Origin of the sequence: Asticcacaulis sp. (genome assembly GCF_051954415.1) — a bacterium.
In the GTDB taxonomy this organism is placed as follows: domain Bacteria; phylum Pseudomonadota; class Alphaproteobacteria; order Caulobacterales; family Caulobacteraceae; genus Asticcacaulis.
The window spans coordinates 57,672-111,650 of the sequence record NZ_JBQCHT010000003.1; the positions used below are offsets into that span (position 1 = coordinate 57,672).

60 protein-coding genes and 1 pseudogene are annotated in these 53,979 nt (G+C 60.9%); 21 read left to right on the forward strand and 40 right to left on the reverse strand.

Annotation, left to right across the window (positions count from 1 at the left end; genetic code table 11):
• The first annotated feature begins 50 nt into the window (after positions 1-50).
• Positions 51-686 carry a Pr6Pr family membrane protein gene (locus ACTHND_RS00710; RefSeq protein WP_440175309.1) on the forward strand — a complete coding sequence of 212 codons (636 nt, stop codon included), beginning with the start codon at positions 51-53 and terminating at the stop codon, positions 684-686.
• 3 nt (positions 687-689) lie between these two features.
• Here ACTHND_RS00710 and nadC read toward each other — a convergent pair whose 3' ends face one another.
• The 4 genes from nadC to nadA are packed head-to-tail and all read right to left on the reverse strand — an operon-like array spanning position 690 to position 4,476.
• Positions 690-1,538: a carboxylating nicotinate-nucleotide diphosphorylase gene (nadC, locus tag ACTHND_RS00715; protein WP_440175311.1), complete on the reverse strand. Its 849-nt coding sequence runs from the start codon at positions 1,536-1,538 to the stop codon at positions 690-692.
• On the reverse strand, positions 1,508-3,085 hold the full coding sequence (locus ACTHND_RS00720; protein ID WP_440175312.1) for an L-aspartate oxidase: 1,578 nt from the start codon (positions 3,083-3,085) through the stop codon (positions 1,508-1,510). Before ACTHND_RS00720 ends, nadC begins: the two co-directional genes overlap by 31 nt.
• Positions 3,086-3,112: 27 nt before the next feature.
• Positions 3,113-3,382, reverse strand: a complete 270-nt coding sequence (locus ACTHND_RS00725) for a hypothetical protein (RefSeq protein ID WP_440175313.1) — start codon at positions 3,380-3,382, stop codon at positions 3,113-3,115.
• Positions 3,383-3,387: 5 nt separating this feature from the next.
• Complete coding sequence (nadA, locus tag ACTHND_RS00730) at positions 3,388-4,476, reverse strand: quinolinate synthase NadA (protein ID WP_440175315.1); 1,089 nt, start codon at positions 4,474-4,476, stop codon at positions 3,388-3,390.
• Between the two features lie 252 nt (positions 4,477-4,728).
• Here nadA and ACTHND_RS00735 point away from each other — a divergent pair, with 252 nt between their 5' ends.
• The 3 genes from ACTHND_RS00735 to ACTHND_RS00745 all read left to right on the forward strand — a co-directional run bounded on the left by ACTHND_RS00735 (position 4,729) and on the right by ACTHND_RS00745 (position 6,195).
• Entirely contained in the window at positions 4,729-5,190 is a 462-nt protein-coding gene (locus ACTHND_RS00735; RefSeq protein WP_440175317.1) for a Dps family protein, read from the forward strand.
• Positions 5,191-5,255: 65 nt separating this feature from the next.
• On the forward strand, positions 5,256-5,687 hold the full coding sequence (gene arfB / locus ACTHND_RS00740) for an alternative ribosome rescue aminoacyl-tRNA hydrolase ArfB (RefSeq protein ID WP_440175319.1): 432 nt from the start codon (positions 5,256-5,258) through the stop codon (positions 5,685-5,687).
• Positions 5,677-6,195, forward strand: a complete 519-nt coding sequence (locus ACTHND_RS00745) for an N-acetyltransferase family protein (protein WP_440175320.1) — start codon at positions 5,677-5,679, stop codon at positions 6,193-6,195. Before arfB ends, ACTHND_RS00745 begins: the two co-directional genes overlap by 11 nt.
• Here ACTHND_RS00745 and ACTHND_RS00750 read toward each other — a convergent pair.
• Both ACTHND_RS00750 and ACTHND_RS00755 read right to left on the reverse strand, forming a co-directional pair.
• Positions 6,164-7,294, reverse strand: coding sequence for a glycosyltransferase family 4 protein (locus tag ACTHND_RS00750; protein WP_440175321.1), 1,131 nt, complete (start codon positions 7,292-7,294; stop codon positions 6,164-6,166). The genes ACTHND_RS00745 and ACTHND_RS00750 overlap by 32 nt on opposite strands.
• Before the next feature lie 143 nt (positions 7,295-7,437).
• Complete coding sequence (locus ACTHND_RS00755) at positions 7,438-8,646, reverse strand: pyridoxal phosphate-dependent aminotransferase (protein ID WP_440175323.1); 1,209 nt, start codon at positions 8,644-8,646, stop codon at positions 7,438-7,440.
• A gap of 305 nt (positions 8,647-8,951) precedes the next feature.
• Here ACTHND_RS00755 and ACTHND_RS00760 point away from each other — a divergent pair, with 305 nt between their 5' ends.
• The 7 genes from ACTHND_RS00760 (at position 8,952) to ACTHND_RS00790 (ending at position 16,498) form a co-directional block, all read left to right on the forward strand.
• Complete coding sequence (locus ACTHND_RS00760; protein WP_440175325.1) at positions 8,952-9,638, forward strand: TVP38/TMEM64 family protein; 687 nt, start codon at positions 8,952-8,954, stop codon at positions 9,636-9,638.
• 388 nt (positions 9,639-10,026) lie between these two features.
• Positions 10,027-11,070 carry a rod shape-determining protein gene (locus tag ACTHND_RS00765; protein ID WP_090644799.1) on the forward strand — a complete coding sequence of 348 codons (1,044 nt, stop codon included), beginning with the start codon at positions 10,027-10,029 and terminating at the stop codon, positions 11,068-11,070.
• A 72-nt stretch (positions 11,071-11,142) separates the two neighbouring features.
• Entirely contained in the window at positions 11,143-12,342 is a 1,200-nt protein-coding gene (gene mreC, locus ACTHND_RS00770) for a rod shape-determining protein MreC (RefSeq protein ID WP_440175327.1), read from the forward strand.
• Between the two features lie 14 nt (positions 12,343-12,356).
• Positions 12,357-12,926: a hypothetical protein gene (locus ACTHND_RS00775; protein WP_303827974.1), complete on the forward strand. Its 570-nt coding sequence runs from the start codon at positions 12,357-12,359 to the stop codon at positions 12,924-12,926.
• A 2-nt stretch (positions 12,927-12,928) separates the two neighbouring features.
• Positions 12,929-14,923, forward strand: coding sequence for a penicillin-binding protein 2 (mrdA, locus tag ACTHND_RS00780; protein ID WP_440175329.1), 1,995 nt, complete (start codon positions 12,929-12,931; stop codon positions 14,921-14,923).
• Between the two features lie 8 nt (positions 14,924-14,931).
• Positions 14,932-16,095 carry a rod shape-determining protein RodA gene (gene rodA, locus ACTHND_RS00785; RefSeq protein ID WP_303827978.1) on the forward strand — a complete coding sequence of 388 codons (1,164 nt, stop codon included), beginning with the start codon at positions 14,932-14,934 and terminating at the stop codon, positions 16,093-16,095.
• Positions 16,096-16,276: 181 nt separating this feature from the next.
• Complete coding sequence (locus tag ACTHND_RS00790) at positions 16,277-16,498, forward strand: hypothetical protein (RefSeq protein ID WP_440175330.1); 222 nt, start codon at positions 16,277-16,279, stop codon at positions 16,496-16,498.
• On the opposite strand, the gene pip is transcribed toward ACTHND_RS00790, so the two are convergent.
• Positions 16,495-17,496 carry a prolyl aminopeptidase gene (gene pip, locus ACTHND_RS00795; protein ID WP_440175332.1) on the reverse strand — a complete coding sequence of 334 codons (1,002 nt, stop codon included), beginning with the start codon at positions 17,494-17,496 and terminating at the stop codon, positions 16,495-16,497. The genes ACTHND_RS00790 and pip overlap by 4 nt on opposite strands.
• 47 nt (positions 17,497-17,543) lie before the next feature.
• On the opposite strand from pip, the gene ACTHND_RS00800 reads away from it, so the two are divergent.
• Positions 17,544-18,758, forward strand: a complete 1,215-nt coding sequence (locus ACTHND_RS00800) for an MFS transporter (RefSeq protein WP_440175333.1) — start codon at positions 17,544-17,546, stop codon at positions 18,756-18,758.
• On the opposite strand, the gene dgcA is transcribed toward ACTHND_RS00800, so the two are convergent.
• The 4 genes from dgcA to ACTHND_RS00820 all read right to left on the reverse strand — a co-directional run bounded on the left by dgcA (position 18,755) and on the right by ACTHND_RS00820 (position 23,351).
• Positions 18,755-19,732 carry an N-acetyl-D-Glu racemase DgcA gene (gene dgcA / locus ACTHND_RS00805; protein WP_440175334.1) on the reverse strand — a complete coding sequence of 326 codons (978 nt, stop codon included), beginning with the start codon at positions 19,730-19,732 and terminating at the stop codon, positions 18,755-18,757. The genes ACTHND_RS00800 and dgcA overlap by 4 nt on opposite strands.
• A complete protein-coding gene (locus ACTHND_RS00810) occupies positions 19,729-22,446 on the reverse strand; it encodes a tipN (protein ID WP_440175335.1) in 2,718 nt (905 codons plus the stop codon). Before ACTHND_RS00810 ends, dgcA begins: the two co-directional genes overlap by 4 nt.
• Before the next feature lie 145 nt (positions 22,447-22,591).
• Positions 22,592-22,771 carry a hypothetical protein gene (locus tag ACTHND_RS00815; RefSeq protein WP_440175336.1) on the reverse strand — a complete coding sequence of 60 codons (180 nt, stop codon included), beginning with the start codon at positions 22,769-22,771 and terminating at the stop codon, positions 22,592-22,594.
• Positions 22,772-22,913: 142 nt separating this feature from the next.
• Positions 22,914-23,351 (reverse strand): DUF805 domain-containing protein, encoded by a 438-nt coding sequence (locus ACTHND_RS00820; protein WP_440175337.1) that lies wholly within the window; start codon positions 23,349-23,351, stop codon positions 22,914-22,916.
• Positions 23,352-23,457: 106 nt separating this feature from the next.
• Here ACTHND_RS00820 and ACTHND_RS00825 point away from each other — a divergent pair, with 106 nt between their 5' ends.
• Positions 23,458-24,453: a cupin-like domain-containing protein gene (locus ACTHND_RS00825; protein WP_440175339.1), complete on the forward strand. Its 996-nt coding sequence runs from the start codon at positions 23,458-23,460 to the stop codon at positions 24,451-24,453.
• Here the strand turns inward: ACTHND_RS00825 and ACTHND_RS00830 are convergent.
• From ACTHND_RS00830 to ACTHND_RS00870, 9 genes are all read right to left on the reverse strand, one after another.
• Positions 24,450-24,929: a DUF805 domain-containing protein gene (locus ACTHND_RS00830; RefSeq protein WP_440175341.1), complete on the reverse strand. Its 480-nt coding sequence runs from the start codon at positions 24,927-24,929 to the stop codon at positions 24,450-24,452. The genes ACTHND_RS00825 and ACTHND_RS00830 overlap by 4 nt on opposite strands.
• Before the next feature lie 56 nt (positions 24,930-24,985).
• Positions 24,986-25,630 (reverse strand): bifunctional phosphoribosyl-AMP cyclohydrolase/phosphoribosyl-ATP diphosphatase HisIE, encoded by a 645-nt coding sequence (hisIE, locus tag ACTHND_RS00835; protein ID WP_440175342.1) that lies wholly within the window; start codon positions 25,628-25,630, stop codon positions 24,986-24,988.
• Position 25,631: 1 nt separating this feature from the next.
• The gene (gene hisF / locus ACTHND_RS00840) at positions 25,632-26,399 is read right to left on the reverse strand and encodes an imidazole glycerol phosphate synthase subunit HisF (RefSeq protein WP_440175343.1); all 768 of its coding nucleotides are present in this window, start codon (positions 26,397-26,399) and stop codon (positions 25,632-25,634) included.
• Positions 26,389-27,120 carry a 1-(5-phosphoribosyl)-5-[(5-phosphoribosylamino)methylideneamino]imidazole-4-carboxamide isomerase gene (gene hisA, locus ACTHND_RS00845; protein WP_440175345.1) on the reverse strand — a complete coding sequence of 244 codons (732 nt, stop codon included), beginning with the start codon at positions 27,118-27,120 and terminating at the stop codon, positions 26,389-26,391. Before hisA ends, hisF begins: the two co-directional genes overlap by 11 nt.
• Positions 27,117-27,704, reverse strand: a complete 588-nt coding sequence (gene hisH / locus ACTHND_RS00850; protein WP_440175346.1) for an imidazole glycerol phosphate synthase subunit HisH — start codon at positions 27,702-27,704, stop codon at positions 27,117-27,119. Before hisH ends, hisA begins: the two co-directional genes overlap by 4 nt.
• Complete coding sequence (hisB, locus tag ACTHND_RS00855; RefSeq protein ID WP_440175347.1) at positions 27,704-29,188, reverse strand: imidazoleglycerol-phosphate dehydratase HisB; 1,485 nt, start codon at positions 29,186-29,188, stop codon at positions 27,704-27,706. The genes hisH and hisB overlap by 1 nt, the downstream gene beginning before the upstream one ends.
• Complete coding sequence (gene hisD, locus ACTHND_RS00860; protein ID WP_440175349.1) at positions 29,189-30,487, reverse strand: histidinol dehydrogenase; 1,299 nt, start codon at positions 30,485-30,487, stop codon at positions 29,189-29,191.
• 165 nt (positions 30,488-30,652) lie between these two features.
• Positions 30,653-31,534, reverse strand: a complete 882-nt coding sequence (gene hisG, locus ACTHND_RS00865) for an ATP phosphoribosyltransferase (RefSeq protein ID WP_440175351.1) — start codon at positions 31,532-31,534, stop codon at positions 30,653-30,655.
• A gap of 79 nt (positions 31,535-31,613) precedes the next feature.
• Positions 31,614-31,919, reverse strand: a complete 306-nt coding sequence (locus ACTHND_RS00870; RefSeq protein WP_440175352.1) for a YerC/YecD family TrpR-related protein — start codon at positions 31,917-31,919, stop codon at positions 31,614-31,616.
• 133 nt (positions 31,920-32,052) lie between these two features.
• Between ACTHND_RS00870 and ACTHND_RS00875 the strand changes: the two genes are divergently transcribed.
• Positions 32,053-32,448 carry a hypothetical protein gene (locus ACTHND_RS00875; RefSeq protein ID WP_440175353.1) on the forward strand — a complete coding sequence of 132 codons (396 nt, stop codon included), beginning with the start codon at positions 32,053-32,055 and terminating at the stop codon, positions 32,446-32,448.
• 16 nt (positions 32,449-32,464) lie between these two features.
• Here the strand turns inward: ACTHND_RS00875 and ACTHND_RS00880 are convergent, their stop codons facing one another.
• The 4 genes from ACTHND_RS00880 to ACTHND_RS00895 all read right to left on the reverse strand — a co-directional run bounded on the left by ACTHND_RS00880 (position 32,465) and on the right by ACTHND_RS00895 (position 36,073).
• A complete protein-coding gene (locus tag ACTHND_RS00880; RefSeq protein ID WP_440175354.1) occupies positions 32,465-33,703 on the reverse strand; it encodes an Hsp70 family protein in 1,239 nt (412 codons plus the stop codon).
• Positions 33,704-33,925: 222 nt separating this feature from the next.
• Positions 33,926-34,618 carry a TPM domain-containing protein gene (locus tag ACTHND_RS00885; RefSeq protein WP_440175356.1) on the reverse strand — a complete coding sequence of 231 codons (693 nt, stop codon included), beginning with the start codon at positions 34,616-34,618 and terminating at the stop codon, positions 33,926-33,928.
• A gap of 1 nt (position 34,619) precedes the next feature.
• Positions 34,620-35,423 carry a TPM domain-containing protein gene (locus ACTHND_RS00890; protein WP_440175357.1) on the reverse strand — a complete coding sequence of 268 codons (804 nt, stop codon included), beginning with the start codon at positions 35,421-35,423 and terminating at the stop codon, positions 34,620-34,622.
• A 20-nt stretch (positions 35,424-35,443) separates the two neighbouring features.
• Positions 35,444-36,073, reverse strand: coding sequence for a LemA family protein (locus ACTHND_RS00895; protein ID WP_440175358.1), 630 nt, complete (start codon positions 36,071-36,073; stop codon positions 35,444-35,446).
• A gap of 198 nt (positions 36,074-36,271) precedes the next feature.
• On the opposite strand from ACTHND_RS00895, the gene ACTHND_RS00900 reads away from it, so the two are divergent.
• Positions 36,272-37,588 (forward strand): tetratricopeptide repeat protein, encoded by a 1,317-nt coding sequence (locus ACTHND_RS00900; protein ID WP_440175359.1) that lies wholly within the window; start codon positions 36,272-36,274, stop codon positions 37,586-37,588.
• On the opposite strand, the gene ACTHND_RS00905 is transcribed toward ACTHND_RS00900, so the two are convergent.
• Positions 37,589-38,041 (reverse strand): MarR family winged helix-turn-helix transcriptional regulator, encoded by a 453-nt coding sequence (locus ACTHND_RS00905; protein ID WP_440175360.1) that lies wholly within the window; start codon positions 38,039-38,041, stop codon positions 37,589-37,591.
• 44 nt (positions 38,042-38,085) lie between these two features.
• Between ACTHND_RS00905 and ACTHND_RS00910 the strand changes: the two genes are divergently transcribed.
• Positions 38,086-39,108 carry a hypothetical protein gene (locus ACTHND_RS00910; RefSeq protein WP_440175361.1) on the forward strand — a complete coding sequence of 341 codons (1,023 nt, stop codon included), beginning with the start codon at positions 38,086-38,088 and terminating at the stop codon, positions 39,106-39,108.
• 9 nt (positions 39,109-39,117) lie between these two features.
• Entirely contained in the window at positions 39,118-39,621 is a 504-nt protein-coding gene (locus tag ACTHND_RS00915; protein WP_440175362.1) for a CPBP family glutamic-type intramembrane protease, read from the forward strand.
• Here ACTHND_RS00915 and ACTHND_RS00920 read toward each other — a convergent pair.
• The 4 genes from ACTHND_RS00920 to ald all read right to left on the reverse strand — a co-directional run bounded on the left by ACTHND_RS00920 (position 39,618) and on the right by ald (position 44,196).
• Positions 39,618-40,127 carry a GNAT family N-acetyltransferase gene (locus tag ACTHND_RS00920; RefSeq protein WP_440175364.1) on the reverse strand — a complete coding sequence of 170 codons (510 nt, stop codon included), beginning with the start codon at positions 40,125-40,127 and terminating at the stop codon, positions 39,618-39,620. The two genes, ACTHND_RS00915 and ACTHND_RS00920, sit on opposite strands and share 4 nt — an antisense overlap.
• Positions 40,128-40,464: 337 nt before the next feature.
• The gene (locus ACTHND_RS00925) at positions 40,465-40,953 is read right to left on the reverse strand and encodes a GNAT family N-acetyltransferase (RefSeq protein WP_440175365.1); all 489 of its coding nucleotides are present in this window, start codon (positions 40,951-40,953) and stop codon (positions 40,465-40,467) included.
• 99 nt (positions 40,954-41,052) lie between these two features.
• Entirely contained in the window at positions 41,053-42,912 is a 1,860-nt protein-coding gene (locus ACTHND_RS00930; protein WP_440175366.1) for an alkaline phosphatase family protein, read from the reverse strand.
• 186 nt (positions 42,913-43,098) lie between these two features.
• Entirely contained in the window at positions 43,099-44,196 is a 1,098-nt protein-coding gene (gene ald / locus ACTHND_RS00935) for an alanine dehydrogenase (protein WP_440175367.1), read from the reverse strand.
• Between the two features lie 127 nt (positions 44,197-44,323).
• On the opposite strand from ald, the gene ACTHND_RS00940 reads away from it, so the two are divergent.
• Positions 44,324-44,788 (forward strand): Lrp/AsnC family transcriptional regulator, encoded by a 465-nt coding sequence (locus ACTHND_RS00940; RefSeq protein WP_090644717.1) that lies wholly within the window; start codon positions 44,324-44,326, stop codon positions 44,786-44,788.
• A gap of 6 nt (positions 44,789-44,794) precedes the next feature.
• Here the strand turns inward: ACTHND_RS00940 and ACTHND_RS00945 are convergent, their stop codons facing one another.
• The 5 genes from ACTHND_RS00945 to ACTHND_RS00965 form a co-directional block, all read right to left on the reverse strand.
• Positions 44,795-45,319: a hypothetical protein gene (locus ACTHND_RS00945; RefSeq protein WP_440175368.1), complete on the reverse strand. Its 525-nt coding sequence runs from the start codon at positions 45,317-45,319 to the stop codon at positions 44,795-44,797.
• A 67-nt stretch (positions 45,320-45,386) separates the two neighbouring features.
• Positions 45,387-45,827: a periplasmic heavy metal sensor gene (locus tag ACTHND_RS00950; protein ID WP_440175369.1), complete on the reverse strand. Its 441-nt coding sequence runs from the start codon at positions 45,825-45,827 to the stop codon at positions 45,387-45,389.
• A gap of 1 nt (position 45,828) precedes the next feature.
• Positions 45,829-46,128, reverse strand: coding sequence for a hypothetical protein (locus ACTHND_RS00955; RefSeq protein WP_440175371.1), 300 nt, complete (start codon positions 46,126-46,128; stop codon positions 45,829-45,831).
• Positions 46,125-46,718 (reverse strand): sigma-70 family RNA polymerase sigma factor, encoded by a 594-nt coding sequence (locus ACTHND_RS00960; RefSeq protein WP_440175373.1) that lies wholly within the window; start codon positions 46,716-46,718, stop codon positions 46,125-46,127. Before ACTHND_RS00960 ends, ACTHND_RS00955 begins: the two co-directional genes overlap by 4 nt.
• A 270-nt stretch (positions 46,719-46,988) precedes the next feature.
• On the reverse strand, positions 46,989-47,186 hold the full coding sequence (locus ACTHND_RS00965; protein ID WP_303828038.1) for a DUF465 domain-containing protein: 198 nt from the start codon (positions 47,184-47,186) through the stop codon (positions 46,989-46,991).
• Between the two features lie 165 nt (positions 47,187-47,351).
• On the opposite strand from ACTHND_RS00965, the gene ACTHND_RS00970 reads away from it, so the two are divergent.
• The 3 genes from ACTHND_RS00970 to ACTHND_RS00980 all read left to right on the forward strand — a co-directional run bounded on the left by ACTHND_RS00970 (position 47,352) and on the right by ACTHND_RS00980 (position 48,921).
• Entirely contained in the window at positions 47,352-47,933 is a 582-nt protein-coding gene (locus ACTHND_RS00970; protein ID WP_440175375.1) for a UbiX family flavin prenyltransferase, read from the forward strand.
• Positions 47,926-48,432 (forward strand): TIGR02444 family protein, encoded by a 507-nt coding sequence (locus tag ACTHND_RS00975; RefSeq protein ID WP_440175377.1) that lies wholly within the window; start codon positions 47,926-47,928, stop codon positions 48,430-48,432. The genes ACTHND_RS00970 and ACTHND_RS00975 overlap by 8 nt, the downstream gene beginning before the upstream one ends.
• A 72-nt stretch (positions 48,433-48,504) precedes the next feature.
• Complete coding sequence (locus tag ACTHND_RS00980) at positions 48,505-48,921, forward strand: YdcH family protein (protein WP_440175379.1); 417 nt, start codon at positions 48,505-48,507, stop codon at positions 48,919-48,921.
• Positions 48,922-48,969: 48 nt separating this feature from the next.
• On the opposite strand, the gene nagA is transcribed toward ACTHND_RS00980, so the two are convergent.
• The 6 genes and pseudogenes from nagA to ACTHND_RS01010 form a co-directional block, all read right to left on the reverse strand.
• Positions 48,970-50,115: an N-acetylglucosamine-6-phosphate deacetylase gene (gene nagA, locus ACTHND_RS00985; RefSeq protein WP_440175381.1), complete on the reverse strand. Its 1,146-nt coding sequence runs from the start codon at positions 50,113-50,115 to the stop codon at positions 48,970-48,972.
• Positions 50,112-51,173, reverse strand: a complete 1,062-nt coding sequence (locus ACTHND_RS00990) for an SIS domain-containing protein (protein ID WP_440175383.1) — start codon at positions 51,171-51,173, stop codon at positions 50,112-50,114. The genes nagA and ACTHND_RS00990 overlap by 4 nt, the downstream gene beginning before the upstream one ends.
• A 17-nt stretch (positions 51,174-51,190) precedes the next feature.
• Entirely contained in the window at positions 51,191-51,931 is a 741-nt protein-coding gene (locus ACTHND_RS00995; protein WP_090646117.1) for a GntR family transcriptional regulator, read from the reverse strand.
• Positions 51,932-51,981: 50 nt separating this feature from the next.
• Positions 51,982-52,743: a copper homeostasis protein CutC gene (locus tag ACTHND_RS01000; RefSeq protein ID WP_440175385.1), complete on the reverse strand. Its 762-nt coding sequence runs from the start codon at positions 52,741-52,743 to the stop codon at positions 51,982-51,984.
• Complete coding sequence (locus tag ACTHND_RS01005) at positions 52,743-53,651, reverse strand: BadF/BadG/BcrA/BcrD ATPase family protein (RefSeq protein WP_440175387.1); 909 nt, start codon at positions 53,649-53,651, stop codon at positions 52,743-52,745. Before ACTHND_RS01005 ends, ACTHND_RS01000 begins: the two co-directional genes overlap by 1 nt.
• Before the next feature lie 63 nt (positions 53,652-53,714).
• A pseudogene (locus tag ACTHND_RS01010) lies at positions 53,715-53,979 on the reverse strand (glucose/galactose MFS transporter); the annotation flags it as partial.

Genomic DNA, 53,979 nt, shown 5'->3' on the forward strand with positions numbered 1-53,979 from the left:
AAAATATCGCTAAACTCATGTCGGTCGGAGGTGAGCCGCTTGGAGGGGGCATGAAGAAACTGGCGCGGATTATCGCAGGCGGGGGACTGCTGATTGGCCTGATCGGGCTGATACTGCAATTCGCCCTGACAATCCCGGCCTCAATGGCGGCGGGCCGCAGTTTCGGATTGTCGGTCCTGTTCTATTTTTCGTTTTTCACCATCCTGTCCAATATCGCCGCCGTGATCAGCCACGCGGCGCAGTTGCTGCCGGCGACTCTGTTGCCCTGGTTCCACCGACGCAGCACAGGCGGCGCGATCACCACGCTCATGCTGGTCGTGGGCATCGTCTATCATTTCATCCTGGCACCGCTATGGTCGCCGCAGGGCTTGTTCCTGGTCTGCGATGTGATCCTGCATTACGTCACCCCGGGCCTGATGGTTGCCTGGTGGTTGGCCAGCGCCAATGGTAAGGCACGCTTCAAGACCCTGTTGTGGTGGCTGGTTCCCCCGGCGGCCTATCTGGTCTTCGTATATATTCGCTGGGTCTTCGTGCACGAGGTGCCGTATCCCTTTCTCGATCCGGCCCTGACGCGGCAGGAACTCATCAGCGGCATTACCGGCATTGTCGTGCTGTTTCTGATTGCCGGACCGGTCGTGGTGATTACCGACAAGATCGCAGGCTGGGTAAAGCGCCAATACGGCTAAAGCCTATACGGCATCCAGTCCGATGTCGAAATTCGGCACCGAATGGGTGAGGGCGCCCACCGAAATGACGTCCACGCCGGTCTCGGCAATCTGGCGCGCCGTTTCCATACTGACGCCACCGGAGGCTTCCAGAATCGCTTTGCCCTTCGCCAATTTTACCGCCTCAGCATACATATCTAGCGAAAAATTATCGAGCAGCAACACGTCCGGGCCATAGGGCAGGGCCTGTTTGAGCTGGGCGATGCTGTCGACCTCGATTTCGATCTTCATGGTGTGGCCCACGGCCGCCTTGGCGCGTTCCATGGCTGGGCCGACGCCGCCGCAGATGGCGATGTGGTTGTCCTTGATCAGGATGGCATCATCAAGACCGTAACGATGGCTGTAGCCGCCGCCGCACTTGACCGCGTGCTTTTGCAGGGCGCGCAGGCCAGGCGTGGTCTTGCGGGTGCAGACGATGCGGCTGTTCAGGCCGTCGATGGCGGCGACGTATTTGGCCGTCAGCGAAGCGACGCCAGAGAGGTGGCACAGAAGATTGAGCGCCACGCGCTCGCCGGCCAGAATGGCGCGGGCATTGCCTTCGATGCGGGCGATGACATCGCCTTTGTTGACCGCGCTGCCATCGGGGAGCAGGGTCTCGAAGCGGATCTGCGGGTCCATCAGGCTCATGGCCAGGCGGGCGCAATCGATGCCGGCGGAAATGCCGGCGCCGCGCGCGCGGAATTCGGCCTTGAAACGCGCCTTGGGGGGGATGACCGCCGAGGCCGTGACATCACCCGCCAAGCCTAAGTCTTCCTTCAGGGCGTCGCGGATGATCGGTTCGATCAGGAGGTCAGGCAATCCGGTGAGGTACATGTACTCAACTCCCCATATGTTCTGCTCTGGCCTGCATTTTGGATTTCTGGCCAGTTTGTGAAGGTCCGTGCGCCGACCGCTTCGGTTTGCGGATAGTCGCTGCGGTAATGTGAACCGCGACTCTCGCGCCGATGCAAGGCGCAAGTTGCGATCAGGCGGGCACTGACCAGGGCGAGGGCGCCGGGATAGCGAGCATCCAGATGGGTGAGCAGGTCGAGCAGCCGTGTCAGGCCGACCTCGTTGCGCACCACGCCGGCGTCGCGGGCCATGCCGTCACGCAGGGCCTTCAGGTCAGATTCGCTGAGTGAGGGCGGCAGGGCAGGGCGTTGGGCAGCGGCCATATCCGGTGAAAACGCGGCGGGCAAATCGGCCGTGGCCGCCTTGCCAACGCGCTCACCAAAGGCGGCGGCTTCCAGCAGACTGTTGGAGGCCAGGCGATTGGCGCCATGCACGCCGGTGCAGGCGCATTCGCCAACGGCATAAAGGCTGGGAAGCGTGGTTTGGCCGAAAATATCGGTTTTGACACCGCCCATATGATAGTGCGCGGCGGGTGCCACCGGCATGGGTTGGGTGCGCGGGTCGACGCCCTGGCTCATGCAGGAGGCAAAGACGGTCGGAAATTCGGCCGGGAAGTGTTCGCCGATCGCCGTGCGGGCGTCGAGGAAGGCGCCGCCATTCTGGTCGGCCTTGTGGACGGCGCGGGCGACGATATCGCGCGGGGCCAGTTCGCCGTCCGGGTGGTCATCGAAAACGAAACGATGGCCGTTTTTGTCGATCAGGGTTGCGCCTTCGCCGCGCAGGGCCTCGGTCGCCAGGGGGGCGGGATCAAGGCCGAATTTCAGGGCGGTGGGGTGGAATTGCACGAATTCCGGATCGGCGATTTCAGCCCCGGCCAGTGCGGCCATAGCCATGCCTTCACCACGAAGGTTGGCCGGGTTGGTGGTGACGGCGAACAGGCCGCCGGTGCCGCCGCTGGCCAGGATCACGACCGGTGCGAAGACCTCAACCAGTTTGTCGGCGTGCTGCACCAGGGCGCCGACCGCTGTACCATCGGTGGATTTGATCAGACCCAGCGCATGGGCGCGTTCCCAGATGTCGATATGCGGCGCATTGAGCGCCTGATGAACGACAGCTTCGAGTATGGCCTTGCCGGCGAGATCGCCGCCGACGCGGGCCACGCGGGCCAGGCCATGGGCAGCCTCGCGGTTGAGCACGAAGGAGCCGTCCGGCTTATGGTCGAAGGGCGCACCCATGGCTTTCAGGTGCTGCACGGTTTGCGGGCCCGCTTCGGTCAGGGTTTGGGCCGCCAGTTCATCAACGATTCCGGCGCCGGCATTGATGGTGTCGGTGGCGTGGTCTTTCGGGGAGTCTTCGGGGGAGAGCGCCGCGGCGATTCCGCCCTGCGCCCAGGCCGAGGAACAGGCCACGCCAAGCGCCACGGGGGCTAGCACCAGCGTCTTATGGGGCGAAGTATTGAGCGCGACGCTCAAGCCCGCCAGTCCCGCGCCGATCACCAGCGGTCCATTATGAATATAGACTTCGGCCAAGGTGGCCTCCTATTGTCGAATGACAAACTAAACTTGGTAGTCGACAGTCAAGTTGCTTTTTACATTACTCGTAACAACAACCTGGTCGTCGGGGCCAATCTCGGCTTGCATAGCCTTTTGGCAAAAATCGGCTTCCATAACTCTTCGGGAAAAAGAAGCATTGGTGAGGCTATGCAAGGGGCCGGCAACACAAATGAGAATTCCTTCGGCATCAAGTCGTACAACAGACAAACCTTGATCTGCTGCTTTCAGCTTGGTCCGGCGAATATAGTCGCGGAAGTCCTGAATTGTAGGCATTAGGACTAGCTGATCATCTCGACATCGATATGATGCCTGGCCTTGATCATATTGTAACGAGCGGGGGTTCTCAGTGGCGGCATATCGATCATGCGCTGCACGGCAAGCGCCGCGCGCGGTATCAGGGCGGGATCGACCGTCACCTCATACTGATGGTAGCGCAAGGAGTCATAGATGCCTTGTAGGGTGATGCGCTTCATGTGCGGACACAGGTTGCACGGACGCAGGAATTCGACATCCGGGGCATCGGCCGTCACATTGTCGGCCATCGAGCATTCGGTGATCAGCACCACCTGCTTTGGCTTGTTATGCGTTACGTAATCGGCCATGGCGGTGGTCGAACCAGTAAAGTCCGAGGCAGCAATGACCTCCGGCGGGCATTCCGGGTGGGCCAGAACGATCGCGCCCGGATGGGCGGCGCGGACATCGGCGATATCCTGCGCATCGAAGCGCTCATGCACCTCGCAGGCGCCGGCCCAGGCGATGATCTTGATGTTTGTCTGGCGCGCCACATTTTTCGCCAGGAACTGGTCCGGCAGCATGATGACCGTATCGACGCCCCATTCGGCAGCGATATGCTCGACCACCTGAACGGCATTGGCCGAGGTGCAGCAGATGTCGGTTTCGGCCTTCACATCGGCCGTAGTATTGACATAGGTGACGACCGGCAAACCGGGACAGCGCTGCTTGATCAGGCGGACCTGTTCGCCGGTAATGCTTGAGGCCAGCGAACAGCCGGCCCGCAGATCAGGGATCAGCACGGTCTTTTGCGGCGCCAGAATCTTGGAGGTCTCGGCCATGAAATGCACGCCGCCCTGGACGATGATATCAGCCGGGGATTTCGCGGCTTCGCGCGCCAGACCGAGACTGTCGCCGACATAGTCGCCGACGCCGTGAAAGATATCCGGCGTCATGTAGTTATGCGCCAGGATGACGGCGTTCATGTCTTTCTTGAGCGCGTTGATCGCGTGGATCAACGGGGCCTGCAACTGCCACTCCAGCGGTGATACCTTGTCCTTCAGACGGGCATAGATATCCGCGGTCTCGGCTTCGATTGCCGGGGTGAATTCCAGATGGGCAGCCGTATCGGCCATCGTTTCTCTCCAGATGACTTATGCTCAATTTTAGCATAAGGTCTGCATAAAATAATCCGATGTCCGGATATTGCAATCCCTTTGCGTTCATCAACCATCACGTTTTATGACAATTCCTCTTTCTAACGGCTTTCGGCAAAATATGCTTGCAGGGGAAATATTCGACTGGACGCCTTTCCCTCATTGTATCTTTATGGCGGTATTCTCATATGTGAGCCATCACACGAACCCCCTTATCTGAGGAGAGATATCATGAGCGAATCCGGCGTCGACAACAGCAAGAAAGTGGGCCTTGAACTATCCAAGGTGCTGGCCGATACCTTCACCATTTATCAAAAGACCCATGGGTATCACTGGAATGTGGTCGGCCCGAACTTCCGCGGCCTCCACCTGCTGCTGGAAGAGCAGTATAACGAAATCTGGACGTCGATCGACGAAATCGCCGAACGTATCCGAGCCCTCGGCCAGACCGCGCCTATGGGCTCGGATGCTTTCGGCAACCTGACCTCGATCAAGGATGGTGACCCGACGGCTTCAGCCCAGGACATGCTGAAAGACCTCGCCAAGGACCACGCCACCGTTGTCGCCACGCTGAAAGCGGCGGTGAAAGCGGCGGAAGACGCCGGCGATGTTTCGACCGCCGATCTCTGCACCACCCGCCTGACCGCCCACGAAAAGCACTTGTGGATGATCAAGGCATCGCTGCAGAGCTAAGGTCTTCAAAGAATTAAAAGCCGCCCTGCTGTATCCAGCCGGGCGGCTTTTTGCTATCTGCGCACATGGTTTTTATCACGCCCCGCATATCCGTGCCTGATGAAGAACTGCACGAGAGTTTCGTGCGGTCGTCGGGGGCTGGCGGGCAGAATGTCAACAAGGTGGCCACGGCCGTCGAACTGCGCTTCTCGATCACCAATAACTGGACCCTGCCTTATGACGTCAAGCAGCGGCTGATCAGGCTCGGTGGCCGGCGGGTGACGCAGGAGGGGGAACTGGTGCTGTTTGTACAGACGCACCGTACCCAGGAGATGAATCGCAAGGCTGCCCTGGCGCGTTTTGTCGAACTGGTGCAGAAGGCCGCCGCGCCGCCGCCGCCGCCGCGCATTGCTACGAAACCGACCAAGGGGGCGGTGCGGCGGCGCCTTGAGGGCAAGGCCATTCGCTCCACTGTCAAGTCCAACCGCAAACGGCCGGAGGATACGGATGAGCTATAAAATCCGACCATCCAGCCTGACCGATGAAGCGGGCATTCATCTGGTCTATCGCGCGACCGCTCGCCAGGGTGGCGGGCTTCTGCGCCGCGAGGATGAAATCACTGACGCCTATATCCGTCATAATCTCGAAAACAGCCTGCGGATTGGCATTTCGCTGGTGGCGGAGAGGGAAGATGGCCTCATGCTGGCTGAAATCCATGCCTGGCCGTCGGAAACGCGGCAACTGGGCCATTGCCTGACCAACCTGACCGTGGCCGTTGATTCGGCGGCGCAGGGGCGCGGTATCGGGCGGGCTCTGTTCGAACACCTCATAGCCGCAGCGAAGGACAATCCGAAATTTCGCATCATCGAGTTGTACTGCCGCGAGGATAACCGGCGGGCGATCGATCTTTACCAGTCGCTGGGCTTTGTTTTTGAAGGGAGATTGAAAGGCCGGGTCTGGCAGGGCAACGGCAGGCCCTATCTCGATGATTTGCTTATGGCGCTTTATTTAACAGCGGACGCATAAGTAATTGTTTGCGCAAGACAAGCCAGCCGACGGTATAGGCGGCAATCAGCGCCACCAGCGCGAAAAAGCGGATGTCGGTGTGATAGATGCGGTCCACGAGGCGCGCCCCTACGCCGACCAGGCTTGAAAACAGGCACAGCGCCCAGACGCGCAGGGCCAGTCGCCAGTGGGAGCCATCGCGGTGCTGAAGCCAGATCTGATACAGGTGCTCCTTATGCGGCTTGAGGACGTTTTGCCCCTTGCGCGCCCGCACGATCAGAGTCAGGACGACATCGACCAGCAACGGCGCCAGCAGGAAGCCGCCGAACCACACCGAGCCCACGCCGTAAGCCTTGACCACCAGGGTGGCGCCACCGATCAGAGCGCCGGCAAACATCGAACCAGCGTCACCCTGGAAGGCTTTAGCTTTTTGCGGTTTGCCCGGCGGCAGGTTGAACGGGGCGAAACCAAGATGCGCACCGGCCACGCACACGCAGATCAGCAGCACCACGCCGAGATAGGCGCCGAACAGGCTTAAAGGGGCCATCAGCAGAATCAGGCCGGCGAAGACCAGCAGGGCGATGGTCTGGGCGCCGATCGCCAGACCATTCGAACCGTCCATGAAATTGATCGTATTGAGCGTGAGGATCAGCCAGGCGGCGCTGCCCAGGAGGCCAATGACAGGCGGCACCTGCACAATCACGCCGGGGCCGAAATCAAGCGCCGTCACGCGGTAAAAGTAAGCAAAGACCAGGCAAAGGCCGATCTGGAAAGCCAGCCGCCAGCTTGCCGGCAGGTCAGCTACATCGTCTACCGCGCCGCAAATCCCCATCAGGCTGGCGAAGCCGAACAGGATCAGGCCATCGCGCCAGCTTCCCGGAATGGCATGGCCGTAAAAGCTGATGGTAAGGCCGATGACCAGGGCCGAGGCGGCCATGATGGCGAGGCCGCCGCTGGTGGGGGTGGGATCGGAATGGGCGCCGCGTTCACGCGGAATATCGACCGGACCGCCTTTCACCACCAGTATGCTGAGCAGGGCGCTGACAAACGCCGAAGCGGCCAGGGCGCCCAGCAGCAAACCCGGCGGAATCAGCCATGTTATCTGCCAGAAACCCGTCATTTGCGCCTTGCTTGCCTTGTTTTTCAAGGCAGGGCAAGCGCAAGTTTATTCTGCGCCGGCTTGCACACATCTTATACGGTATAAACAGAAAGGCGCGGCCGGATATCCAGCCGCGCCTTTGGGTTTTCAGTTTCGGCAAAAGCCTATTTCAGGCTGGCGCAGAAACGCTGAATCCGCGAGCAGGCTTCGGTCAGGACCGCTTCCGATGTGGCGTAGGAGATGCGGAAGAAGGGCGACAGGCCGAAAGCAGCGCCATGAACCACGGCGACTTCCTCGGTTTGCAGCAGTTCACCGGCGAAATCTTCGTCGCTGGTAATGACCTTGCCCGAAGGCGCGGTCTTGCCGATGCAGCCGGCGATCGACGGATAGACGTAGAAGGCGCCTTCCGGGTTCGGACAGGTGATGCCCTTGGCATTGTTCAGCATGGCGACGACCAGGTCACGGCGCTTCTGGAAGGCGGCCGCGCGCGGGGCGATGAAGTCCTGCGTGCCGTTCAGCGCCTCGACGGCGGCCCACTGGGCGATCGAACAGGCGTTGGAGGTCGATTGCGAAATGATCTTGGACATCGCCTTGATCAGGGGCTCAGGTCCGGCACAGTAACCGATGCGCCAGCCGGTCATCGAATAGGCTTTCGATACGCCGTTCATGGTCAGGGTGCGGTCATAGAGTTCCGGCACGACCTGGGCGATGGTGGCATATTCCATACCGTCGAACAGCAGGTGTTCGTACATGTCGTCGGTCAGGATCCAGACCTGCGGGTGGCGCTTCAGCACTTCGCCCAGTGCCTTGAGGTCGGCGGCGGTATAGACGGCGCCGGTCGGATTGGACGGGGAGTTGAGGATCAGCCACTTGGTCTTGGGGGTGATGGCGGCTTCCAGGGTCTCCGGTGTCAGTTTGAAGCCGGTTTCCATGCCGGCCACGGCGAAGACGGGGGTGCCGCCGGCCAGCAGGACCATGTCAGGGTAGGAGACCCAGTAGGGCGCGGGCACGATCACTTCGTCGCCCACATTCAGCGAGGCCATGAAGGCGTTATAGATGACCGGCTTGCCGCCGGGCGACACCGAAACCTGGGTGGTCTTGTAGTCCAGACCGTTTTCACGCTTGAACTTGGCCACGATGGCGGCCTTCAGTTCGGGGATGCCGTCGACGTCGGTATAGCGGGTCTCGCCGCGCTTGATCGCCTTGATGGCGGCGTCGCAGATGTTTTCAGGGGTGTCGAAATCAGGTTCGCCGGCGCCCAGCGAAATCACCTTCTTGCCCTGGCGGGCCAGTTCACGCGCCTTGGCGGTGACGGCGAGGGTCGGGGAGGGTTTCACGCGCTTCAGCGTATCGGATTCGGAGAAATCGGCCATGGGGGTGCTCACAGGTGGAAGGCGGTTCCCGGAAGCGGAACCGAGGGAAAAATGCAGGCCCCTCTTTACTCGCACGCGTTCATTTGTCCAACTGTCATCATCCATCATTAGTGAATTTCTTTCCGGCTATTGTCTGAATTTGGGGAACTGTGGGGCTTTGGCTGCTGAACCGGTTTCAACTGTTTCTAAAAACGCGGTTTTGCAGCTTATTTACTTGCCCGAAGCATAGCTTTGCAGACATACAGCGTGCAATGCACACTCGACTACAACATTTATGGCGACGCGTTACAGGTCTGTTCCTGCATATGGACGCCAAGGCCGTGCGCGCCCTGTGGGGCAGCCTGGTCCTGCTGGCCCTGGTCGTGGCGGTTTTCCTGATCGGTAAATCGGCCTGGGGCCAGGAAATCCTCAAGAGCCTCGAAGTGTGGATGGAGCAGTACCGCAATTCACCGATGGCCGTGGTCATTGTTATTGTGGTGTTCTGTGTCTCCGCCTTGTTTGGGGCGCCGCAGTTCGTGCTGATCGCCGCCTGCGTGGTGGCCTTCGGGCCGTGGTGGGGCGGGTTCTATAGCTGGATCGCCACGGTGCTTTCGGCGGTCATGACCTTCTATATGGGCCGGTTCGCCGGCGCGGGCGTCATGAAGCGGCTGGGCGGCAACCATGTCGGCCGCCTGTCGGAATATATCGGCCGCAATGCGTTTTCGGCCTCCTTCATCGTCCGCAATATTCCGTCGGCGCCATTTATTGTGGTCAATATGGCCTTTGGCACCTCGCGGGCGCCATTCCTGCCCTTTGTTGCCGGGTGTGCGCTCGGCATCATTCCGAAGACGGCCCTGGTGGCCATGTTTGGATCGTCTTTCGCATCGGTGAAGGGCGGCAACTGGAAGATGGCGCTTCTGATGGCCGTTATTGCGATCGCCTGGCTCGGTCTCATGCTGGTGGCGCGCAAGGTGTACGAAGCGGCCAAGAACCGCCAGCAGGCCACGGACTGAGTGGCGGTAAAGAGTCGCTTTTATATACGTATGCGCCGGAATATGGCGCAGGCCGGCAGGGCGCAAATTCTCGAAGCGAAGCAGATGACATTTTATGTGATCGCGCGGCTGTTTCCATGCAGGTTTTTCATTGAAAACAGATGGTTAACTATTTCGCTTGTAGGGTGAAACTATCTTTTTTTTCAACCCCCTTGAAATATGATTCCAATAAGGGCAAGTGAGAATTTTCCGGTAGTGAAAACCTGATGATTCAAGGCAATCTGGCCTTGTTCCACAGCCGCTGCCCGGATTGCCCCCAAAATGCCTTCCTTACACCTTACGGGGTTCGCCCCACTGTAAAAACCGGCCTCGCCAAGAGCCACCTCAAGAACCAAGGTAGTTTATCTCAATGCTCAAGTCCTTCTTCGGCGGATTTTCCAACGACATCGCCATCGACCTTGGCACGGCCAATACGCTGATCTACATGAAGGGACGCGGGATCGTGCTGAACGAGCCGTCGGTCGTGGCGTTGCGTAATGTTGGTGGCCGCAAGCTGGTTCACGCTGTTGGGATCGAGGCCAAGCAGATGCTGGGCCGGACGCCGGGCCACATGGAAGCCATCCGCCCGATGCGCGATGGCGTGATCGCCGACTTTGAAGTCGCCGAGGAAATGATCAAGTATTTCATCCGCAAGGTGCATAACCGCAAAGGCTTCGTGAATCCCAAGGTTATCGTCTGCGTGCCTTCGGGCGCCACGGCGGTGGAACGCCGCGCCATCAACGACTCCTGCCTCAATGCCTCGGCGCGCCGCGTCGGCCTGCTTGATGAGCCCATGGCGGCCGCCATCGGCGCCGGCCTGCCGATCCACGAACCGACCGGCTCGATGGTGGTCGATATCGGCGGCGGCACCACGGAAGTGGCCGTGCTTTCGCTATCGGGTATCGTCTATTCCAAGTCAGTCCGCGTCGGCGGCGACAAGATGGATGAGGCGATCACCAACTTCATGCGTCGTAATCACAACCTGCTGATCGGCGAAACCACCGCCGAGCGCATAAAGAAGGACATCGGCACCGCCCGCGTGCCGCATGATGGCGAGGGCCTGGCGATCGACGTCAAGGGCCGCGACCTGATGCAGGGCGTGCCGCGCGAAGTGCGTATCTCCGAGCGCCAGGCGGCGGAAGCCCTGGCCGAGCCGGTGGCGCAGATCATCGATGCCGTGAAGGTGGCTCTGGAAGCCACGCCGCCGGAACTGGCTGCCGATATCGCCGACAAGGGCATCATGCTGACCGGCGGCGGCGCGTTGCTGCGCGGCCTCGACATCGAAATCCGTGACCAGACCGGCCTGCCGGTCTCCGTCGCCGAAGACCCGCTGTCCTGCGTCGCCATCGGCTGCGGCCGCGTGCTTGAGCATCCGCGCTGGATGAAGGGCATCCTTGACGCCACCATGTCCTGAGGACAGCGTCATAATTTGGCGGCGATCGTTTGATACATATATTGCCGCTTCGGCTTTAAGGAATTTTGTAGCGTGGCCTACGGGGACAAGACGGGACACTTCGAACACCTCAAACTGCCTATGACATGGGCCGTGATGGGGGTGGTCGCGCTGGTCTGTGTCGTGGCGGCCCTGCTGTTCCTGGGAGACCGCCGCGAGGAGGTCGATTCCTCCGGTTATGCCAACCGCGCGGGTTTCGATACCGTGGCCGGCTTCCCGGATAAGGTCCTGGCCTATCCAGTCCACAAGATTGGCGACGGCACCAACTGGTTCGACGATTATTTCTTCGCCATCCGTGAGAACCGCAAGCTCAAGATGAAGGTCGCTGAACTGACGCAGTACCGCGACCTGTATATCGAAGAAAAAGACATCAATACGCGCTACGAGAAATTGCTCAACCTGCGCACCGAACCGCCGGTCGAGACGGTGACGGCGCGTTCGGTGGCCGTATCGCGCGGACCGTTCGCCAATAATCGCCTGATCGATGCCGGTTCGAACAAGAAGATCTCCTTCGGCAATCCGGTCATTACCGACCAGGGCCTCGTCGGCCGTGTGGTCGGGGTGTCGCCAGATGTCAGCCGTGTGCTGATGGTGACCGACGTGACCAGCCATGTGCCGGTCATGATCCTGCGCTCCGACGCCCGTGCCATGATGAGCGGCGACGGCGGCGGCTATCCCAAGCTCGATTTCGTGCGCGGCAAGGACAGCGTCAAGGTTGGCGACCAGATTCTGTCGTCAGGCGATGGGGGCGTCTTTCCGCGCGGCCTGCCGGTCGGCGAGGCGGTCAAGGGTGTCGATAATGTCTGGCGCGTCCGGCTCTATTCCAACCGTTCGGCGATCGATTTCGTGAAAGTCCTGCTGTTCAAGGACTTCTCGCAACTGCCTAATGCCGATACCATCCTGCGCGCCCCGCCGGTCAGTGATGTGTTGCCGCCGCCCGCTTTGCCAGCGGTTCAGCCGGCGGCGTCCTCAGCAGCCACGTCATCTTCCGCCACAGCCAGCAGCGCTACGACTGTAAAACCAGCCGCCGCGGTCGCTACCAGTTCTGCCGCGACGCCGGCCGTCGTGAAACCGAAGCCGAAACCGGTCGCATCCAAGCCGTCTATATCTGCCTCGTCTTCCGCAGCCACCTCCCGGCCGGCCTCTGCCTCCGCCGCCGCGCCGGTAACCCCCGAACTGAAACCCTATGTGCCGCCTTCGACGCCGGCGGCCGATCCTTCAGGACAAAACTGATGAAGATGCCGGGCATGTTGGGGCCCAGAAAGCGTCCGTTCGGGGGCACGGTGATCAATCGCGGCGTCCGGGCCAGCATGGCTTCCAAGGTGATCACGCCCTGGGACTGGATTCTGGCGCCGGCCCTGATGAGCGTAGCCCTGACCATTGTTCTTGCCACGGCCTTCCAGCCCTTCGGCTTTTACCTGCCTGAGCCGGTGTCGCCTTTCATCCTGGCCTTCGCCTGGCCTTTGATCCGGCCTTCCTACATCGCCCCTTTTGTCCTGGGGGCGCTTGGTTTCTTTCTTGATTTTTTCTGGGGGGCGCCGCTCGGCTTCTGGACGTTCAGCCTGGTGCTGGTCTATGGCGTACTAGCCCTGGCCCGGACTTACCTGATCGGCCAGGAATGGATCGTGTTGTTTGGCCTTTTTCTCCTGACAGAATTCATCTTTTTCAGCCTTTGCGTCCTGCTGACCTTTATCGATACCGGCGCGGTGGCCCGCCTGTGGGGCGTGGTCGAGCAGGCATTCGCCACCACATTGATGTTTCCGTTCGTACTCATTTTGCTTGAGAAGTACCTTCACTCTGATGTCAGGTTCATGTGAAGATGGCTGAACCGTCACTCGTTTTTACCGATGTCAACGAACGCCAGGGTATGTTTACCCGGCGCATCTTCCTGATGGGCGGGCTGGTGGCCTTCGGCATGTTCGCACTCACCGGGCGGCTGGCGCATTTGCAGATCGTGCAGGGTGGCAAGTACAAGAAACTGTCGGCCGCCAACCAGTACAATTTCCGCCTGATAACGCCGCCGCGCGGCAATATCTATGATCGCAACGGCAAGCTGATCGCCGGCAATCGCCCGTCCTTCCGTGTCATGATCGAGACCAATGAGGTCAAGAACATCGATGATACGCTCGACCAGGTCTCTTACGTCCTGCCGCAGACCCTGGCGAGCCGGCGTCGTATCCTGCGCGATATCAACCAGAACCAGCGGTCGGTGCCGACCATCATCGCCAGTGATCTGAGCTGGGAGGATTTTTCCAAGGTCAGTCTTTACGCCAACGATATTCCGGGCGTAGTGGCCGACATGGATGAAATGCGCGCCTATTATTACGGCGGCGCCTTCTCGCATGTCGTCGGCTACGTCTCGAAGGTGAACCAGAAGGACCTCGACAACGAAAAGAACGCCTCGGAAACCGATTTCAACCTGTTGCACCACCCCAGTTTCCGCATCGGCAAGACCGGCATCGAACGCGCGTTCGACAAGGACCTGCGCGGCGTGGCCGGCGGCAAGAAGGTCGAGGTCGATGCGCGCGGCAAGGTGGTGGCGCAGGATGACGAAGGCTCGATCGAACCTGTTCCGGGCAAGGATATCGTCCTGACGCTCGATGCGGATATCCAGCAGCGCGCCATCGAGGTCTTCGGTCAGGATTCCGGTTCCTGCGTCATGATGGACATCCACACCGGCGAAGTCCTGTGCATGACCTCCAGTCCGGGCTTCGATCCCAACCTGTTCGTTTCGGGCATTTCCAGCGACGCCTACAAGCTGCTGCACGATTATGATCGCGTGCCCCTGCTCGATAAGGCGCTTTCCGGCACCTATCCGCCGGGTTCGACCTTCAAGACTCTGGTGGCGCTGGCGGCGCTGGAAAACGGCTTCGACCCCAAGACCACCCATACCTGCAACGGGATCTTTCCGTTCGGCAACCACGTATTCCACTGTGACGGCCATCACGGCACGCTCGACCTGCACGGTGCCATTGTCACCTCGTGCGACGTTTATTTTTACCAGTGCGCCCTGGCGGTGGGACCGGATAAGATCGCCGCCCTGGCGCGTAAATTCGGCCTGGGGCAGATTTTCGATATCGGCATTGACGGGCAAAAAGCGGGCGTGGTCCCCGATACGGCCTGGAAGCGGGCCTATTTCGATGGCAGCAAGCCCTGGCGTCCCAAGGATCCCAAATGGCAGCCCGGCGAAACGCCGTCCATGGGCATCGGACAGGGTTTTACCAATGTGAATGCCCTGCAAAACTGCGTGGCTGTGTCGCGGCTGGCGAACGGACGCAAGGCCGTCCTGCCGCGCCTGGTCAAATCCGTAGGCGGCAAGCCCTATAAGGAAACCGAGTTCGAAGATCTGGCTGCCGATCCGAATCACATTGCCTTTGTCCGGGCCGCCATGGCCGATGTGGTGACCAGCGGTACGGCCGCGGGCTTTGCCAAGCTCGACCTGGGGCCGATCATGATGGCGGGGAAGACGGGCACCGCCCAGGCTCATACCATCAAGTCCGGATCGCGGGCCACCCTGCATCTGGAATGGGAAAAGCGTGACCACGCCTGGTTCGTGGCGTTCGCGCCGGCGGATGCGCCCAAATACGCGATGAGCGTTATCGTTCAGCATGGCGGCTGGGGCTCTTCGTCGGCCGCCCCTAAAGCGCGCGAAATCATGCGCATGGCCTTGCTGAAAGACCCGGAAATTCAGAAACGCATTATCGGCGTCAATCCGGCGGACCTGGTCGACAAGCCCCTGAGCGATGTGCCGCTGCCTGAAGACGATACCGGCGCAGCCCCCCCGCCACCCGATACCTTGCCGACAAGCACTTAGGTCATTCCATGGTCGATTCCGCCCTCTCACGTCCCGGACAACGCGATCGCTACGAAAGCAAGATCGCCCAGATCGACTGGCTGTTCGTCGGACTTTTGTGCTGCCTGACCGGTATCGGCATCCTGCTGCTATATAGTGTCGGCGGCATGAAGTGGGATCCCTGGGCCTATAAGCAACTGATCTTCTTTTGCGTCTGCCTGGTCATGATGTGCGCCCTGGCGCTGGTCGACCTGCGCGTCTGGCTGATGGGGGCTTACTGGTTTTACGGAGGCTCGCTGCTGCTGCTGATCGCGGTCGAGGCGGTCGGGGATGTGCGCATGGGGGCCCAGCGTTGGCTCAGCCTGGGGCCGCTCTCTTTCCAACCGTCTGAATTCATGAAGCTGGCCATCGTGCTGGCCCTGGCGCGTTTTTATCACGAATGCTCGGCCAAGGATGCCAACCTGTCGTGGAAACTGCTGATCCCTGCCGCCATGATCGGGGTGCCGGCAACGCTGGTCATGCACCAGCCCGATCTGGGCACGGCCGTGCTGATCTCGCTGACCGGTGCCTCGGTGATGATCCTGGCCGGCCTGAACTGGAAGATCATCGCGGCGGCGGCCGTGGGCGCGGTGATTACGGTACCGCTGGCCTTCCAGTACGTGCTGCATGATTACCAGAAGAAGCGCATCCTGACCTTCCTAAACCCGGAAGGCGACCCGTCTGGCGACGGTTACCACATCCTGCAGTCGAAAATTGCCATGGGGTCAGGCGGCCTGCTGGGCAAGGGCCTGGGTCTGGGCTCGCAAAGCCAGCTCAACTTCCTGCCTGAAAAGCATACCGACTTCATCATGGCGGCGGTCTGCGAGGAACTGGGCTTTGCCGGCGGTTTTGTCATTTTCCTGCTCTACGCCCTGATCATCCTGATGGCCCTGCGCATGGCCTCCCTGTCGCACTCGCACTTCGGGCGGCTGGCGGCGGCGGGCGCAACAGCTACCTTCGCGCTCTATGTGCTGATCAATGGCGCCATGGTCATGGGCCTGTTCCCGGTGGTCGGTGTGCCCATGCCTCTGGTCTCCTACGGTGGTTCGGCCATGCTGATGGTCATGACCGGCTTCGGCCTGGTGCTGGGTGTCAAGGTTCACCGCTATCAGGAACTGCCGAGGCAGGCCTCCATCTTCCAGCGCTTCGAGTAAGTTAAACCCAGGTCTTTGGCGATCTGCGTCGCAGTCTGCGCTTGCAGGCCTCGGCGGCCCCGTACAAGTGTACCTGCGGCGCTAGCCGGCTAGCATCTCATCCAAATTGAAGGCTTTTACGTGCCGGTGCCGGGAAGAAATCCGCGCTGATTTCTTATGCTTTGCGCCATATTCTGCCCCCATGACGACGAACGAACCTCCGGTCACGAAAACCGAAAGCCGACGCTCCCTGTGGGCGGCGGCAGTGATTTTCGTGATTATCGGGCTGGTGATTGCCGCTGTCATGATCGCGCCGTCAGGGCCGCATGATAAACCTGGCGCGGATAATGGTAACAAGCCCGTCGCCGCCGACCCCACGGCCAATGGCGCAATGACTGGCCGGACGGCGCCCGCAGTGCCCTAGCTCAGCGCGACGAGGGCCTCATCGGCGGCGGTCACCAGACCTTCGAGAATGCCCGGATCGCTGGAGGAATGTCCGGCTTTTTTCACCAGGTTGAAGCGGGCTTCCGGCCAGGCTTTTTTCAGATCCCAGGCCGTGGTCATGGGGGTTACCACATCATAGCGGCCTTGTACGATCCAGCCGGGGATGTGGCGGATACGGCCAATATTCTCCAGCACCCAGTTCTCGCTCTCGAAGAAGCCGCCATTTTTGAAATACCAGCTTTCGATCCGCGCGAAGGCAAGCGCAAAGGCCGGATCGGAAAACTTCGACGCCACTTCGGACGGCCCGTCGATGGACAGCGTGTCGCCTTCCCAGCCGCTCCAGGCCAGGGCGCAGCGCACGCTTTCGGCGCGATCCGGGCCATTCAGCCGCTTGATATAGGCGGACAGGAGGTCGCCGCGTTCGGTCTCAGGGATTGGGGCGATGAATTTTTCCCAGATGTCCGGATAAAGATGGCTGGCGCCTTCCTGATAGAACCAGTCCAGTTCGGATTTGCGCACCAGGAAGATACCGCGGAGGATCAGGCCGCTGACGCGCTCCGGATGGGTGAGGGCATAGGCGAGCGACAAGGTGGAGCCCCAGGAACCGCCGAAGACGACCCATTTATCTATGCCCAGTTTCTGGCGCAGGGCTTCCATGTCGGCCACCAGATGCCAGGTGGTGTTGTCTTCCAGAGAAATATCTTCCGAGGCGTGCGGCGTCGATTTTCCGCAGCCGCGCTGGTCGAACAGGATGATGCGGTAGCCGTCCGGATTGAAATAGCCGCGCAGGTTGGGCGAGGTGCCGCCGCCGGGGCCACCATGCACCACTACGACCGGCAGGCCCTGAGGATTGCCGCTCTGCTCATAATATATCTTGTGTTTGCCGCCGGTCGGCATATGACCGCTGTCATAGGGCTCGATATCAGGATAAAGGCCGCGCACCGGCGCGCTTTTCTTGGGAGTCACAGAGTCAGTCATAATCTTGAGTTTAAATGGGCAACTGTTGGATATCACTAAGACGTAAAATGCCCGCGCTCACAACCCCTTTCCCTCTGACCACGCTTCGCCGCCAGGCCATATTCTATGCCCTGGCCTATGCCGGCACGGGTGCATCCCTGCCTTTCATGCCGCTGTGGCTCAAGAATCACGGCATGACGGCCGGGCAGATTGGCATCATATTGGCGGCTCCCCTGTTGCTGCGGGCGCTGACCGGGCCGGTCAGCGGTCTGTGGGCCGACGGTTTCAGGCTCTATCGCACGCCGCTGGTGTGGCTGGCCTGTTTTGGCGCGCTGTTCTACGCCCTGATGGCGACGGGCGGATGGCTGCCGGGCCTGCGTTTTCCGCTTTACCTGGCGCTCTATACCCTGGCCTTCAGTTGCATGACCAGCCTGGCGCCGCTCAATGACGCCATGACCATGCAATTGTCGCGGCTGGAAAATTTCGCTTATGCCATTCCGCGTGCCATCGGCTCCAGTGCATTCATCGTCACCAATATCGTTCTGGGATTCCTGCTGGTAATGTGGCCCACGGACCTGATCCTGGCCTGGCTGGTGGCGGCGGCCCTTCTGACGGCATTGGGCGGGCGATATCTTTTGGCCGGTCTTGTACGTCCAGGCCATGCCCCTGTCGGTTCGGCCGGGGCGGGACTGGCGCGCCTGAAGGTGCTGATGCGCGATGAAGGCTTCCTGTGGCTGCTGGCGGCTATCGGTTGTCTGCAGGCATCGCATAGTTTCTATTACGCCTTTTCGACCATCATATGGAAGGAACGGGGCTTCTCATCGAGTACCTGCGGCTATCTGTGGGCGGTCGGCGTGGTGGCGGAGGTGGCCTTCATGTGGCTGGGGGAAGGAATCCGGCGCAAGGCGGGTCCGTGGCGGATGCTGGTGATCGCGGGTATATTCGCGGTGGCGCGCTGGGGTGTGATGGCCTGTTCGCCGCCATTGTGGGTGCTTTATCCGCTGCAATGCCTGCACGCTCTGTCGTTCGCCGCCACCTATCTGGCCGGGCTGGAACTGGTTCAGCGCCTGAGCCCGAAAGGCTATGAAAGCCTGGGGCAGACGGTCAATGCCGCCTATGCCAATGGCGTCATGATGGGGCTGGGCACAATTTTTTCCGGCGTCATCTATATGGCCTTCGCTGCAAAGGGTTACGGTGTGATGGCGGGCGTGGCCGGGTTGGGATTGTGTGCCGCCGCGTGGCTTTACAGCCAGCGTTCACGGCTCATGGCGGCGAGGGATTAGCCCCACAACTCCGGACGAGGGGGATGCAGGATCGAGCCGGTAATCTCCAGCCCGTGTTCACGATCGCGCGCCAGCAGGAGCGGGCCATCGAGATCGACGAATTCCGCCCCTTGCGCCACCAGCATGGCTGGGGCCATCGAAAGCGACGTCGCCACCATGCAGCCGACCATGAGGCTTAAGCCGGCCTCCGTGGCCGCGGCTTTCAGGGCCAGGGCCTCGGTCAGGCCGCCGGTCTTGTCGAGCTTGATATTGATATGGCTGTAGAGCCGCGCGCAACGATCCAGTTCGGCGCGGGTATGCAGGCTTTCATCGGCGCATAAGGGCACCGGGCAATCATAGCCCAGCAACTGCTCGTCTTCGGATACCTTCAGCGGCTGTTCGATCAGCTTCACATCGAGCTTCTGCATCTCAGGCGCCATGCGCACCAGGTCATCGAAACTCAAACCTTCATTGCCATCGACAATCAGGCGTGATTTCGGGGCATTGGCCCGCACGGCCTCTATGCGGTCGAGATCGTCAGGGCCGCCGATCTTGAGTTTGAGCAGGGGGCGGCGGGCATTGACGGCGGCCTGCGCCCCCATGGCTTCGGGCGTATCGAGGCTTAAGGTATAGGCGGTTTTCAGCGGATCGAGCCGTTTCAATCCGGCCGCCTGCCAGGCCGGAATGCCGGTCAGTTTGGCGTTCAGATCCCACAAGGCGCAATCGATGGCATTGCGCGCTGCGCCGGCAGGCAGAAGGTCGTGCAGGTCGCCGAAACTCAAACCCGCTTCAATACGACCGCGCACCGCCTCAATATCGGCCAGGGATTGCGCGATACTTTCGCCGTAGCGGGCATAGGGCACGGCCTCGCCACGGCCGACATGGCCCTGGTCTTCCAGTTCGACATAGAGAACGCGCGCCTCGGTCTTGGAGCCACGCGCAATGGTGAACCGCCCGGCGATCGGGAAGGTTTCTTCGCGGAGAACAAGCCTCATATCAGGTCGCTGATCGCGGCGTCGAGCAGCAGGTAGGCGCGGCCGGCATCGCTACCCAGAACCTCGTTCAACTCCCTGATCGCGTCCTTGGCCAGCAGGGCCATATTGATCTGTTGGTCATAGGCGGTGGCGAAGTCATTGGCCTGTTGCCGCAGAGGCGCATCGGCCAGCAGCCGGCGGCTGAGACGGCGAATGGCCGCGGGGGCGACGCGGCGGACGACGAGGCGGGCGCCTTCATTATCCTCGGCCATGATGGCGCCGATCACCTCCTCGATCCGGGCGCGGCCAAGCAGCGCTGCGGCATCTATTCCCATGGCGCTGACCTCGGCAATCATGACATCGTCCAGGCTGTCGAACTCCGGATCGGGCGGCGGCTCGACCGCCGCCTGGGGCGCCGTTGCCGCCGGCTCCGGCGTCTTGTCGCGGCCTTCCATGCCGCCGAGCAGTTCGCGCCAGGACCAGCCATCCTGAACGGCACGGGCCGGTCGGGCTTCGCGTTGCGGCGCAGGTGCGGCCGCCGCACGTTCCGACGCCGGCACACTCAAGGGCAGGAGGCGCGCACGGGTAACGGAGGGCTGCACCGGAGGGGGCGCTGGTGTCGGGGCAGGCGGCTCGGGCGATCTACGGGGGGCAGCCGGCCGGCTCAAATCCCGTTCGCGGGCGACCGGTTCGGCGGTCTGGGGCTGGTCGCCGGATATGACGCCCATCAGGCGCACGGCCTCGGTCAGCATGTCGTAATTGCGCTTCACCCGTTCCTGGAAGGCAGTGTCGACGGCCTCGGTTTCCTGCGATGCCTTGCGGGCGGCTTCCAGCATGGCATTGACGCCGTCTTCGACGCTTTGGCGAATTTCGAGGATGCGCGCCTGGGCAATGGTGGGCAACTGGTCGGCGCCCGTGGCCAGATCATTCAGGGCTTCGTTGACCTCGGCAATGGTCTGGCGGGCATGGGCGAAACTGGTATCCAGCTTTTGTGCGGTCTGGTCACCGGCCTCGCCGATCAGGTCGGCCGATTCTTCTATCAGGCGGCGGGCGGCAGCGAAGCGTGTATCAAAGACCTCGTCGGCTTTTTTGCTGGCCTCGAAGATCGATTCATTGAGCCGATCGACGCGCATCTGCGCGGTTTGGGCTGCCTGATCGGCGGCGCGCTTGGCGTCCTCGGCCGAGGTGTTGAGCTGTTCCAGCGCTTTGCGGGTTTCCTCGACCAGATCGTCGCGGGCGTCGGCCGCCATCAGGGAAATATTGGAGAGGGTGGCGTGGATGCGGGTCTCGAAGGCCGTGCGTTCGTTCTCGGCGGCACCTTGGACAGCCTGGAAGTGTTCCTGGGCCGAAACGACGATATCGCGCAGCACGTCGATGCCGCGTGCGGAGGTCTCGCCCAGGTCGATCGTGGCGACGCGGGTGATCGAGAGCGCTTCGGTCAGTTGGGCACGCTGGTTTTCGATGTGGACGGCGAAATCTTCCTGATCGGCGCGCAGGGAAAGGGCGGTGGAAACCAGTTCGGCGCGCTGCTGCGAAAGACCTTCCTCGACACTGCGAACCTGGTCGACAATGCCGGAGCCGGCGGTTTCCAGGCGCACGGTCTGGCGATCGAGGTCTTCGGCGGCGGTGCGGGCGACATCGGCCATGTCGGCCGAGGCCGTGACCACGGCGCTGGTGGAAGCGGCCAGGCTGGCCTCGGCTTCGCGCAACTGCGTCTGGGCCAGGTCGGAGGCATCGGCCACCATGCGCGCCTGACGGTCGACGGCTTCGATAATGCCGCTCGACTGTACGCTCAGCGACTGGCTGAGCGCGCCCATGGATTCGCGTTCATGGGCGAGGGATTGCGTAACGTTTTGCGCCGCCGCGCGGGCATTGGTGGCGGCCTCGGTCAGGCGGTCGGTTTCGGCCTTTAGTTGCGCGCTCAGTTCGGAGACATCGGCATGGGCGAGGCGGACGGCGCGGACGGCGTGATCGACCTGTTCACGCAGGGCGGCCACCAGGTCACCGGTCTGGGCGGCGGCGGAAGCAGCCGGCGCCATCAGGGTATCGGCCAGTTGCGCGGCGCGGTCGGCCTGACGCGACAGGATGGCGGCATTGCGCAAGGCAAAGGCGGTGGCGAAGATCAGGCCGGTGGGGAAGAGGGCCAGGAAAACCAGCACAACGATCTTGAAGGGCTCATAGCTCAGCGCCGCCAGGTCGGTCTGGGCCCCCAGGGCAAAGGCTGCCAGGCCACAGGCCCACAGCAGGCTGGCGAAGGTGGCGAGGCCCCACAGCAGGATGGACGAAGGCGCCGCCCTTCGGGCAACGCTTTCCGGTTTGGTCTTGTGCGCGCTGACAGACCGGTTGGATTGCGAAGGGGTCTTGTGCGTCCTCATCGGCGGCGTGGTTTCGGGGGGCGGCTTCAGTTCGGCCCTGAGTTCGGGAATATCCAGAATGGCTCTGGCCGGGGCCGGTTTGTCCTCGGCGCTTAATTCCGGCTCCGGGGCAGGTACGGCTTCCGGGCTTGCCTCCGGAATAGGTTCAGGACGGGCATCGGTCGCCACATGTGTCGGGTTATCGAAGGGGGCTTCGAGGATATCGCTCATGTCTGCCGCCTCTGCGGCATCCGCGCTTTCCGCCACAGGTGCCTCCGGCTTGGCCACGGCTTCCGGCTCATCGAAAAGCGGCCGCAGTTTGGAGCGACCGAAAATGGTCTTCGACTCGGAGGGATCAAGCGGGGAGCGGGGTGGTTTCATTCACAGTATCCTGAGGCCAGTTTTACATGAACCGATCTTCTTCAGCCATGCGGCGCATTTCCAGGAGAGAGGCGGGTTCTCCCGGCAGGAGAAAGCTACGTCAACTTACGCTTTTCGCAAAGCTTTTTGTCACGCTTTGACCGAATCAGCTTTGGCGGGAGGCGTCGTCTTCCGCAGGCGTGCTATCCGGCATTCCGGTATTATCCGGTTGCGCCGCGGGCGGCGGATCATTTGGCGTGGCCCCGGCCGAACCGCCAAAGTGCAGCAGCGCCGCCGATATCAGCACGGCGACCAGTCCGCTGAGCAGATTAAACAACCAGGACACAGGAGGAGACCTTAGGGTTTGCGATAGCCGGTGACGCATTCTTTAGGCGACGAATGTACACATTAATGGCAGTAACCATGACGCGAAACGCGCCAGAGAGCAATCAGGCGGCGGCGATTATCCCCTGCCTGCGGTAATCGGGTCACGCCGCCTGGTCTTTGAGGTGCGGATCAGGACCATAAGCATTTTCGCCGTCATCGCCCGGTTTCAGCGCCAGGAAAAACAGCAGGCTCCAGCAAGCGAGATTGGCCAGCACGCCGAGCAGGGTCATCAGCCACAGGATGAGGACGGGGATGAAACCGCCCATGGTGAGCGAAAGAACAGCCAGAATAGCCTGCGGGGCCAGTCCCCACAGCCAGCGGGCCGAACGTCCGGTATCATGCAGCCGCTTGATCAGCAGGCAGGCGAGTGGCCAGGCAAGCAAGAGCCAGCAGAGGCTCAGGATGATCGGCCCGTCGAGCGAAGGCACGGTCCCGAGGGCAAAGCCAATTACCACCATGACCAGCATGGCGATGGCGATACCGGAGAAGAATTGCGTGCCGCTGATACGGCCACTGGGCGAAAACAGGAATTGGATCATGGCGTGTTCCCGGCTGTCGGGGCAGGCTATGCCCGGCAGGACGGCCTGTAAAGAGGTTGTCGCTGATCCGCGTTTATTCTACACCTGCGCTTCTTCCGGAGGCTTCATGGATTTTCCATCTGTCGATATCAGGCACGATATTTCCCCCGATCAGTTGGCGACGCGCCTCGCCGGGCGTTATACGCCGGTTATTCTCAAGGGACTGGTCAGTGCCTGGCCGGCGGTGGGGCGGGCACGACGATCGACGGCGGAACTGATCGACTACCTGAAGGCGTGCGATGCCGGCAGGCCCGCCGAAACCTTTCGCCAGGCGCCTGGTGGCGACGGCAAATATTTCTATGATGAGGGTTCTGCCGGCTTCAATTTCCAGCGCGCGGCCATCCCCCTGAAAATGACGCTTGATCGCCTGAGCGAACTGCGAGGGCAGGCGGACGCGGAGCGCATCTATATCCAGTCGGCGCCGCTGAAGGACTTCATGCCGCGCTTCAAGACGGAAAACCCGCTGGAGGTGCCGGGCGCGGAGCCGCGCATCTGGATCGGCAATCGTGCCGTGACCCAGACGCACTTTGACATCAACTATAATCTCGTTTGCATGGTGGCGGGGCGTAAGCGCTTTGTGCTGTTTCCACCTGACCAGACGAAGAACCTCTATATGGGGCCACTGGAAGCGACGATTTCAGGCGTGCCGACCTCGATGGCCTCGCTGGAAAATCCCGATTTTGACGCCCATCCGCGTTTCCGAGAGGCATTGGCCAACGCTGTGGTTGCCGACCTGGCGCCGGGGGATGGTCTCTATGTGCCCTATATGTGGTGGCATCATGTCTCTTCCAGCGAAGACCTGAATGTACAGGTCAATTACTGGTGGAATACGGCAGGCGCGGAAATGGGCGCGCCGATGCTGGTGCTGATGCTGGCCATGCTGGGCCTGCGTGATTTGCCGCCGGATCAGAACAGGGCATGGCAGGCGATGTTCGATCACCTGGTTTTCAGCGGGGATACGGGCGGGCACCTGCCACCGGAGGTGCGCGGTATTCTGGGTGATATGGGGCCGGACCAGCGCCTGTTGATCCGCCGCGCTATCGGACGCAATTTGCAGGATTAGTTCGGCGAAGGACCGTAGATATTTTCCTCTGGCTGTCCGGGCCAGACCGACAGGGCAATGCCCAGTATCAGGACGGCCAGGTTGCCGAGGAAGGCGATGAAGTTCACCATGTCGGTCAGGCCGGCGGCTTCGATGGCGTCGCTGCCGATGCTGCTGATCAGGCCAGGGATAAAACCGGCGAACAGGATCAGGCCCAGCCAGGCCGACAGGCCGACATCATGCAGGCGCGTGGCGCACAGGCAGAACAGGGCAAAATAGAGCAGGACCGTCAACACCATGGTCAGCCAGTTCAACGGCTGGTCCAGTTTGGCGGCCCATTCGTCGCTCAGCGCATCGGGCAGTATGGCGATGCCGAACCAGATGACGAAGATCAATACCTGGCAGGCCCAGAAGTTCAGCACGAATTGCAGGCGGTTGATGCGGCCGCGCGGCGAGAACATGGCGTTGGCGCCGACAAGGATATGATGTTTGGCCATTAAGGCGGAGCCCCGATTACACGCCGTAAATGATCACAAAAGGCGTGATCTGTAAATCAGCCTTTGTGACGCTCCCGCAGGATATCCAATACATTTTCAAGCTTGGTGTCGCGCGCCATCAGCAGGACCGAGAGGTGATAGAGCAGGTCGGCGGCCTCGTTGTGCAGTTCGTCGAGATCGCCGGCGCGGCCGGCCAGGGCCGTTTCCAGACCTTCCTCGCCAACCTTCTGGGCGATCTTGGCCACGCCCTTGTGCATCAGGCGGGCGGTGTAGCTGTCGGCCGGCGGCGCCTTGGCGCGGTCCTTCACTACATGCGCCAGGTGGCCCATGAAACCGATGCCAGGTGCATCTTCGTGACCGAAGCAGGAGGTCGTTTTCGTATGGCAGGTCGGGCCGTTCGGACGGGCATAGACGAGCAGGGCGTCCTCGTCGCAATCAGTCAGGATGCGGTCAAGTTCGAGTGTGTCACCGGAGGTCTCGCCCTTCATCCACAGGCGGTTTTTCGAGCGCGACCAGAAGGTAACACGGCCGCCCTGCAGGGTGGCCTTGAGCGCCTCGGCGTTCATGTAGCCGAGCATCAGAACCTGGAGCGTGTCAGCATCCTGCACGATGGCGGGGACAAGGCCGTCCCCCTTGGCGAAATCGACTTTGTCGATATCGGCAACGGTGAGCGGGTTGGGCAGGTGGTGGGCTTCGGGCATCTTATATCCGTACAGCAATTCCGGCGGCGCGAAGGTCGCGCTTCAGATCGGGAATGGCAATGATTTTCTTGTGGAATACGCTGGCGGCAAGGGCTCCGGAGACATCGGCTTGCTCGAAGACGGCCTCGAAATGCTCAGGCGCGCCGGCGCCGCCGGAGGCGACAAGCGGTATATCTATCAGATCACGAACTAGCCGTAACTGCTTGATATCATAGCCTTTGCGTACGCCATCCTGATTCATGCAATTAAGTACGATTTCACCAGCACCGCGGTTTTTCGCCTCGATCACCCAGTCGAGCGTACGACGACCGGCCTGACGGATTTTGTCGGGATCGCCGGAGTACTGGTGGACGTAATAGTCATCGTCAATTTCGCGGCTGTCGATGCCGACGACCACGCATTGCGAGCCAGCCATTTCGGCCAGTTCGTTGATCAGGTCGGGGCGTTCCAGCGCGGGGGAGTTGATCGAGACCTTGTCAGCACCACTATTCAGGCACTTTACCGCCTGTTCGGCGCTCCGAATACCGCCCGCCACGCAGAACGGAATATCGAGGGCCCGGGCAATATCGCGCACCCAGTTGTAATCGACCGTGCGCCCTTCGGCGGAAGCGGTGATATCGTAAAGCACCAGCTCGTCGGCGCCTTCATCCCGATAGCGCAAAGCCATGTCCACCGCATCGCCGAGCACTTCATGGCCGACAAACTGCACGCCCTTGACGACCTTGCCGTCCTTGACATCGAGGCAGGGGATAATGCGTCTAGCCAACATTCAAAGCTGCTTTCAGATCGATAATGCCTTCGTAGATCGCCTTGCCAACGATGGCGCCATGTACGCCCAGGGCCTTGAGATCATAGAGATCTTCAACGGATTTCACCCCGCCGGACGCCTGGATTTCGAGGTCCGGGCGTTTTTTTCGCAGTGCCTTCATCAAATCCATGTTCGGCCCCATCAGCATGCCGTCGCGCGATACGTCGGTAACCAGTATGCGCTGTGCTGCGCCATGCGGATAATAATCGAGCACGTCCCACAGCGAAATGCCGGACCCTTCGACCCAGCCATGCAGGGCGGCATCGAAATCGCCGTCTTTCGTTGGAAGCACATCGAGCGCCAGGGTGATGCGATCCTTGCCGAAGTCGCGCAGCCACCCGCGCACCTCTTCCGGATTCTTCACTGCCGCTGAACCGACTACGACCGCCGAAACGCCCTGATCCAGCAGGGTCTGGACGTGCTCGCGGGTACGCACACCACCACCCGTCTGGATTTTCGCGCGCGAAGCCTTGGCCAGTTGACCGATCAGTTCATGTTGTTGCGGTGAGCCGGCCTTGGCGCCGTCGAGATCGACGATATGGACCCATTGCGCGAATTCTTCATTGAACAGGGCCAGGCGCTTGAACGGGTCGGAATCGTATTTCGTCACGGCATCAAAGCGGCCCTGTGCGAGGCGGACGCATTCACCGTTGATCAGGTCGATGGCGGGGTAAAGGATCATAGGTCTACAAAATTCTTCAAAATCTGGGCGCCGACGGCGGAGGAGCGTTCGGGGTGGAACTGGCAGCCGAACACATTATCCTTGCGCACCATGGCGGCGAACGGTTGGCCATAGGTGCTGGTCGCCAGTGTATAGGCATTTACCGGACAGACATAACTATGGACGAAATAGGCGAAATCGCCATTCTTCACACCAGCGGTCAGCGGATCGGCCTTGATCACTTCAAGCTGGTTCCAACCCATATGCGGCACCACCATATCCGGCGTGGCGGTCATTTTTGTGACCTTGCCGGGGATCAGGCCGAGGCATTCGACATCGCCTTCTTCGGAACCTTCAAACAGCAGTTGCTGGCCGAGGCAGACGCCTAGAAGCGGCACTTTCAGACCGCGAATGGTATCGAACAGGCCCAGTTCACGAATACGCGACATGGCAAATCCCGCCGCGCCGACACCGGGCAGGACCACCTTGGTCGCCGCCGCGATTTCCGCCGGATCGGAACTCAGGCGGGCTTCCGCTCCCAATCGTTCCAGCGCGAAGAGGACGGAAGCCGTATTGGCGCAGCCGATTTCAATGACCGTGATCATTAAGCCAACATGCCTTTCGTGGAAGGCAGCGCGTCGCCTTCGATGCGCGTCGCCTGGCGCAGGGCGCGACCGAGCGCCTTGAAGCAGGCTTCGGTCTTGTGGTGGTCATTACCGCCGCTCACCTCGACATGGATCGAGGCACCGAGGGTTTCCGACAGCGAGCGGAAGGCGTGCGCGGTCATCTCGGTCTGGTAATCACCGATATGGGTGGACTGGAACTCGCCCTTGAAGACGCAGAACGGGCGACCGCCGAGATCGATCGAGACCTTGGCCTCCGTCTCATCCATCGGCAGGACAAAGCCGAAGCGCGCCATGCCGACGCGATCGCCCAGCGCGATTTTCAACGCCTGACCGAAGGCCAGCATACAATCTTCCACTGTGTGGTGGGCATCAATTTCAAGATCGCCTTCGCAGGCCAGTTGCAGCGAGAAACCACCATGCGTCACCACCTGGTCGAGCATGTGATCGAAGAAGCCGACGCCGGTATGAACCCTGACCGGCTTTGGTTGGTCGAGATTGACCTGTACCGAGATCTTGGTTTCCTTGGTGTCGCGCAGGATTTCGCCGACGCGCGGCGCCTTGTCCGCCGGGGCCACATCGAGCGCCCGCAGAATGCGGTTATTGGTGGCGACGTCACCCAGTGCCAGCAGCAGACCGGTCGGCGTCACCTGCGGCGAAAGGCCCAGGCGCTTGAGCGCCGTCTGGGTTTGCAGCAGGGCCTTGGGGCGCAGCAACATGAAGGGGCCGTCATTGAGATCGAAGCTCTCAAGCTGCTTAGAACGCGACAATGCTTCGCGCACGCGGGCCTGTTCTGTGCGGATCAGGTCGACGCGCGATTGCAGGGTCAGCGCCCGCGATGGCGACAGGGCGGTCTCGGCGGCGCGCACCGATGGCGTTGGCAGCGGATGTGGTTCGCAGAATTTCAGCAGGCCCTGCAGGGTTTTGGTATTGGCGATCAGCGCGCCGACACGGGCGCCGGCCATGCCGAAGAGATAGGACAGGCTTTTCAGCACCACCACATTGGGCTCGACGGTGGCCAGTTCGACCATGGAATCAGCCGTGCAGGCATCGAAATAGCTCTCATCGATTACCAGCAGGGTGGGAAAGAGATCGACTGCCAGGGCACGCGCGGCGGTAATGTCCCAGGCCTTGCCATCAGTCTGACGTGGATTGTGGACCAGGCAGAAGCCGCCGCCCTTGGCATATGGTCCGTTTTCCGGCGGCTTGCGGATGGTCAGATTATAAACCCCGCACAGATCTTCGAGATAATGGTCGGCACCGGCCCACAGGAACTCATGGCCGTGGACGCGCAGGCGGCGCATCAGGATTTCCATGGCGTGCGAAGCGCCGCGTGTCACCATCAACTGGTGCGCCTCTACGCCGTAAAAATCGGCCATGCGTTCGCGCAGGGGCTCCAGCGAGGGGGGCAAGGACTCCAGCCCGGAACCGGAGGCGTTCAGGGAAGAGAAGGGCGAGTTAAACATCTAAACCTCTAAACGAAAATCGGCGGCAAGCGCATGGGCTTCAAGACCTTCGAGGCGGGCGAGGCGGGCGGCAGCGGGGGCAATGGCGGCGGCGCCTTCGCGGGTCGCTTTCTGGACGACAAAGCTGGTCAGGAAAGAGCGGACCGTGATGCCGTCCCAGGCGCGGGCGGCGCCATCGGTCGGCAGGACGTGGCTGGGGCCCGCGGCATAATCGCCGAAGGTCTCGGCGGCATAGGTGCCGGCGAAGATGGTGCCGGCGGCGGTCAGTTGCGGGATGATGGCGTCGACATCGGCGACTTGTATGGCCAGGTGTTCCGGGCCATAGAGATTGGAGACCTCGGCGGCCTCTTCGATCGAGGAAACAACGAACAGGCGGGCCTGTTCGAGCGAGGCGCGGGCGATGGTTTCGCGCGGCAGGCGCGAGACCTGCGCCTCAACCTCGGCGCCTATCTTCGCCGCGATTTCGGCCGAGAGCGCGACTAGGATGACCTGCGCGTCGGCATCATGTTCGGCCTGGCTGAGCAGGTCGGCGGCGACCAGTTTCACATTCGCGGTGTCGTCGGCAATGACCAGCAGCTCCGAAGGTCCGGCGGGCATGTCAATGGCGAGGCCAGAAACGCGTTCCGTAGCCAGTCGCTTGGCCTCGGCGACATATTTGTTGCCCGGCCCAAACAGCTTGTCGGCGGGCGGCGTGCCATCGAAAGCGCCAAGCGCCAGGCCGGCGATGGCGTGGGCGCCGCCCACCAGCCACATGGCGTCCAGTCCGGAAGCGGCGGCGGTTGCGATCATCATCGGAGGAATAGAGCCGTCACGCGCCGGTGGCATGACGCAGATACGGTTGGGCACACCGGCCACCAGGGCAGGCACGGCCGTCATGATCAGGGTCGAGAACAGCGGCGCCGTGCCACCGGGGACATAAAGGCCGGCCGTTGTGATCGGGCGATAGACGCGTTGCAGGCTGAGGCCGGGCTTTGGCGCGATCAGCGGACCATCGGCCGGCAGTTCAGCTTGCTGGAAGGCTCGGACATTCTCGACCGCCAGTTCCATGGCGGAGAGGTCTTCCGCCGTCAGTTGCGCGCGCGCATTGGCGACGGTGGCGCCATCGAGCGTGACATAGCGCGGCGCGTGGCCATCGAGCTTGACCGACCAGTCGGAGACAGCCGCAAAGCCGCGGGCATCTACGTCGTCAAAGATAGTGCGCACAGTATCGACCACACGCGCGTCGCGGCGGTTTTCCGGCCGTGCCAAGGCTGCCTTGCGTTCGGCGGCGTTCAGATTTTTCCAGACAAAGGTCTTCATTGTTTTATCCAAAGAAAGCAAGAAGCCCCACCACCATTCGCTACGCTCATGGTCCCCCTCCCCAGTAAAACTGGGGAGGTACAAGATGGACGTCTCATACCTCCCCGACTTGTCGGGGAGGGGGACCGCGCCTGAAAGGCGTGGTGATGGGGCTTCTTACTTCACTTACTTCATCATCTTCTCGATCGGCAGGACCAGGATCGCCGAGGCGCCGGCCGTTTTCAGCTTGTCCAGCGTGTCCCAGAACACATTTTCCTGGCAGACCGCATGGACGGCAACGGCATCCTCTCGGCCGGCCAGCGGCATTATGGTCGGGGCGTCGGCGCCGGGGATCATGCGGATGATCTCGTCAAGGTGCGCCTTCGGCGCGTTCATCATGACGTATTTGGCGCCGGTGGAGGCCGTCACGCCATCGAACCGGCGCAGCAGCATGTCATAGGTATGGGCCAGTTCCGCCGGCGGGGCATGGGGCGCCTTGATCAAGACGGCTTCCGATTTCAGCACCAGATCGGTGGCCTTCATGCCGTTGGCTTCCAGGGTGGCGCCGGTCGAGACCAGATCGCAGATGGCATGGGCGATCTTCATGCGGGGAGCGACCTCCACCGCGCCGCGCATTTCGACGATCTCGGCCGAAACGCCGTTGTCCTTCAGCCATTTGGTCAGGATATTGGGGTAGGAGGTGGCGATACGCTTGCCTTCCAGCCATTGCGGGCCGGTGTAATTGACGTCGTTCGGCACGGCGATTTTCAGGGTACACGAGCCGAAGCCCAGACGCTGGACGATCATCTCTTCCAGATCGCGGTCGGGGAAGTGTTCAGCCAGGACGTTGTAGCCGACAATGCCCAGTTCGGCGACGCCATCGGCCACGAAGGTCGGGATATCGTCGTCACGCACGCGCAGCAGGTCGATCGGTTGGTTCTCAATGCGATACAGCAGTTCGTTGGCGCCCTTGAGGATGCGCAGGCCCGCGCCGGAAATCAGTTCGGCAGAACGGTCGGCCAAACGGCCGGACTTCTGAACAGCAATGCGTAAACGACGGTCAGTCATAACTTACTCTTGTCTCTGTACCTCCCCGCTTGTCGGGGAGGGGGACCGCGCCGCGGCTGCGGCGGGGTGGCGGGGTTTCTTACTTCGTCTTCAGTTTGTCCAGCACACGCCGGTAGCCCTGATGCGGCATTTCCCGCAGGAAACGCGCCACGCGGGTGACCGTGGTGGTCGAGGCGCCGGTGCGCTCGGAGATTTCGCGGTAGCTCAGATCGCCCGCATCGAGCAGACGGGCGACCTTGAAACGTTCGGCAAAGGCGCGCAGCTCCGAAGGCGTGCACAGGTCGTCGAGAAAGGCTTTCACCTCTTCGATCGTTTCCAGACCGAGCAGCGCTTCGGCGAGCGCGTCGGAGTCCTGCTTGCTGATTTTGCCGTCGTTGAGCGCCACTGTATCACCGTAGTAGTGTGTTATCGGGCTGATACATTAACACGCAGCGGTGCGCAAGCCGGAAAAATATCTGGATGCGAATAATTCATATTGAGATAAAGTTCTTATTCGCGCGAAAGATTAGGGAGGTTAAATGGAACTGAAAAATTTTGTAAAACAAGTTCTTATCGATATAACTGAGGCAGTCGTTGAAGCGAAAAGAGAGTCGAATGGAGCAATTGCCTCTTTTCGACTTCTTGATGGGCATCGAGTTGTGCAGACAAATGATACGCCATCATTGGTCGAATTTGATATCGGCGTGAGCGTGAAAAATTCTACAATGTTTGTTGTAGGCGCGGAGGCAGGTATAAATATATTACCCGTTAAAGGCGGCGCGAGCGGGAAGAATGAAAAAGGCGAAGACCATCACCAAGAGCACAGAATTAAATTTTCAGTGCCGGTCTATTTTCAAGCACTATCGACTAAACCAAATGAGCACGATGTCTTTCATGATCCATTAGCTCATACTCAATCTTTAAATAAATCATAGAAAACATATTCACCTCTCAACCGCCAAACCGTTCTTTCGCCGCCAGTCCCAGTCCGCTGGCCACGGATGAGAACCGGTCGCCATAGTGCATTAGTGCGGACGGGAAGGCGGCCTGCATGGCGGCTTCGAAGCCGGGCAGGGCCGTCGAGCCACCGGTCATAAACAGGGTCTGGATGGCGTCGGCCGGTAATCCGGCGCGTTCCGTGACCGTTTCCAGCGCCGTGGCGACGACCTTGGCGACTTCCTTTTCGACGCTGCCAGCCAGGGTGTCGCGGCTGATATCCAATTGCCAGTCGGGATCGATGGCGGTGAAATCAACGGTTGTCGTATCAGAGTCGGACAGTGCGATCTTGGCCTTTTCAATTCGGTTGGCAATATCGTGGCCGGCCTGCCGCTCGATCACCTCCAGCAGGCGCGCCGTCTTTTCGCGTTCGCCGGAGAGGTAGTGGGTCTGGCGCAGGGAGGTCATCGCCTTCTGGGTATAGAGGAAGTTGATCAGGTGCCAGGTCGCGAGTTGCACATAGGGCTGGCTCGACATTTCATTGCCGTTTTTCAATCGCCCGCGATAACCGAGATCGCGCATGGCGGTTTCCAGGCTGAGGCGGGTATCGAAATCTGTGCCGCCGATATGGATGCCGGCATTGGCCAGAATATCGCGTTTGCCTGTGCCGAGACGCAGCACGGAGAAGTCCGAGGTGCCGCCGCCGATATCGACCACCAGCACGATCTCTTCGCGCATTAGCTCTTGCGCATAGTCGCGCGCGGCTGCCAGGGGTTCATATTCGAAGTTGATGTTTTTGAACCCTTGCGCCTCGGCAATGCCGCGCAGTTCGGCTTCGGCGCGGGCATCGGCCACCTCGTCGCCATCGACGAAATGGACCGGGCGCCCCAGCACCACGTCCTCGATTTTTTCACCGGCAAAGGTCTCGGCGCGTTGTTTCAGGGCGGCGATATAGAGGCCGATAATGGCGCGGAAATCCTTGCGGCCGGTGCCGATCTGCGTCGTTTCCTTGATCAGCGAAGAACCGAGGATCGATTTCAGCGCCCGCATCAACCGGCCTTCATAGCCATCGAGATATTGCGCGATGGCCTCGCGGCCGATCACGGTCTGGTCGGTCTCGAAATTGAAGAAGATGGCCGAGGGCAGGGTGACGGCGTCGCCTTCGATCGGCACCAGTTGTAGGCGGTCATAGCGGCCAATGCAGACAGCGGAATTGGATGTACCGAAATCGATACCGCAATAGATACGGGACATGAGGGCGACCTTTGGGGAGAAGGGCCGCGCTGTTTAGACGTCCTTGGAGGTAAAGGCCAGAGTTAAGATGGGAAGAAAGCAAGAAACCCCACCACCACGCGCTAAGAAGCGCGCGGTCCCCCTCCCCACCGGAGGTGGGGAGGTACAAGAGAATCTATACCTCCCCGGCTATGCCGGGGAGGGGGACCACAAGCGCAGCGCAGTGGTGGTGGGGTTTCTTACTTAAATCTCGATCAGCACGTCGGGCAGTTCGTTGGGATTGTCGTCACCCGGCGGGAAATGTGCGGCCAGAGCCTCGCCGCATTTTTCCACCGCCGCCTCGAAGCCACTGGTCAGGTCGCCGTTCTTTACATGTGCGAGCAGGGTGGCCACGGTCTCATTCCACAGGGTCTTGTCGACCTTGGCATAGATGCCGGCATCGGCGATGACATCGACGAAATGTTCCTCCAGCGCACAGAAGATCATCACACCGGTCTGCGCCTGGGTGAGGTGCAGGCCGCGAGCATAGAACTGCTCCATCGCCTTCTGGTGAGCCTTGCGGTTGCGCGTGGCTTTCGGCGTCAGGATAAGCTTCAGACCGGTAAAACGGATCAGCGCATAGACGATGGCGAAGACGATGACCTGGAGGAAGCCGTAGCTGATCAGAACTTCCCAGTCGGCGAAATCGCCGCTGACGCCAAGGCCGTTCCAGCCGAAGATGCGGGTCAGCAGGGGCTCCAGCCATTCATGCGGCAGAGCGCCGAAGGTCGCCAGAAGCAGGGGGGCGATAAAGGCTGCCACCGCCGCCCATCCGAGCGGGGTTTCGCCGTAATCGAGCGCCTTGGACTTGATGACGCAGGTGATTTCACCGGAGGTTTTTTCCTCGGCTTTTGAGATCGCCGCATTGATGCGGGCGTGGTCGATTTTCAAGGTCATGTTACCAGCTTCCCGAACTGCCGCCGCCGCCGAACGAACCGCCGCCGCCGCTGAAACCACCGCCGCCACCGCCCCAGTCGCCGCCGCCACGACCGCCGCCGAAACCGCCGCCCAGGATATTGCCGAGCAGGAACCACGGCAGCCAACCGCGCGAGAACATGATGACGATGATGATAATGAAGATAATCAGCGGGAAGGGGATGCCGCCCCTGCGGTCATTGCCGGTATCGGCCGCCGTCTGGGCCTCTTGTGCCTTCTGAATGGCAACCTGACGATCCTGTGCCAGCTGGGCGATGATCTGGTCGGTGCCTGCCACAATGCCGGCCTCGTAATTGCCTGCCTTGAACTGCGGCAGGATGGCACGCTGAATGATAAGGGACGACAGGGCGTCGGTCATGACCGGCTCAAGCCCGTAGCCGACCTCGATACGGACCTTGCGCTCATTGGGCGCCACGATCAGCAGTATGCCGTTGTCCTTGTAGGTCTGGCCGTTGGAAGCGGCCGGCCCGCCGGCCTTCTGGCCGATGCCCCAGTGACGGCCAAGCTGATAGCCATAATCGGCGATATCATAGCCCTGCAGGTCCGGCACGGTGACGATGACCACCTGGTCGGTGGTGGCGTCTTCCAGCCCCTTGAGCTTCGCGGTCAGGTCGGCCTTGGTGGCGTCGGAAAGCAGGTGCGCGTCATCGACCACGCGCTGATTATTCAGGTCGGGATATTTGGGTTCGGCAAAAGCCGAGCCTCCCCACAGCGTGAGCAGAAGCACGCCGAAAGCCACCCAGAAGGGCTTCAGTAAACGGTTCATCCGGATGGCCTTGCTGGCGGTTAGTTAGAGGCTGCGGCTGCCGGGGCCGCCGGCTTGTCGAAGCTGACGACGGGTGCGGTTTCGGCGCCGGCCTGGGCAGTGAAGAGTTCCATCGGCTTGCTGGAGCCATAGAGGGTCTTCGCCCAGATCACGCTTGGGAAGGTACGCAAGGAGAGATTATAAGCCGTCGCGGCGGCGTTATAATCGCGGCGCGCAATGGTGATGCGGTTATTGACGCCCTCGATCTGGCTTTGCAGGGTCAGGAAGTTCTCATTGGCCTTCAGGTTCGGATACTGCTCCTGAATGACCATCAGGCGGCCGAGCGCCGAGGACAGGCCGTCCTGCGACTGCTGGAACTGCTTGAACTTTTCCGGATCGCTGATCGTCGAGGCATCGACCGTGACGGACGTCGCCTTGGCGCGGGCCTCGACCACGGCGGTCAGGGTGCCTTCTTCGTGGGCGGCAGCGCCCTTGACGGTGGCGACCAGGTTGGGGATCAGGTCGGCGCGGTTCTGATAGGCGTTCTGGACATCGGCCCAGGATTGCTTGGCCTGTTCTTCCTTGGTGGGGATGTTATTGACCCCGCAGCCAACCAAGCTCAGCGCAAGACCGGCGGCAGCGACAAGACCGAGAATACGCGAAAATTTCATAGAAGGCGCTCCTTTGTTGCCCTATGCGCGGAAGCTGCCAAATGCGCCCCCAACGCCGTCCTTATGTGGCCCTTCTTAACCCAATTTAAAGGGGGCTGGAAGGGGGTGCGGAAAATGCCGCACACTTCCGATTGCAGAGCAGGCGAGACAGCCGGCATAATCTCGTCTATCCTTACCCGGTTACCGAGGGGGGATACCATGAAATCCGTAATCTTATCCGTAGCCTGCGTCCTTTTTGTGCTGGGAGGGGCGCCACTGCACGCGCTTGCCGGCGAGGCCCAGTCAGCGAAAATCGACGAGCTGACTAAAAAAGCCGAGGCCGGCGACATTCGGGCGATGGATGAACTGGGGGAAGCCTATTATCGCGGCACGGGCGTGCAGGCGGATTACGACCTGGCCTTCAAGTGGCTGGACAAGGCCGCGGCGACCGGCGACGCCCAAGCGCAGGTCGATCTGGGCGATCTCTATGTGACTGGCAGCGGCGTGCCCGAAGACGCCGACATGGCGATGAAACTCTACCGGCAGTCGGCGGCGCAGAACAATGCCGACGGACAATACAGCGTCGGCTGGATGTACGAAAACGGCAAGAGCGTCGCCAAGGACGAAGCCGAGGCGGCGCGCTGGTATAAACTGGCGGCCGACCAGAACTTCATCTTCGCCATCAATAGTCTGGGAGACCTGTATTACGGCGGGCGCGGCGTGAAGCAGGATTATGCCGAAGCCATAACGCTTTACCAAAAATCCGGCGATCTCGGCAGCGGCTACGGCTTTGACGCCTTGGGCGACATGTACGATGGCGGGCAGGGCGTGGCGAAGGACCCGGCCAGGGCGCTGGATAACTATAAAAAGGCGGCCGACCTTGGCAATTGCAGCGGGCTTTACGCCATGGGGCGTATTTTTGAAAAAGGTCTGAACGGTCAGCCACAGGATCTGTCGCAGGCGCGTCAGTGGTATCAGAAGGCGGCCGACAAGACCTGCGAATATGGCCAACTGGCGATCGGTCGCTTCTATGACGAAGGCATCGGCATGGACAGCGATACGGGCGAGGCGTTCAAATATTATGCGCTCGCCGCCATGCAGGGCAACAGTATCGGCCAGCTAAAGCTCGGCAACAGCTATTTCTATGGCGATTTCCTGCCGCGCGACTATGGGCAGGCGTTCAAGTGGTATCAGATGGCGGCGGACCAATCCTATGCGCCAGGGCAGTATAAGATCGGATACATGTACGCCAAGGGTTATGGTGTCACCGCGGATTATGTTCAGGCGTTGAAGTGGCTCAAGCTCTCGGCGGCGCAGGGCGATGACGAGGGGGAGTACCAGCTTGGCGTCATGTATGAAAACGCCTTTGGCGTGCCAATGGACCGCAAGACGGCCCTGATGTGGTATCTGTTGTCGGCGGCACAGGAAAATGAAGATGCCAAAAAGGCGGCGGATCACCTGAAAGCGCAAATGTCGGGATCGGACGTGCGCGCCGCGCAAGCCCTGGTGGCGGCGTTCAAGCCGGTGAAGAACTAATTACCTGGACTTGAGTTTTTCCGTCTCGCCCTTCAGCACCTCGATGGTCTGGGTGAGATAGCGGTCGATGATCTCCCGTTGCTCCGGCGTATACTGGCCGGACATCTGCATCATGGCGGCACTCAGTGAGCCATAGATCGGCCCCAGAATCTGGCCGATTTTCTCCGGCTGGCGAATGCGGACCAGCAGGCTGCGGCGATCGTCCGGATTGGGCTCGCGGTGGGCATAGCCGGCCCTTTCCAGACGGTCGACAATGCCGGTAATGGCGCCAGTGGTCAGGCCGGTGGCCTGCGCCAACTGGCCCGGTGTCGCCACTTCCAGATCATTCAGCACCCCCAGGCAGCGGCTTTCGGCCGCGCTCATGTTCAGGCGCCGCGCCACGGTTTCATGGAAGGTGATGACGGCCGTCGCCAGCTCGCGGCCCAGATTGCGATTTGCATTTATCTTAGACATAAGATATTTATATATGAGATAAATGCTCATGAAAAGGCAAAAACATGTCGGATAAAGCGAAAAAATCGTGGTTCCATAAAGCCTTGCCAGCCATAACGCTTATGCTGATGGCGCCCTTGATCGCCGAGGTGCTGCCGGGCGCCACGCGGGTGAGCGCGCTGATGGGCTTTCCGGCCATCTTCGTTATGGAGGTGCTGATCTGGGGCACGGGCGCGGTGCTGGCGCGTTACTGCGTGCGCCACTTCCGGCTGGGCTGGGTCAACCTGGTCCTGCTTGCCCTGGCTCTGGCGGTGGCGGAAGAATGCCTGATCCAGCAGACCTCGTTTGCCTCCCTGGTGGTGCAGATTAAGGGCGTGGAATATGGCCGGGCGTTCGGCTTCAACTATGTCTATTTCACCTGGGCCATGTTGTATGAGGCGATTTTTGTGGTCTGCGTACCGGTGGCGCTGTGCGAGATGCTGTATCCGACCCGCGAGAATATGCCGTGGCTCAATATCTGGGGGATAATTCCGCTGGTGATCCTGTTTGTGCCGGCGTCGTTCGCCGCCTGGTATGGCTGGAACATCATCGCCCGCGCCAATACCTTCCACCTGCCACCTTATTATCTGCCGAAAAACCTGGCGATTATTTCGACGGTCGTGATTTTTGTCCTGATTGGACTGGCGGTTGGACCGTTGCGGCGCGTCTTGGCAGCACCGGCGAAACCGACCAGCCCGCCGCATCGGCTGGTGCTGACCGTGCTGGGTGTGTCCACGGCAGGGATCATCTTCGCCATCGAGATTCTGGCCTTTGGCGCTGCACCGCAGGTGCCGACCTTCGTGCCGGTCGCGGCGGGTATCGGTCTGGGTGTGCTGATCATGGCCCTGGTGCCACGCTGGATGGCTTCGCCGAAATGGACGACGGCGCACCTGATCGCCATGACCTTCTCGATCACCTGGGGGAATTTCGCTTTCCTGTTTATCGGTTTCGGCGGGGGCGTCGATCTCTATGGCAAGATCGGTCTCGATATGATCGGTGTCCTGCTGATGATCTGGCTGGCCATTCACGCCTTGCGCAAAAAGGTATAGGCTGGCGGAATGATCCGCCGCCTGCTCCGTTCGCTCCTGATTTGGCCTGACTTCAAAGGCTGGGGGTTATGTCTGCTGATTGGCAACCTGACCCTGGCCTTCATCTCTGTGGTGGCCGGTTTTGCCGGCTTGCTTCATTGGCAGCCGCGCACAACTGACTGGCTCTTGCGTTTGCTGAGCGTCTTTCTTGTGCCGGCCTTAAGCGAGGAAGTCGTTTTCCGTGGCCTGCTGGTGCCTGACCAAGGCGAAACGCGGCGGCCGGCCCTGTGGATCGGGGCGACCGTGCTCGTCTTTATGGCCTGGCATGTGGTTGAAGCGCTTTTCATCCTGCCGGGGGCGCACCAGTTCCTGACGCCGGCATTTCTGACCTGCGCCGGCGTACTTGGCCTGGGCTGCGCGTTGATGCGTTACCGCACCGGATCGATATGGCCCGCCGTCTTCCTGCATGGCCTGCTGGTCTGGGCCTGGCAGGTCTTCTTCGGCGGGCCGGACATCCGGCAGCTACTGGCCTAAGCCGCGCACATTTCCATCTGCGACATGGGCATGAGCATGACGTAATCGGTCAGGCCATCCAGTTCGGAAGGGATTTCACGCGCGATCTTGAAGCCGCTGCGCAGGCAGAAATTGACTGCCGGATCATGGTCCTTGTGGATACACATGACGATATCATGCGCCGGGGCGAAGTGCGCCTGGGCCGCGCGGATCAGCGCCTTTCCGAGGCCAAAGCCGCGGAAATCGGGCAGGACGCAGAGTTTGGTGATCCAGATGCGGGTGCCTTCGAGGTGCGCCGAGCAGAAACCGACATCGACACGGCCGGCGCGGATCACGAAGAAGACGTGGCCGCGCTGCATGATGTCGTCTTCCAGCTTGTCCGGGTCGAACGCCTGGCTGATCATGGAGTCGATCTGGTCAGGCGGAATGCTGGCGCGGTAGGATTTCGGCCAGACCTGCATGGCGATATCGCGCACGATATCGAGTTCGGAAACGGAGATGGGGCGGGTTTGCGGCGTGAGGGTCATGGTGTGGCTCCATGGCTATCAGGGGTGAGAGCAATTTATGAGCGGATGGCTCATCCTCAGATCGATTGTCGGTTTACTCGGTAATTCTTGCAGAAATAGGGCAGGTATTATTACGCCTCGGTTTTATTTGCCTTTTTCTTTTTTGGTACTGAATGACACTGACCGGGCGCTCATCTTAATGAAGCGTTAGGAGAGGTTAACACAGATGATTCGCCCGCGTAAGTTGTTAAATGAGTGGTAACAGGCTTGTTACAACGAAAAAATTCTCTTTTTACGGGTATAGATAATAAAGGGTAAAGATTAGCGTGTGGCCAGCGCTGTCATTCTTCTGCGAATATTAAAGCGTGCGCTGCATCACATAGTCGGTAAATTCGTACGGCCCCATCTGCACAGGCACTTCGGCCTCAACCTGGAAGCCCGAACGCAGGTAATAGTTTATCGCCGGCGTATTGTCCTTGTTGACATAGAGCGCCAGTTCCCGCGCGGTGAAATGGTCGAGTGCCGTCTCGATCAGGGTCTTGCCGAGGCCCAGGCCGCGAAACTCATCACGCACATACAGCTTTTTCAGCCACAGGCGGTCGCCATCCACATAGGCCGAGGCATAGCCGACATCCATTTCATTGACGCGCGCGATCCAGAAGACGTGGCCCTGCGCACTCATTTCCCGTTCGAGAGTGTCGGTCGCATAAAGTACGGCCAGCATGGCGTCGACCCGATCGGGGCCAATGATGTTACGGTAACATTTCGGCCAGATGATCAGGGCCAGTTCGCGTACGATTTCCAGTTCATCCACGTCGATGCGACGTATCCGGACGGTCCGGGCCATAGTTTTCCCCATAAATCCAAGGCGTTTCCAGTCCTTAGACAGAGACTATGTGGCACAATTACGGAAATACCAAGAAAAATAATACTGTAATCAAACAGTCTATTTCGTCGTCTTTAAGCCTACCACGCGGCCCGGCATTCCAGCGGCATCGAAATAGTGTTCCTCGCCGACCATCTGGCCTTCCAGAATGGTAACGAAACCATTGGCGGCCTGGCTTGAGCGGGTCACCTGTGGTGTGCTCACGGTGGTCTGCGGGCCGTTGACCAGCGCTTCATCGATGATGCGACCCTTGAGCGGGCCTTTCGACGGCAGATCGAAGCCCAGGATGTGGGCCAGCGTCGGGGTGATGTCAGCATTGGAGATGGGCGCCGCATCGGCGTAACCGGCCTTGAAATCCGGCCCTATGGCGGCCATGAAGTTGCGCGTATTGGCGCGGGTAAAGCCGCCGTGATTGCCCTGGCCCTGCTGCAGATTGGTGTCATTGATCATAACCGAGCACAGTTCGGGCTGCTTCCAGGTCTTCAGGCACGACGGCAGAACGTAATCGGCGAAACCGACATAGATGGCCGGGCGCGGCGTCAAGGCCGATCCGCGCAGGCCCACCGCGCTCATGGGCAGGGTGCCCGCGATCGGGCCCAACTCATCATCGACGAACAGGGCCGCCACATAGTCCTGCTGTGTCAGGGCGGCGATGATCTTCGGCGCCAGTTCCTTCGCTTTGGCCGGATCGAGATAGAGCAGTTCCGAGCCGCCGGAGCCGACCGCCAGCACGTCGGGATGGTCGAGATCGCCGCCCAGGGCCGAATAGCTGTGCGGATGCTCGCCGTTTTCCAGTCGGATCGGCGACTTGAAGGCATCGATCAGCGGCAGGTTCAGCGCCCGGCTCAGGTCGATGGCCAGGAAGCCCTCCGGCAGGAAGCCCTTCACCGTGTCGTCCGGATAGGATTGCTTCGCAGCCCAGGACGTTTTCGACTGGCGGGCGATGGTTGAGAAGCCGTGGTCGGCAGTGACGAAGATATCGGTATTGTCGTAGACGCCGAGTTCTTTCAATTTGTCGATCAGGGCCTGGAGATTGTCGGAGGCATTACGGACGGCGGCCAGGGAGGTCGGGCCGTTGATGCCGGGCGAAAGTTTGTTGAGGCTGTCGCCGGTATTGTGCTGGGTGCCGTCGGGATCGCGCGACCAGTAGACCAGGGCGAAGGGCTGACCCGAAGCCACGAAACGCGGTAGGACGACCTTGGTGGTCACATCAACAAACCACTGCTGCTGATAAACATTGGCCACCTGTACGCCGGGCAGATTATACGCACCGGCGGACTGATTAAGCCCGCGGTCGCGTGCCTCGGTTTCAAGCCCGGCATCCTTGATGGACTGCATGACATCGGCCGGGACGGGGATGGGATGCCCCTTTTCCCAATGCGTGCCGGTCCAGTCATCGATGAAAATGGTGCTCATGCCGTCGGCGGCGGTGATGTCCTGGATCAGGACCGGCCCCTCCTTGCCGATGGCGGCCGTCTGGTAATGGTTCTGACGCGCCAGGGCCAGCAGGCTCATCTCGTTGAGATAGTTGCCGCCGTAGATCTCGTTGGTTTCCTTGAGGATCGGATCGTTTTCCATGAAGTGGACGGTGCCCGGCTCATATTTCAGTGGCGGCAGGGCAATTGAGTTCGACCATTCACCGGTGTCTCCGATGCCGTGGCCGGTGGCGATGGCCGAGGCATTGGTGGTGGTGACGGTAGGGTAGAGCGAGTGCGAATTGCGGAAATCGACGCCGTTCTTCTGGATATCGGCCAGGGTTGGGGCAGTGTCGTGATTCACAATACCGTAGCGCAGGCCATCGGCCACGAAGATGATGACATTTCGCGGTTTGTCGGCGGCATGGGCGATGCCACTGGCAGACAGAAAACCGAAAACCGCCAGACAGAGATTACGGGTGAAGCGGCGGGTTTTCGAGATCATGGCTTGGCTCCTCATTGACGCTGCTGCGTCTTTAGAGCCGTAACTGTGACACTTTGATGTGAGAAGCCCTTCGGCGAACAAAAAAAGCGTCCGGGAGGGAGGGCGTTTCCCGGACGCTCAAGGGCGCCGCCATAGGGCGAAACGGCGCCGAACTATTTTTTTTTACGCGTAAAGTGTGCGGCCGGATCAGGCCGCAAACGGCAGGTTGAGCGCCTCGGCGACGGCCTGGTAGGTGATGCGGCCGCCGGCGATATTCAGGCCCGCCTTGAGGTGCGGATCGGCGGCCAGGGCGGCCGAAACCCCCATGCGCGCCATCTTCAGCACGAAGGGCAGGGTGGCGTTATTGAGCGCCAGAGTCGAGGTCCGCGCCACCGCGCCCGGCATGTTGGCGACGCAGTAATGGACAATGCCGTCAACGATAAAGATCGGGTCCTGGTGCGTGGTCGGGTGCGAGGTCTCGAAGCAGCCGCCCTGGTCGATGGCGATATCGACCAGCACCGCGCCGGGCTTCATGGTCTTCAACTGTTCGCGCGAGACCAGTTTGGGTGCGGCCGCACCGGGAATCAGCACCGCGCCGATCACCAGGTCGGCCTCTTTCAGCGCCTCGCCCAGCGCCGCTTTGGAGGAATAGGCCGTCTTGACCCGACCGTGGAACATCTGGTCGATCTCGATCAGCTTATGGGCATTGATATCGAAAATCGTCACATCGGCCGACAGCCCAACCGCCATCTGCGCCGCATTGACGCCGGAGACCCCGCCGCCGATGATCACCACCTTCGCCGGGGCTACGCCCGGCACGCCGCCCAGCAGGACGCCACGGCCACCGAAAGCCTTGTGCAGATAGGTGGCGCCGACATGAACCGAAATCCGCCCGGCCACTTCCGACATGGGCCGCAGCAAGGGTAGGCCGCCCTGCGGTTCGGTCACGGTTTCGTAAGCAATGCAGGTGGCGCCGGAGGCCATCAGGGCCTCGGCCTGCGGCTTGTCGGCGGCCAGGTGCAGATATGTAAAAAGCGTCTGATCGGCTCTCAGACGCTTGCATTCATTCAGTTGCGGTTCCTTGACCTTGACGATGAGTTCGGCGATGTCAAACGCCTCTTCGGCGGTCATGACGATTGTCGCCCCCGCCGCGCGATAGTCTTCGTCGGAAAAGCCGATACCGGCCCCGGCCTGGCTTTCGACAAAGACCTCGTGGCCCTGATGGGTCAGTTCGGCCACCGAGCCGGGGACGAGGCCTACGCGATATTCGTGGTTCTTGATTTCCTTGGGGACACTGATCTTCATGGGTTCGCTCCCGGTTCCTGTGGTCTTATTTAGTTTCACTTGTCGTCTATTATGATCCTGTTGAAGCGGCATTTTTTTGAAATTTTGTACGTTGATCTGGCAAGTCAGAGGATATATTCTCAATTTTATGGCCAACAGCGATAAATTTTCCGATCTTGATTCCTTCGACCGCGAACTGATCAAGGTCCTGCGCAACGATGCCCGCGCCACCTCCGCCGATCTGGGCGAGGCGGTGGGGCTATCCCCCTCCGCCGCCCACCGTCGGGTCAAGATTCTGGAGCAGAAGGGCGTCATCACCGGCTATCGCGCCGTGATCGCCGAAAACGTCCAGGGCAAGCAGGGCACCGTGTTCGTGCATGTCACGCTCACCGACCAGCGCCGCGAGACCTTCGAGAAGTTCGAGCGGGCGGCCCTGGCCTGCGCCGCCATCGAGGAATGCCACCTGATGTCGGGCGAAGCGGACTACCTGCTGAAGATCGTTCTGCGTGAGAGCCTGAGCTACGAAGACGTCCACCGCGATGTTCTCAGCATCATGCCGGGAGTTTCCAAGCTGGCCTCAAGCTTCTCGATTCGCACCGTCAAGATGGGCTAGTGTATTCTAACTGTACCATAAGGTATTGCAGGGTTTTTCCAGACGCCATTTTCCACTAAGTCTATTATAATAGCATCTTTTTCCAAAACTGTTCATGCCCGTTTGGCCATAAACGATCGTGAGGCGGGTGTGAAAGAAGCTATAGACAGGTCGATGTATGAAAATACCTCCGTACACCTGAAAGTCCTCATTCGGTTTTTGCTTGTTGGCGTTAGGATCGTAATATTCATTATGAACAATGCCCAAAGCTTCAAATGGACAATTCAGACTGCCTGACCGATTATGTATAATGTCTTCGAGGGCGATTTCCTCCACCTGCTGACGCAAGACTTTCGTCATTATCATGCAGTCTGCATACAAGAGTGGTCTTGGCGTCTTCAAGTCATCAATGTTATGATTATAATCCGGCACGAATTTGCCGATATTGTGAAGCCGGAAGGTGATATATCCCAGCGGATCAACGGGTGGTGTATACCAGATGCCTAAGCCGAGAAGGATTAAAGTCATAAGTGCGGTAGCAATTTTCGGCATGGCATCCCCCGTGCCAAACTACTAGCCTAAATACGTTATAAGGCGCAACAGATGCCTCACAGTACTTCTAATTCGACGCATCGTCGTCGCTGATTGCCTTGACGACATCGGCGCGGTCCTCCGGCGGCAGCTTGTCGGCGGCATTCAGCAGCATGTCCTGTGCCACGATCTGTGCCTGGTTGTTCTTTTCACGCAAGGCGGCAAAGCGCTTCTGCGCCTCGGCGCGATTATAGTGCGGGCTGGCGATATAATGCTTCAGGTCGCGGCGAGCCTTGCGCACCTCGGTCAGGCGGGCGCGCAGCACCGGACGGGCATCCGCCAGACTGGCCTTGACCGCCGCCTGGGTCGGCGCCGGCATCTGCGCGATCTTTTCCTCGGTCAGGATGACGGGCGCGGCCTCATGCCGGGCCATGCGCGACTTGATGAACAGACCGGCCAGGACCGCGCCCTGAAGGACATTCAGGCCGAGCAGGACGGCGATGAGGGCGCCGGTTTTCCAGTTTTTCATCCTAGCCTCCCAGTCCGGCCATCAGCGCGACCCCCGCGACATCAAGTGACTCGCCGGCGGCAATGCCGATGCCGATGCCGAGTGCTGCGCATCCCGCCAGGGCGGCCAGCTTGTAACCGATGGCGTATTGCCAGTCGGTGAAGGCGCGTTTCAGGTTTGCCATGGTCTCGATGTGCCAGGGCTTTTCCTGCGGCTGGTTCAGGGCGGCATGGATCAGGCGGGCGGGCATATCCGGCGCCGGCGGATCGATTTCCCACTTTTGCAACAGGGATTTCAGGTCAGGGTCAAGCGGGTCAGTCATGGCGTCAATCTTTGCTTCAGGCCCTTCTTTCCGCGGAAGAGAAGGGCTTCCAGGGCGCTGGTGGTGATATTCATGATGCGGGCGGCTTCGGCTTGTGAAAACTCTTCGTAATAGACGAGGGTGAGGGCCATCTGCTGCGTCGGCGGCAGGGCGGCCATGGCCTGTTTGATGCGGCGCGTTTCATCGGCCCTGATGCGCAGGTCTTCGCCGGTCGGGGCCATATCGCGCAAAGCTTCGGCATGGTCGTCGAGATTTTCCGCCGGGGTCTTGCGGCGGCGCAGGCGATCGAGCGCGGCATTGGTGACGATGCGATAAAACCAGGTGCCGAAGGCGCTGCGGGCGGGATCGAAGGCGGCGGCCTTCTGCCAGACCTTGGAAATGGCTTCCTGCGCCACCTCCTCGGCGTCCTCGCGGCTGTGCAGCAGGCGAAAGGCGATGGCATAGGCGCGCGTCAGGTGACGGCCGGCCAGATGACGGAAGGCCGCGCTGTCGGCCCGCGCCACCTGCGTCATCAGTTGTTCGTCTGTCAGGAGGCTCGTCATCTGTATCGTAAACGGCCCGCCATCCGCCATGTCGAGAAAAACTCTCACCGCTCTACGCCTGTCTCTCCATCTGTTCAAGTTCATACCAAGAAGCGATGAGCCTGACTCATCGTGGCTTGGCAGCGTGCGACCGCACGCCGCCGCTGATGCGGCGAGCCTGCGCGGCCTCTGAGCGCTAAAGACTGATACGAGAAGGGAGAGCAAAATCCTGCGGCGGGCCACGCAGGCAAAGAAAAACCTCCGGGACGCCTGATCCCGGAGGTTTTTTCTGCGGCGCCGCTCGAACCTGGCGCCTTCAGAGTTCTTCTGTTTAAAAATCTACTGGACGGTTTCCATTACGTCCTGTCGCTGAATGGTCTTGATGCGTTCAATTTCCTCTTTCAGCTTGAGCTTCTTTCGCTTGAGTTCCTTTAGGTATAGAGAGTCCACGGAGGGGCTTCGTTCTTCGCGGGCAATGATGGATTTGAGGGATTGATGACGGTGGTCGAGTTCACGAACTCTCGCTTCAATGCTCATACGGCAGTATCCTTCAGTCTCTCTGTCCGGACCCCATGTCCGGGCTACTCAGGGAACACCCGGAAGCCGATAATGTGGAATCACAATCCGTTACATCCGATCACGGTAATGAGAGAATTATAGTATAGGATGTGTTAAGCAGTTTTACGCATGACAAATGATAAAATGAAACCTAATCAACGTCTTATTGTCGCCATAAGCGGCGCGTCCGGAGCGGTTTATGGTATCCGTGCGCTGGAAATGCTGAGAGCCGCGGGCATAGAGTCGCACCTGGTGGTGTCCAAGGCGGCGGCCCTTTCGCTGGAGGCCGAAACCGAGTTATCCCTGCCGGATGTGCAGGCCCTGGCGGATGTGGTCTACAAGCCGGCGGATATCGGGGCGGCCATCGCTTCCGGCTCTTTCCGGACGCTGGGCATGTTGATTGCGCCGTGTTCGGTGAAAACGCTCGGCGAGATTACCACGGGGGTTACGTCATCCCTGGTCAGCCGCGCCGCCGATGTCTGCCTGAAAGAGCGCCGCCGCCTGGTGCTGATGATGCGCGAAAGTCCGCTGCATCTCGGCCATCTGCGCTCCATGGCGGCCGTGACGGAGATGGGGGCCATTGTCGCGCCGCCGATGCCAGCCTTCTACACCAGGCCGAAAAGCCTCGACGACATGGTGCGGCAGAGTGTGGCCCGCAGCCTGGCCCTGTTCGATATAGATGTGCCGATGACGCGTTGGGGCGAGGATATCAGCCTCAATGACTGAAGATGTGTGGTCCTGGGTTGTGGCCGCCTATGGCGCGCCGGGCGTGGCCGAACAGTGCCTGGAGTTGCAGGACGCGCATGACCAGAATGTGCCGCTGCTCTTGTGGGCGGCCTGGGCCGCCACCCAGGGGCCGGTCGGTGAGGGGCTCGCTTCTCGGGCCGCTGAGGTGGCGCGGGCGTGGTCAGAGGCGGCTATCATGCCGCTGCGCAGCGTGCGGCGGCGGCTGAAACAAGCCCTGTCAGAAGGCGATGAAGCGTCGCGCCTGGCCTTGAGGGAACAGGTAAAGGCGATTGAATTGCAGTCTGAGAAGGTCTTGTTGGAACAATTGGCGGCCTTGAGCGTCCGTTCGGGGGCTGTCCCGGACAGTCTTTTGCCGGTCTTCATTCTGGACGCCGTGCTGGCCGTGGCTTCGGCGTGGTCGGGCGGCTATCCGGCGGAAAAGCTGGCGAGATTGACGCAGACCCTTTCAGACTGGCAAAAATTGCGCTATAAAGGATGAAAGCGGCGGCTTTTTGTGCCCTCTTTTGTCCTTTAGCTTCAACCCCTTAAGCCTGAGAGGAGTCGGCGGCTCATGCACGACGACAGCAATATCCGGACCCTGCGCGGAAAAGACAATCTGCATCTGGTCAAATCGGATGAGCAGACCGGCAAAGGCGATTCGGACAAGGACATCGAGCGCCGGATCGCGCAGCGCCTCGAAGGCGAACACAGCTATATCGGGCTTGTGCCGGAAGAGGTGCCGGCTCAGGTTGATGATCTCGAACCGCGCGTCCGCGAACTGCCGATCGATGGCGAGGTTGTGGCCCTGCGTAACGAATGCGCCCTGCTGAAGCAGGAGCACAAGGATCTCGATGACTCGATCAGCGCCCTGGAAATCGTACCCCTGCCGGACCAGATCCTGATTGCGCGCCTCAAGCGCAAGAAACTGGCTTTGCGCGATCAGATCGCCAAGATCGAAGACAAAATTCGTCCGGATATCATCGCCTGATAAAAGAAAAGCCCCGCAGAGGGGCTTTTCTGTTTGTGTCGGATGGATTTAAGCCGCCAAAACCTCTTCCGACTTGGCGCCGATAAAGGTGCCCTTCATTTGCAGATCGTTGTCCATCCACACGATATCGGCGCGCTGGCCGATGACCAGTGACCCACGGGATGACCCCAGGCCGAGGAAATGCGCTGGCGCTGTGGCGGCCATGATGGCGGCCTCAGCTAACGTGCGGCCGATGTGATTGACCGTATTGCGCACCGCCGTGGCCATGTCGAGATCGGAACCGGCGAGCGTGCCATCCGGGCCGACGCATACGCCATCGCGCACGATGATGGTCTGGCCGTTGAGCACGAAGGTCTTGGTGTCCGAACCGACCGTCGGCATGGCATCGGTCACCAGCATGAAGCGGTTGAGCGGCCGGGTGCGCAGGGCGATGCGCAGGGCCGCCCAGTCGACATGGTGGCCATCGGCGATGATGCCGGTATAGCTCGTCTGGTCTTCCAGCGCGGCCCCGACCACGCCCGGCGCGCGGTGCGTGAAGGGCGACATGGCGTTGAACAGGTGGGTAAAGCCGGTGATGCCGGCCTTCAGCGCCTCGACCGTGGTTTCATAGGTGGCGTTGGTATGGCCGGCGGCCAGGATCACCCCCGCCTGGGCCAGTTCGGCGATATCTTCCGGCGTGCAGTTTTCCGGCGCCAGGGTCACCATCGTCTTGCCACGCTTCAGGCTCTTCAGCAGGGCCTTGGATTCGGCATCCAGCGTGCGGAACATCTCCGGATTATGGATGCCCTTGCGCTGTGTCGAGATAAACGGCCCCTCGATATGGATGCCAAGCACGCCGGGCACGCCCTGGGCGATGGCGTCCTCGGTGGCGCGCATGGCGGCATCAATCACGCTCAGTTCGTCGCTGATCAGGGTCGGCATGAAAGCGGTGGTGCCGTAGGGGCGGTGCGCCTTGCCGATAGCGGCGATACCGGCGGCATTGGTTTCGTCATTGAACAGGACGCCGCCGCCGCCATTGACCTGGGTGTCGATAAAGCCGGGCAGCAGATAGCCGCCGGCAATATCTATGATTTCCCCGGCTGGCGCATGATCGCCGATCGCCGTGATGGTTTCGCCGTCACAGGTCAGGGTGCCGGTGATCAGCCGGCCATCGGGCGTGGCGATGCGGGCATTGATAAAGCTGGTCTGGCTCATACGGTTTTCGTGACCTTGTTGAGGTGGGGCGGGCTGTCGGGATCAAGGCCCCGGGCCACGGACAGGCTGTTGGCGAGGCGATAGAAGCTCTGAATCTGCAGGATCGGTTCCAGCGCCGGGTGGCTCGCCAGGGCGGGCAGGGGCGTGGTGCCGCTGACGGCTTCTACATTGGCCAGCAGGACCGAGGCGCCGCGCGCTGCGAATTCCTGAGCTGCCTCGCGCACGCCGTCGCCGGCCACATCCGAGGTGGCGAAACCGATGATCGGGAAGCCGTCATTGATGATGGCCATGGGGCCGTGCTTGACCTCTGCCGAGGAGAAGGCTTCGGCGTGCAGGGCGCAGGTTTCCTTGAGCTTCAGCGCCGCTTCCTGGGCGACGGCGAAGCCATAGCCCCGGCCGATGACGAACAGGTTACGCGCCGATTGCAGGACGGGCAGGGCGGGGGACCAGTCAAGCGACCAGGCGGCATTCAGTTGCGAAGGCAGGTCACGCAGACCGTCAGTCAGGCTTTCATCACCCGACCAGGCGGCGACGATGGCGGCCAGGCCGCCGAGCGAGGCGATATAGGACTTTGTGGCGGCAACCGATTTTTCCGGACCGGCGCAGAGTGGCAGCAATTCGTCGGCCAGGGCGGCCAGGGGCGAGGTTTCGTCATTGACCAGGGCCACGACATAGGCACCGGCCTTGCGGTGCGCTTCCACGGTGGCGAGCAGGTCCGGCGAGCGGCCTGACTGCGAAATGGCGATGCACAGCGAGTCTTCGGCCACGACCGGCGCGGCATAGATAGAGGAAACCGACATGGCGGCGGTGGAGGTCGGGACACCCAGATAAGTTTCGATCAGATACTTGCCGTAGGTGGCGGCGTGATCTGACGAGCCGCGCGCCACGGTGGTGACCGAGCGCGGCGGGTTGGCCTTCAGGTGCGCGCCAAGGCGGGCGAGGGCGGCCTGGTTGTGGGACAGGAAGCGCTGGACGGCCGCGCCGCCTTCAGCGGCTTCGGAGAACATCAACGTCTTTTCGGCGTCGAGCGGTGCGTGGGCGAGGGTAGGGGAGGGCATTATTATTCCTTGGGGTATCAGCTTATATCGTTGAGTTCCGCGACCACGTCGTAGGCGTCTCCGCGATAATAGGACTGGGTGAATTCAGCGGCGCGGCCATCCTGCAGGAAGCCGCGGCGTTCGATGAAGAGGCCCGGATCGCCGGGTTTGACGCCAAGGCGCTCGGCCTGTTCCGGCAGGAAGGCCACGGCGCGCAGGCGCTGGAGCGCGCGCACCGGACGGTGGCCGGTCTTTTCCAGCGCGTCATAAAGCGAACTGGTGACAGCTTCCGGCGAGGCCAGGCAATAGCCGGGTATGGTCGAGTATTCGAGCGCCATGGTGGTGTTGTCGGCATAACGCACACGATGAAAGCGGTAGACCAGGGCACCGGGCGACAGGCCAAGCGACAGCGATTCTTCCGGTGTGACCGCGCCGGCCGATTTAGACACCCATTCCGAATGGGGCTTGCGACCGCGCGAGATCATGTCTTCCGAGAAGGACGACAGTTTGGAAAAGCTCTTCTCGACACGTGAGGCCACGAACGTGCCGGCGCCGCGACGGCGGGTCAACAGGCCCTCCGATACGAGGCCGTCAATCGCCTTGCGCACGGTGATGCGCGACACATCGAATTCCTCGGCCAGATCGCGCTCCGGCGGAATGGCGTCGTCCTGGTGAAGTTGCCGGCTCTGGATGGCGTCTCGCAGGGCGCGCTGCAATTGCAGGTACAAGGGCGCGGGATCATCCTTGGCCAGGCGGCCTATGGTTTCAGCAAACGACATATCAGGCACTTTCGCGGCAGCGTAGGTTTTGGTGCGGGAAGGCGCGTTCATCAGGCTCTCCCCCTGTTGGTCAGAATGGATTTCAGATGCGCCACCGACTGGGCGTCGGTATCGCGCATATTGGCACTGACATAGCCGAGCGCGAAGGCGCGGCTGTCGTGGGGTGGTATGGGCGCGTTGCAAGAAGCATGGATTGCGGCAATGCCGGCATCGAGAATAGGGCCGACATTTTCCGCCGTAATGCCCTTGCCGGCGAGGATTTCGATGCGGCCCGCAGCTTGTTTCACCAGGGCGGCAAGGCCCTCGACGCCTTCTGCGGCCGTCTGGCCGCCGCCGGAGGTCAGGATGGTGTCGATGCCCAGGGATATGGCGATTTCCAGCGCCTCAAGCGGATCGGGCACCAGATCGAAGCCGCGATGCATGGCGACGGCCAGGCCATGTGCCTTGGCGTGCATTACCAGACTTTTCAGCGCGGCTTCATCCAGCGCCCCCGAAGTCAGATTGGCGCCCAGTACCACCCCTTCGAGGCCGCATGAGGCGGCGGCCACGATATCGCTGTGCATGATATGCAGTTCGTCCGCCGTGTACGTAAAATCGCCGGCGCGTGGCCGGATCATGGCCCGTGTCGGGCAGCCGCATTCGCCCCCCAGTTTCATAAGCCCAACCGATGGCGTCAGGCCGCCTTCGGAAAGGGCCGCCACCAGTTCGACACGATCGGCGCCGTTATCGACCGCCGTGCGCAGGCCGGCTGCCGTATCGACCACGACTTCCAGCAGACGGTTGGTAACAGGCGTTTTGTATGAATCCGGCATCAGGCGCTCACCGTTTGAGGCAGCCCGTTGCTGACGCCGTGGGCCATCAGGAGCCCGCCTTCGAGGGCATCATGTTCAGCCTCGGCCAGCAGAGCACGGGCCTGCGGATTGATCCACGGCTGGAGAATAGGCGCCATGCCGCCGACCAGGCAGACCTTTGCCGCACCGATGGTGTGCAGGCGGTTGATATAGCGCGCCAGGTCATCTGCCGAATGTTGTACCAGGGCGGTGGCCACCGGGTCGCCGGCATTGGCGAACGACATGACCATCGGTGCCAGTGTGCCGTAGTCGCGCGGCTTGGCGGTGGTGACCCAGTGGACGATTTCCGACGGATGACCGCCGAAATGCCGGATCACCGCACGTGTGAAATCGGTATGGGGCGCCAGACCGTCCTGACCTTCGAGCGCGGCACGAATAGCGCTGCGGCCGAGATCGGCGGCGGAGCCATTGTCGCAGACCTCAAAGCCCCAACCGCCGATCTGGGTGCCCTTTTGCCCCACCCAGGCATAGGCATTGCTGCCAGTGCCGGAGATGAGGATGCCGCCATCACGGCCGGAAAAGGCGCCGAGACAGGCGCTATGGGCATCGGAAGAGGCAATGCTGCGGCCAAAGCGCGGTCCGGCCTTGATTGTGCGTTCGGCGTCTTCGGCGGAGGCAATGCCGGCGAGGCCTAGACCGATGCTGATCTTGTCCCAGTCGCCGGAGGTGCGTCCGGCCTGGACCAGCACCTGATCGAGCGTGCCCAGTATGTTGGCCCACACCATGTTCAGGCCCAGGCGGATATTGGCGGGACCGCCCTCGGCCTCACCCAGCAGATCACCTGCCGCGTTGCGCAGACGGACGCGGCATTTGGTGCCGCCGCCATCAACACCGGCGAAAAGCTGCAAGCGGGGATCGAGAGTATTCATAAGAGGCAACATAACACGACTGGCTTTGAGAGACTCGTCAGGTTTCGGTGAGGGGGCGGCTTTTCAGACGTCCGTCGGCGCGTCCACAGGCATTGCCGCGGCCTTGCCCTTGCGCCCGGCAATGACACCAAACAGCAGGATATAGGCATAACAAGGGACCATCAGACACAGGAAGACGAGCTGGAATCCGTACTGGTCCTTGAGGTGGGCGAAGAGCTGCGGGATGACCGCGCCGCCGATGATGCCCATGACCAGGAAGGCGGCGCCGAACTCGGTCAGCTTGCCCAGGCCGCGGATGCCGAGCGGGAAGATGGCCGGCCACATCATG

Coding starts and splice junctions, on each gene's coding strand:
- ACTHND_RS00880 (WP_440175354.1), bottom strand. CDS start 33,703: ATGTCCCGTATCTATTGCGGTATCGATTTCGGTACATCCAATTCCGCT.
- ACTHND_RS00920 (WP_440175364.1), bottom strand. CDS start 40,127: ATGACCCTCACGCCGCAAACCCGCCCCATCTCCGTTTCCGAACTCGAT.
- ACTHND_RS00915 (WP_440175362.1), top strand. CDS start 39,118: ATGATCCGCCGCCTGCTCCGTTCGCTCCTGATTTGGCCTGACTTCAAA.
- nagA (WP_440175381.1), bottom strand. CDS start 50,115: ATGAGCCAGACCAGCTTTATCAATGCCCGCATCGCCACGCCCGATGGC.
- ACTHND_RS00975 (WP_440175377.1), top strand. CDS start 47,926: ATGACTGAAGATGTGTGGTCCTGGGTTGTGGCCGCCTATGGCGCGCCG.
- ACTHND_RS00760 (WP_440175325.1), top strand. CDS start 8,952: ATGGACGCCAAGGCCGTGCGCGCCCTGTGGGGCAGCCTGGTCCTGCTG.
- hisG (WP_440175351.1), bottom strand. CDS start 31,534: ATGACTGACCGTCGTTTACGCATTGCTGTTCAGAAGTCCGGCCGTTTG.
- ACTHND_RS00970 (WP_440175375.1), top strand. CDS start 47,352: ATGAAACCTAATCAACGTCTTATTGTCGCCATAAGCGGCGCGTCCGGA.
- ACTHND_RS00995 (WP_090646117.1), bottom strand. CDS start 51,931: ATGTCGTTTGCTGAAACCATAGGCCGCCTGGCCAAGGATGATCCCGCG.
- ACTHND_RS00905 (WP_440175360.1), bottom strand. CDS start 38,041: ATGTCTAAGATAAATGCAAATCGCAATCTGGGCCGCGAGCTGGCGACG.
- hisH (WP_440175346.1), bottom strand. CDS start 27,704: ATGATCACGGTCATTGAAATCGGCTGCGCCAATACGGCTTCCGTCCTC.
- ACTHND_RS00790 (WP_440175330.1), top strand. CDS start 16,277: ATGACGACGAACGAACCTCCGGTCACGAAAACCGAAAGCCGACGCTCC.
- dgcA (WP_440175334.1), bottom strand. CDS start 19,732: ATGAGGCTTGTTCTCCGCGAAGAAACCTTCCCGATCGCCGGGCGGTTC.
- ACTHND_RS00765 (WP_090644799.1), top strand. CDS start 10,027: ATGCTCAAGTCCTTCTTCGGCGGATTTTCCAACGACATCGCCATCGAC.
- ACTHND_RS00910 (WP_440175361.1), top strand. CDS start 38,086: ATGTCGGATAAAGCGAAAAAATCGTGGTTCCATAAAGCCTTGCCAGCC.
- ACTHND_RS00810 (WP_440175335.1), bottom strand. CDS start 22,446: ATGAAACCACCCCGCTCCCCGCTTGATCCCTCCGAGTCGAAGACCATT.
- ACTHND_RS00885 (WP_440175356.1), bottom strand. CDS start 34,618: ATGACCTTGAAAATCGACCACGCCCGCATCAATGCGGCGATCTCAAAA.
- ACTHND_RS00745 (WP_440175320.1), top strand. CDS start 5,677: ATGAGCTATAAAATCCGACCATCCAGCCTGACCGATGAAGCGGGCATT.
- pip (WP_440175332.1), bottom strand. CDS start 17,496: ATGACTGACTCTGTGACTCCCAAGAAAAGCGCGCCGGTGCGCGGCCTT.
- nadA (WP_440175315.1), bottom strand. CDS start 4,476: ATGGCCGATACGGCTGCCCATCTGGAATTCACCCCGGCAATCGAAGCC.
- hisB (WP_440175347.1), bottom strand. CDS start 29,188: ATGTTTAACTCGCCCTTCTCTTCCCTGAACGCCTCCGGTTCCGGGCTG.
- ACTHND_RS00925 (WP_440175365.1), bottom strand. CDS start 40,953: ATGGCCCGGACCGTCCGGATACGTCGCATCGACGTGGATGAACTGGAA.
- nadC (WP_440175311.1), bottom strand. CDS start 1,538: ATGTACCTCACCGGATTGCCTGACCTCCTGATCGAACCGATCATCCGC.
- ACTHND_RS00800 (WP_440175333.1), top strand. CDS start 17,544: ATGCCCGCGCTCACAACCCCTTTCCCTCTGACCACGCTTCGCCGCCAG.
- ACTHND_RS00830 (WP_440175341.1), bottom strand. CDS start 24,929: ATGGCCAAACATCATATCCTTGTCGGCGCCAACGCCATGTTCTCGCCG.
- ACTHND_RS00775 (WP_303827974.1), top strand. CDS start 12,357: ATGTTGGGGCCCAGAAAGCGTCCGTTCGGGGGCACGGTGATCAATCGC.
- ald (WP_440175367.1), bottom strand. CDS start 44,196: ATGAAGATCAGTGTCCCCAAGGAAATCAAGAACCACGAATATCGCGTA.
- ACTHND_RS00735 (WP_440175317.1), top strand. CDS start 4,729: ATGAGCGAATCCGGCGTCGACAACAGCAAGAAAGTGGGCCTTGAACTA.
- ACTHND_RS01005 (WP_440175387.1), bottom strand. CDS start 53,651: ATGAATACTCTCGATCCCCGCTTGCAGCTTTTCGCCGGTGTTGATGGC.
- arfB (WP_440175319.1), top strand. CDS start 5,256: ATGGTTTTTATCACGCCCCGCATATCCGTGCCTGATGAAGAACTGCAC.
- ACTHND_RS00950 (WP_440175369.1), bottom strand. CDS start 45,827: ATGAAAAACTGGAAAACCGGCGCCCTCATCGCCGTCCTGCTCGGCCTG.
- ACTHND_RS00890 (WP_440175357.1), bottom strand. CDS start 35,423: ATGAACCGTTTACTGAAGCCCTTCTGGGTGGCTTTCGGCGTGCTTCTG.
- ACTHND_RS00990 (WP_440175383.1), bottom strand. CDS start 51,173: ATGCCCTCCCCTACCCTCGCCCACGCACCGCTCGACGCCGAAAAGACG.
- ACTHND_RS00930 (WP_440175366.1), bottom strand. CDS start 42,912: ATGATCTCGAAAACCCGCCGCTTCACCCGTAATCTCTGTCTGGCGGTT.
- ACTHND_RS00900 (WP_440175359.1), top strand. CDS start 36,272: ATGAAATCCGTAATCTTATCCGTAGCCTGCGTCCTTTTTGTGCTGGGA.
- hisF (WP_440175343.1), bottom strand. CDS start 26,399: ATGTTGGCTAGACGCATTATCCCCTGCCTCGATGTCAAGGACGGCAAG.
- ACTHND_RS00875 (WP_440175353.1), top strand. CDS start 32,053: ATGGAACTGAAAAATTTTGTAAAACAAGTTCTTATCGATATAACTGAG.
- ACTHND_RS00710 (WP_440175309.1), top strand. CDS start 51: ATGAAGAAACTGGCGCGGATTATCGCAGGCGGGGGACTGCTGATTGGC.
- rodA (WP_303827978.1), top strand. CDS start 14,932: ATGGTCGATTCCGCCCTCTCACGTCCCGGACAACGCGATCGCTACGAA.
- ACTHND_RS00940 (WP_090644717.1), top strand. CDS start 44,324: ATGGCCAACAGCGATAAATTTTCCGATCTTGATTCCTTCGACCGCGAA.
- ACTHND_RS00755 (WP_440175323.1), bottom strand. CDS start 8,646: ATGGCCGATTTCTCCGAATCCGATACGCTGAAGCGCGTGAAACCCTCC.
- ACTHND_RS00945 (WP_440175368.1), bottom strand. CDS start 45,319: ATGCCGAAAATTGCTACCGCACTTATGACTTTAATCCTTCTCGGCTTA.
- hisA (WP_440175345.1), bottom strand. CDS start 27,120: ATGATCCTTTACCCCGCCATCGACCTGATCAACGGTGAATGCGTCCGC.
- ACTHND_RS00955 (WP_440175371.1), bottom strand. CDS start 46,128: ATGACTGACCCGCTTGACCCTGACCTGAAATCCCTGTTGCAAAAGTGG.
- ACTHND_RS00825 (WP_440175339.1), top strand. CDS start 23,458: ATGGATTTTCCATCTGTCGATATCAGGCACGATATTTCCCCCGATCAG.
- ACTHND_RS00750 (WP_440175321.1), bottom strand. CDS start 7,294: ATGACGGGTTTCTGGCAGATAACATGGCTGATTCCGCCGGGTTTGCTG.
- ACTHND_RS00895 (WP_440175358.1), bottom strand. CDS start 36,073: ATGAAATTTTCGCGTATTCTCGGTCTTGTCGCTGCCGCCGGTCTTGCG.
- ACTHND_RS00725 (WP_440175313.1), bottom strand. CDS start 3,382: ATGCCTACAATTCAGGACTTCCGCGACTATATTCGCCGGACCAAGCTG.
- ACTHND_RS01000 (WP_440175385.1), bottom strand. CDS start 52,743: ATGCCGGATTCATACAAAACGCCTGTTACCAACCGTCTGCTGGAAGTC.
- ACTHND_RS00980 (WP_440175379.1), top strand. CDS start 48,505: ATGCACGACGACAGCAATATCCGGACCCTGCGCGGAAAAGACAATCTG.
- ACTHND_RS00820 (WP_440175337.1), bottom strand. CDS start 23,351: ATGATCCAATTCCTGTTTTCGCCCAGTGGCCGTATCAGCGGCACGCAA.
- hisD (WP_440175349.1), bottom strand. CDS start 30,487: ATGAAGACCTTTGTCTGGAAAAATCTGAACGCCGCCGAACGCAAGGCA.
- mrdA (WP_440175329.1), top strand. CDS start 12,929: ATGGCTGAACCGTCACTCGTTTTTACCGATGTCAACGAACGCCAGGGT.
- hisIE (WP_440175342.1), bottom strand. CDS start 25,630: ATGCCCGAAGCCCACCACCTGCCCAACCCGCTCACCGTTGCCGATATC.
- ACTHND_RS00965 (WP_303828038.1), bottom strand. CDS start 47,186: ATGAGCATTGAAGCGAGAGTTCGTGAACTCGACCACCGTCATCAATCC.